The sequence below is a fragment of the Polynucleobacter asymbioticus genome (genome assembly GCF_018687575.1).
GTDB lineage: Bacteria > Pseudomonadota > Gammaproteobacteria > Burkholderiales > Burkholderiaceae > Polynucleobacter > Polynucleobacter asymbioticus_C.
On sequence record NZ_CP061297.1, the window covers coordinates 570329 to 626812 of the forward strand.

Annotated in this window: 34 protein-coding genes and 2 tRNA genes (2 of these 36 only partly in view); 27 read left to right on the forward strand and 9 right to left on the reverse strand. The window is 46.5% G+C overall.

Features of this window, described 5'->3' with window-relative positions:
• Window positions 1-2149, reverse strand: the 5' portion of a protein-coding gene (locus AOC19_RS02960; protein ID WP_215377449.1) for a penicillin acylase family protein. It extends 311 nt beyond the left edge of the window; only the first 2149 of its 2460 coding nucleotides appear in the window; its start codon is at window positions 2147-2149; its stop codon lies off the left edge, out of view.
• A gap of 134 nt (window positions 2150-2283) precedes the next feature.
• Between AOC19_RS02960 and AOC19_RS02965 the strand changes: the two genes are divergently transcribed.
• From AOC19_RS02965 to AOC19_RS03010, 10 genes are all read left to right on the forward strand, one after another.
• Window positions 2284-2372, forward strand: a tRNA-Leu gene (locus tag AOC19_RS02965).
• 232 nt (window positions 2373-2604) lie between these two features.
• Complete coding sequence (locus AOC19_RS02970) at window positions 2605-2997, forward strand: hypothetical protein (protein ID WP_215377451.1); 393 nt, start codon at window positions 2605-2607, stop codon at window positions 2995-2997.
• A 165-nt stretch (window positions 2998-3162) separates the two neighbouring features.
• Entirely contained in the window at window positions 3163-4389 is a 1227-nt protein-coding gene (locus AOC19_RS02975) for a TolC family protein (protein WP_215377453.1), read from the forward strand.
• Window positions 4386-5801, forward strand: coding sequence for a hypothetical protein (locus tag AOC19_RS02980; protein ID WP_215377455.1), 1416 nt, complete (start codon window positions 4386-4388; stop codon window positions 5799-5801). The genes AOC19_RS02975 and AOC19_RS02980 overlap by 4 nt, the downstream gene beginning before the upstream one ends.
• Window positions 5798-6709, forward strand: a complete 912-nt coding sequence (locus tag AOC19_RS02985) for a hypothetical protein (protein ID WP_215377457.1) — start codon at window positions 5798-5800, stop codon at window positions 6707-6709. The genes AOC19_RS02980 and AOC19_RS02985 overlap by 4 nt, the downstream gene beginning before the upstream one ends.
• Window positions 6706-7638, forward strand: coding sequence for a hypothetical protein (locus tag AOC19_RS02990; protein WP_215377459.1), 933 nt, complete (start codon window positions 6706-6708; stop codon window positions 7636-7638). The genes AOC19_RS02985 and AOC19_RS02990 overlap by 4 nt, the downstream gene beginning before the upstream one ends.
• A 106-nt stretch (window positions 7639-7744) precedes the next feature.
• Window positions 7745-8395, forward strand: coding sequence for a hypothetical protein (locus AOC19_RS02995; protein WP_215377460.1), 651 nt, complete (start codon window positions 7745-7747; stop codon window positions 8393-8395).
• A gap of 36 nt (window positions 8396-8431) precedes the next feature.
• Window positions 8432-8806: a hypothetical protein gene (locus AOC19_RS03000; RefSeq protein ID WP_215377462.1), complete on the forward strand. Its 375-nt coding sequence runs from the start codon at window positions 8432-8434 to the stop codon at window positions 8804-8806.
• Between the two features lie 194 nt (window positions 8807-9000).
• A complete protein-coding gene (locus tag AOC19_RS03005) occupies window positions 9001-9480 on the forward strand; it encodes a hypothetical protein (RefSeq protein ID WP_215377463.1) in 480 nt (159 codons plus the stop codon).
• A 115-nt stretch (window positions 9481-9595) separates the two neighbouring features.
• On the forward strand, window positions 9596-10024 hold the full coding sequence (locus AOC19_RS03010; RefSeq protein ID WP_215377465.1) for a hypothetical protein: 429 nt from the start codon (window positions 9596-9598) through the stop codon (window positions 10022-10024).
• A gap of 219 nt (window positions 10025-10243) precedes the next feature.
• On the opposite strand, the gene AOC19_RS03015 is transcribed toward AOC19_RS03010, so the two are convergent.
• Window positions 10244-10720, reverse strand: a complete 477-nt coding sequence (locus AOC19_RS03015) for a flagellin (RefSeq protein WP_215377467.1) — start codon at window positions 10718-10720, stop codon at window positions 10244-10246.
• Window positions 10721-11001: 281 nt separating this feature from the next.
• Here AOC19_RS03015 and AOC19_RS03020 point away from each other — a divergent pair, with 281 nt between their 5' ends.
• The gene (locus AOC19_RS03020; protein ID WP_251368073.1) at window positions 11002-11448 is read left to right on the forward strand and encodes a hypothetical protein; all 447 of its coding nucleotides are present in this window, start codon (window positions 11002-11004) and stop codon (window positions 11446-11448) included.
• On the opposite strand, the gene AOC19_RS03025 is transcribed toward AOC19_RS03020, so the two are convergent.
• The 5 genes from AOC19_RS03025 to AOC19_RS03045 are packed head-to-tail and all read right to left on the reverse strand — an operon-like array spanning window position 11445 to window position 15636.
• Window positions 11445-11858, reverse strand: coding sequence for an ExbD/TolR family protein (locus AOC19_RS03025; protein WP_215326769.1), 414 nt, complete (start codon window positions 11856-11858; stop codon window positions 11445-11447). The two genes, AOC19_RS03020 and AOC19_RS03025, sit on opposite strands and share 4 nt — an antisense overlap.
• A 2-nt stretch (window positions 11859-11860) precedes the next feature.
• The gene (locus AOC19_RS03030; RefSeq protein WP_215377469.1) at window positions 11861-12553 is read right to left on the reverse strand and encodes a MotA/TolQ/ExbB proton channel family protein; all 693 of its coding nucleotides are present in this window, start codon (window positions 12551-12553) and stop codon (window positions 11861-11863) included.
• A gap of 5 nt (window positions 12554-12558) precedes the next feature.
• Window positions 12559-13251, reverse strand: coding sequence for an energy transducer TonB (locus AOC19_RS03035; RefSeq protein ID WP_215377471.1), 693 nt, complete (start codon window positions 13249-13251; stop codon window positions 12559-12561).
• Window positions 13248-14054 carry a glutamate racemase gene (gene murI / locus AOC19_RS03040; RefSeq protein ID WP_215377473.1) on the reverse strand — a complete coding sequence of 269 codons (807 nt, stop codon included), beginning with the start codon at window positions 14052-14054 and terminating at the stop codon, window positions 13248-13250. Before murI ends, AOC19_RS03035 begins: the two co-directional genes overlap by 4 nt.
• A gap of 58 nt (window positions 14055-14112) precedes the next feature.
• Window positions 14113-15636: a fumarate hydratase gene (locus AOC19_RS03045; protein ID WP_215377474.1), complete on the reverse strand. Its 1524-nt coding sequence runs from the start codon at window positions 15634-15636 to the stop codon at window positions 14113-14115.
• 167 nt (window positions 15637-15803) lie between these two features.
• On the opposite strand from AOC19_RS03045, the gene acs reads away from it, so the two are divergent.
• The 12 genes from acs (at window position 15804) to AOC19_RS03110 (ending at window position 29538) form a co-directional block, all read left to right on the forward strand.
• A complete protein-coding gene (gene acs, locus AOC19_RS03050) occupies window positions 15804-17777 on the forward strand; it encodes an acetate--CoA ligase (RefSeq protein ID WP_215377476.1) in 1974 nt (657 codons plus the stop codon).
• Window positions 17778-17837: 60 nt separating this feature from the next.
• Window positions 17838-17928: transfer RNA gene (locus tag AOC19_RS03055), tRNA-Ser, on the forward strand.
• A 231-nt stretch (window positions 17929-18159) separates the two neighbouring features.
• Window positions 18160-18732, forward strand: coding sequence for a phasin family protein (locus AOC19_RS03060; RefSeq protein WP_215377478.1), 573 nt, complete (start codon window positions 18160-18162; stop codon window positions 18730-18732).
• A gap of 97 nt (window positions 18733-18829) precedes the next feature.
• Window positions 18830-19135: a YciI family protein gene (locus AOC19_RS03065; RefSeq protein ID WP_215377479.1), complete on the forward strand. Its 306-nt coding sequence runs from the start codon at window positions 18830-18832 to the stop codon at window positions 19133-19135.
• Between the two features lie 8 nt (window positions 19136-19143).
• Window positions 19144-21549 (forward strand): DUF748 domain-containing protein, encoded by a 2406-nt coding sequence (locus tag AOC19_RS03070; protein WP_215377481.1) that lies wholly within the window; start codon window positions 19144-19146, stop codon window positions 21547-21549.
• A gap of 9 nt (window positions 21550-21558) precedes the next feature.
• Window positions 21559-21783, forward strand: a complete 225-nt coding sequence (locus AOC19_RS03075; RefSeq protein ID WP_215377482.1) for a hypothetical protein — start codon at window positions 21559-21561, stop codon at window positions 21781-21783.
• Window positions 21784-21983: 200 nt separating this feature from the next.
• Window positions 21984-23786, forward strand: coding sequence for an NAD(P)H-dependent oxidoreductase subunit E (locus AOC19_RS03080; protein ID WP_215377484.1), 1803 nt, complete (start codon window positions 21984-21986; stop codon window positions 23784-23786).
• Between the two features lie 33 nt (window positions 23787-23819).
• Entirely contained in the window at window positions 23820-26714 is a 2895-nt protein-coding gene (gene fdhF, locus AOC19_RS03085; protein WP_215377486.1) for a formate dehydrogenase subunit alpha, read from the forward strand.
• A gap of 114 nt (window positions 26715-26828) precedes the next feature.
• Complete coding sequence (locus AOC19_RS03090; RefSeq protein WP_215377488.1) at window positions 26829-27071, forward strand: AbrB/MazE/SpoVT family DNA-binding domain-containing protein; 243 nt, start codon at window positions 26829-26831, stop codon at window positions 27069-27071.
• On the forward strand, window positions 27071-27412 hold the full coding sequence (gene mazF, locus AOC19_RS03095; protein ID WP_215377490.1) for an endoribonuclease MazF: 342 nt from the start codon (window positions 27071-27073) through the stop codon (window positions 27410-27412). Before AOC19_RS03090 ends, mazF begins: the two co-directional genes overlap by 1 nt.
• A gap of 279 nt (window positions 27413-27691) precedes the next feature.
• On the forward strand, window positions 27692-29353 hold the full coding sequence (gene nadB, locus AOC19_RS03105; RefSeq protein ID WP_215377494.1) for an L-aspartate oxidase: 1662 nt from the start codon (window positions 27692-27694) through the stop codon (window positions 29351-29353).
• Between the two features lie 38 nt (window positions 29354-29391).
• Window positions 29392-29538, forward strand: a complete 147-nt coding sequence (locus tag AOC19_RS03110) for a hypothetical protein (RefSeq protein ID WP_215377496.1) — start codon at window positions 29392-29394, stop codon at window positions 29536-29538.
• A gap of 11 nt (window positions 29539-29549) precedes the next feature.
• On the opposite strand, the gene nadC is transcribed toward AOC19_RS03110, so the two are convergent.
• Both nadC and nadA read right to left on the reverse strand, forming a co-directional pair.
• Window positions 29550-30404 (reverse strand): carboxylating nicotinate-nucleotide diphosphorylase, encoded by an 855-nt coding sequence (nadC, locus tag AOC19_RS03115; RefSeq protein ID WP_215377497.1) that lies wholly within the window; start codon window positions 30402-30404, stop codon window positions 29550-29552.
• 12 nt (window positions 30405-30416) lie between these two features.
• On the reverse strand, window positions 30417-31544 hold the full coding sequence (nadA, locus tag AOC19_RS03120) for a quinolinate synthase NadA (RefSeq protein WP_215377499.1): 1128 nt from the start codon (window positions 31542-31544) through the stop codon (window positions 30417-30419).
• Between the two features lie 165 nt (window positions 31545-31709).
• Between nadA and AOC19_RS03125 the strand changes: the two genes are divergently transcribed.
• The 4 genes from AOC19_RS03125 to AOC19_RS09350 form a co-directional block, all read left to right on the forward strand.
• On the forward strand, window positions 31710-33446 hold the full coding sequence (locus AOC19_RS03125) for a ShlB/FhaC/HecB family hemolysin secretion/activation protein (RefSeq protein WP_215377501.1): 1737 nt from the start codon (window positions 31710-31712) through the stop codon (window positions 33444-33446).
• A gap of 34 nt (window positions 33447-33480) precedes the next feature.
• On the forward strand, window positions 33481-34332 hold the full coding sequence (locus AOC19_RS03130) for a peptidylprolyl isomerase (RefSeq protein WP_215377503.1): 852 nt from the start codon (window positions 33481-33483) through the stop codon (window positions 34330-34332).
• Window positions 34329-34859, forward strand: coding sequence for a hypothetical protein (locus AOC19_RS03135; RefSeq protein ID WP_215377505.1), 531 nt, complete (start codon window positions 34329-34331; stop codon window positions 34857-34859). The genes AOC19_RS03130 and AOC19_RS03135 overlap by 4 nt, the downstream gene beginning before the upstream one ends.
• 1123 nt (window positions 34860-35982) lie before the next feature.
• Window positions 35983-56484: the 5' portion of an autotransporter-associated beta strand repeat-containing protein gene (locus AOC19_RS09350; protein ID WP_435367687.1), read on the forward strand. The gene runs 2529 nt beyond the window's last position; 20502 of the gene's 23031 nt are visible here — the first part of the coding sequence; it begins with the start codon at window positions 35983-35985; the stop codon falls past the right edge of the window.

Here is a 56484-nt window from a genome sequence, read left to right on the forward strand (position 1 = left end):
CCTTACTGAGTGGACGGTGCTCAGAAACTGCCATGTGCGCATTACCCCACTTCCAATTTTTAGGATTATTGCCAAATTGCGCGCTCAGTTGCTCAAGTGCTTTATCAAAGGCGGCATTTGACGCATCAGCACAACTTTCGATCTGTTCAGTTTGCGGATCATTGCACCAAGGACTATTGGGATTTTGTAATTGCAGAATCAAGGGATGTCTAAAGTTACGTGCCCCATAATTTTCAGTGAATAAATAACCCAGACGTGAAAAGAGTTTGCGTGAGAGTTGATCGGCCCAGGCGTTGAATATGAGTGCACCAGTGCTATCGATTTTCATATCGCCATCAAAGTTACTGCTGAGTTCAATGGCCTGTTGTGCCAGGGGATGTTTTGATTGGGCGGATTTAAATAATTCCAATAATGGTGTGGCGCCTAAGGAAAGCGTATCAGCCTGCATGGACTTCATTGAAGTCAGGTCGTGCACCGACTTGCCTTTAATTAATTCCACAATTCGGTCGTAACGGGTTGGCAAATCCCAGTCACCAGTAAGTGGGTTCGGATCGTTATTAGCCAATATTTTTTGATTGGCTGTGGCGATCCAGCTTGCGTCTGGGTTATTGCTGCTTGGGAGTTGGTCAAATGGGACGTACCCGACCCAGTCATATTGCTTCTCCCAGCCTAAGGCTGGCGCTACGCCATACAAGCCTTGGTGCAAGGTGCGCTTAGGTGCGATACCAGCTGTTTGAAGTGAAATATTGCCATCGACATCTGCCATCACAACGTTTTGCATTGGGGCATAGTTTTTACGTAGTGCTTGCTTAAATGTATCCAAATCTTTGGCGTGATTCATATCCAGCAAGCCAGCAACAGACTGATTTTCAACATCCAAGGCAGTCCAGCGCAATGCCAAGGCAAAGCGATCGGTATCAATGGCTCGTTTTGCGCGCGCATAAGATTCAGAGATCACTGGACCATGTCGAGTCTCTTTCACTAAAAAGCGTACAGGGGGCTCGCCTTTGATGTCGATGATTTCTTGGCGCACTTTAAAAGATAGTGGGCCCTCTGGGCCTCGATATGTACCAGGATTTTTTGGATCTAACTGCTCAATGTATAAATCCTGAACATCCGGACCTGTATTGGTAAAGCTCCAAGCAAATTTATCAGTGCGACCCAGTACTACCGCTGGAATACCGGGGAGGGTGGCACCAATGACATTGAGCCCTGGAGCCTCCAAGTGCGCCATATACCAAATTGCCGGGGCTGATAAGCCCAAGTGCGGGTCGTTCGCTAGTAAGGGCTTGCCAGAGGTGGTGAGCTTGCCGCTCAGCGCCCAATTGTTCGAGCCAATACCATCTTTGCCACCGGGCACTTCATTAATAGCAAGTTCTGTTGCAGGCAGTTTCTTAGACTTTTGATCTCGTGTGAGTGGATTGGGATTAAAGACATTGATATCCCGATACATCTTGGCAAAGTCAACATTGCTTACAGGTTCACCTGGCGTATATGCTGGCATCACTTCCCATACTTGTTTAGTCGTTAAGAATTGCGAGAGCTCAAGGCGTTGTAATTCTTTATGCCAGTTACCGCCAAGATCGAGCGCCATCATCAACATCCATGCCACGCTATCAGTAGGTGACCAATGCCCTGGCTTAGAGCCAGTTAAAAAGTATTCAACTGGTAGCGCCCAGCCCAAGTGAGTATTACCAGCATTGACGCCATCTGCATAGGATTGCAGTAATCGCTTAGTAGCAATAGGGTAGCGATCGAATTGTTTTTCAGCAGCATGTTTAATGCCTAGCGTGCGAATAAAACGATCAATTGCGACAGTTTCTTTGCCGAGGATTTCTGAGAGTCGCCCACTAGAGAGTCGACGGTTAATTTCCATTTGCCAGGAACGTTCACTTGCATGCAAATAGCCCAAAGCAAAGAGGGCATCAGTAGAGCTTTTTGCCTGAATATGGGGAATATCACTCTCATCAAAAGTGATCGCTACTGAATCCCCTAGAGATTTGATGATCCGCTTGCCTGAGGGGTTGGTTTGAGCTGAAACTAAGTAGAAGACTCCAGCTGCGATGATCAGCAGCAATGTCCCAGAACTAAGCCAAAAGATGGCTTTAAATAGGGTTTTGAGACCTGGGCTTAGCGTGGGTATTTTCATGGGAATAGTTTAGTGGGTTTGCCTTTGCTTCGAGCTCAGGCTTGATGAATGCAGGCTTCCCGCCTTCAATGACTCTCACATGCTAAAATTTTGCTTGTCTTGATTTATTTAGTACGGCTTTATTGCTCGTGCGAGCCCGAGTGGTGAAATCGGTAGACACAGCAGATTTAAAATCTGCCGACTCAAAAAAGTCGTGCCGGTTCGATTCCGGCCTCGGGCACCATAGTAAAACCCTGTAAGCCAACAGGGAGTAGCGTAGCGGGTTTTCACCCTACCTTGATTTAGATAGAAATTAGATAGATCTAAATGAGTGGTAACCAAGCCTCCGTAAGAAATAACCAGGAGACGCATGTGAAATTCAAATCACTGCTTCTAGTGGTTTGTTTTATTGCTTAAGAGGGACCAGCTTTTGAGCTGCTATTAGCTACATTTGCTAGAAAGCGCGATCCAACTACATGCCTCACTACACCACATTCGATGTCAATCCGGCAGTGCAGTCCACACAAGTCATGACCGTGCCACAGGCATCCGAGCCTAAGCCACCAACAGTATCTTATTCTCAAATAGATCAAGCACAAGCTCGAATAGATACCACATCTTCCCAAATTGAAGGCGCCAAAATTCAAGCTGGAACACAAGGCGTTAATCAAGCCCAGCAATTGGCTGAGCAATTAAGGCAATCTGCGAGTTCAGTAGCGCAGGATATGAGCTCGATGATTAGTTCTACTAGAGCTGCCGCAGAAATGCCAAATGCTAATGATTCAGCAGCTACCGCGCAAAGCTACAACATGGATCAGTCTCCAAAAACTGGTATTGACGCAACACCACCGCTGCCAACAGCAAAGTAGAGGGTAGTGGGGGCTCAACTTAGTTGCACCCCCTCCGTGTGGCAAGTTATCGGCTAAACCCGCTTGATAACGACTTCATTGCACGCCTGGCTATATGCCGGGCTCTAGCTTGTCGGTCATGCGTGATAATGGGCTTATTCCCAATTCGTTTAAATATGCTGATTTATGCGCACACCATTAATTCGTTTATCCGCCGCACTTGGCGCATCGCTAATTTCCAGTGTTTCACTGGCTCAATCGTCGGCTTCTGGATTGAATGAGTACACTCCTATTCCCTTGGCGCAATATCTGCAAGTTGTTAAAGAAAACAATGCAATTATTGGCAATAAGAGACTTGGCAAAGAAACAGCAGCTGCCATTAAAGAATCACTGGCCCTTTATCAATTTAGACCAAGTGTTAGTTATACAAAGGGCACTTTCTATCAACAGGTTCCTTACACTCCATATTCAACCCCTACATCCAATACCTATGGCGTCAACTTCAATTTAGAAGGCTGGGGGAAAAGGTCTGCTAGGTCTGAGTATGGTGATGCTGAAATTGGTAGAAGTGAAACTGATTACCAGGCTACCGAAGCCGACGTTCAAACTGTTGCAACTCTGGGCTATGTAGATGCCTTAAGAAATCGTTTACTGTTTAACTCCTACGCTAAGGCAGCAAAAAGAATATCTACACTGCCAGCTAATGCACAAACAAAAGATTCAGCTCAATTCTTACAGTATTACGAAAACGCAAGCGCTAAGGATCTGCAATTTACCTCCCTGAGCCTTTTGAACTACTCCGGTGGCGCCTTAAAGAATCTGCCGCTACCTATTGGTAACCTCAATGTTGCCCCACAGGCGTTTGATCCAGATAAGTTAATCAACCAAGCGCTGAATAGTCGCTCTGACATATTGGCCTTGCAGGCAGCTATGAACTCAGCCGAGAAAAACATCAGCATGACCAAGGCTAATCGCAATTGGGATGTGATGCCCTATGTTTCATACACCACAACACCTCAATATGATTCAAGTGGATATACCTACGCCCCGCAAAATGGTTTTTCTGCTGGCATACAAATACCGCTCCCAGTAAGTAACTTTTTACAAAATGCCGATATTGTTCAGGCGGCCAATCAAAAGCTAGGCATTGAAATGCAGTTGCGTGATCTCAAGGAGCAGGTTCGTGTGCAGGTCATGCAGGCCTTGTTGCAGTACGAGTCTGCAAAGCAAATATTGGCGCAGGCGAATGATGGTTTGAATGGCGTTTCAAAAACTGCTAATCAATCAAGTGCAAAAGGCGTAATGGATGTGCGCGACAAAGAGGGCGCTTTAATTGATGCCCAGACAAATCATGTCAAGGCCCTGGTTAATATTTGGCGTCAATCTGGAAACTACAGCATGCCTCCACTATGAGAAAACTTATAGTTCAATTTCTCATAGTGGCCTTGTTCTCGTTAAATAGTTATGCGGGCCCATTGGTCGATAGAAATCGCCCAGACATCAGGCCAGGGCAGAGAGGATCGATTGCACAGAATGCGCTGGGATCGAACCATGATCAGTACTCCATCCTAAATCCCGGCTCCAATCAGTCTGTCTTTGTGCGCAACAACATTCTCTTGCAGCAGCAGTATGGAAATAATGCCAATACAAACGGTTACCTGACTTTCAATCCACAAAGCTCTTTGCTTGGCAGTGGAGCTACCGCCTCCCTTGATGCAATGGCAAAACATTTATTGGAAACAAATGGTGGCAATGCGCAGGCCAATAGAGTTACTCCTTCCCCATTTGCATCAAAGGTTGCAAAAAGCCAAACACAAGGGATTATTTTTTTGACTCAGGACTCTCAATCCTATGTAAGAGCATCGAAGGAGTCGTTACCTTTCCCAGAGATCCAAAATCTTCCTGGGCTGACTATGATCCCATATATTTTTGCTTCGATTGCGCTTATTGACACGGGATTGTTCGCGCCAATTGGTGCGTCTATGTTGGTTGCTAGTGCTATAAGTATTTTGGAGTCGGGCAATATTCAAAGAGCAAAAATTATCCAGAAAAAACTAAGCTCTCCTGAGCAGGATAAGGCTCAATTGGAGGCGGTGAATCTGGTTGCAAAGGATATGGCTGACAAGGGGATTCCTTCTTCAGAGGCAAAAAAAATTGCACCTGCATTAATTGCAATTGCATTAGTTTTAAATTTAGAGCAAGCTAAATTGGGTCAAGGTGATAAAGAGGGTATTTATACGAGTTTGCAAACGTCATGCCCTGATTGCTCAATTGAGGAGGTAAAAAGTACCTTCTTAATTGCCCAAAACTTAGTCAGCAAGAATCCTGCGATGTGGCTTAGGAGTGACCAGTTAGAGGCTGCCGTCTCCCAGGTATTCAGTTCAGATTATGGTGTCGTTGCCCCAGTAGTTTCAGATGAGTCTGGAAAAAGAAACTTGTCTAATGTTGTATTGGCGAGACCATCATCAAAAAATATACAGAACGAAATCCCATCAGAGAAGCCGCCCAATATTAAGTCAAGCATGCAGAGTGGGTATAAGGCTCGGCATTCTGATGTCGGAGATCAAGGCATAAGTACTGCATTTGTTTATGCAGTTAATGCCATTGAAATTGCGGTTGGTAAGGCTACTGACGATCCAGTATTAGTTGGAGCTGGCGTCGTAGGCATCCTAACGACAGCTGGTTCAAGCCCTAATCAGGAGAGAGTTGCCGTAAGCGGTGGCGCCAATACTTCTATAGACCCAGTCGCCACCACAAATTCACTGACTACACCCATTCCACCGCAACAGAACTCTAACGAATCCACGCCTAGGGTAAGTAAATGAAAACAAACCTCTTAATCACCTCATTGGGCTTAATAGCAACATCTGTTTATGCTCAGCCATCAGTACCCTCTGTTGGTGTGCCACCTCCAACTGTCAGAGCAGAGATGCCCGGCCAAGGTATGCCATCTATGCCCCAGCCACAAATGACACCAACAATTCCAAATCATGGGGGACGTCCTCCACTTCCTTCTCAAGCCCTCCCTCAACCAATGCCACAAATGAATCAAAGTGGTCCACAGCCTGCTGTCGGAGCTACTGGCGGCACTGGTGGTAATGGTGGAAATGGCGGCTTAATAATTGGCACTGGTGGTACTGGTGGTGCTGGTGCAACACCAAAGTCTGCGAATGATGTAAAGGCTCCAGCTAGTGTTGGCGTTAGCTTAAACGAAACGCAGGCTAGGGCTGAGGCTCAGAAGGCTAAGAGTGAGGCTCAGGATGTGGCTCAGAAGGCTCTGGCTAGGGCTGGTGCAAGTGCTGGCACTGGTGTTCATGCTGGTAATGTTGGTGCTACTGGTGTTACAACACCAATGCCTCCATTGCCCGGCAATGATGCAAAAGGTCCAACTAGTGTTGGTGATACTGGTCTTGCAACACTACTGGCCAGAGGAGTAGGGCCGACGCCTTTGAAAAATGACGATGTTGGAACTGGTTTTATTGTCACGAACCCTCCCCTGATCACGACTGTTGTCGTGAGTTTTACGGTTTCTAGGATAACTTCAAAGATAGCTGAGGCTGCGGCTAAGGCTCAGAAGCTTGAAAAAGCAGCGGAAGGTCCAACTCCTGTTGGCGCTACTGGTGTTTCAACACCAATGCCTCCAATTCCTGGCAATGATGCAAAAGGCCCAACTAGTGTTGGTGTTGACATTGACTATAACGATATAGTTATGAGATTGGTTCCGCAAATATGATGCAAAAACTCCTACTAGTGCTGGGGCTGGTCGCCTCGTTGGGCATGTTGGCAACATCTGCATATGCTCAGCCATCAATGTCTGCTGGTGCATCACCATCAGTTAATAGGCCTGAAGTCTCTCGTCAGCTGGCCCCATCAATGCCAAGCCCATCAGGGTCAATGGGTAGTCCACAGCCTGCTGCTGGCGCTACTAGTGGTGAGGGTGTTGCTAAACCCTCCATCGTTGCCCCGAGTCTCGGTGAAATTAATGGCAGGATTCCACCTTTGCCTCCGCTTCCACCGACATCAACACCAGCAGTTAAGCTTGTAAATCCTCGCACTGGTGAAGTAGCCAGTGAAATCAAGGCATCCGGAGAAGGAAAGGGTGCAATTAAGGCGGCAGCTGCAGGGGCGTCTGGTTCACAAGCTAATGCAAGGCCACCTTTGTCCGATAGCCAGGCTGGCAATAGTGGGGTGTCGCTAAGTGATAAGAAAGATATTCAGAGTGTTGGTTCAACTCAATCTAAATCACAAGGCATGCTTTCTCGTCCCGCATATATTATTCCTATGACACCCGGCAAAGTTGTTTTTTCAATAGCTGGTGCTGATGGCTTATTTCACGGCCCCGGCGTATTGCATTCCAATAATGAAGTTGGTGCTAGCGCCCCGAGCCAAGAGAAGATTCAACAGCGACAAGAGAAGGTTGTGCAGCTACAGCAGGAGAGAGGGGTAGTTCAAGAGGAGAGAGCGCTGATTGAGCAGAAGAGAGCGCCTATTGAGCAGAAGAGAGCGCCGCGTGAGCAACATAGAGAGGAAAAAAAAGAAGAGATTGAGTGGAATATGCAGATGTACGGTCGTCCATTTGACATTGACATATTTACAACTTGGGCTGTATGTATTCATCCTCCGGGGCCTATTGATTGGGATACTTTGTACCACGATCAATGAGTCAAAATAGTTTTGCAAGAGCATCTTTTTTAACGCAGGAGTTGCAGACCCCTCATCAATAGCATTGCTAGCTGCAGTAATTTAATAAGTCTTACTAGAAAATCAAATGAAATCAAAACTCCTAATCACCTCATTGAGCCTAATAGCAACATCTGCTTATGCTCAGCCATCAATACCTGCTGGTGTTTCACCACCAGTCAATAGACCTGAAGTGTCTCGTGGGGTAGAGCCATCAATGACTCAATCAGCTATGCCAAGACCAATGCAGTCCAATCAAGTTTCAAGCAGCGTAGGCGCAGTGCCGGTCACCCCTCAGACGATGAATAAGCTTGAAGGTGCTACCCAAAAAGCGCAAAGCGCACAGCAGGTGTACGCCAAAAAAGTTAATGAGGTAAAGAGAGGTATAGAAAGCAAAGGGTATGAAGTTACTACGGTTGTGCAGCGTGGTGGAGGTCCTAAATCCCATGCAGGTAGTTATTACATAGTAGGGCCAGATGGAGGCTACGTTGAAGTTAGCACCAGTACCAAAGATGATGTGATTGGGAATACTGTGACAAAAACCATTGAGGTTTATAAGCCAGGCCAAAGTAATGGCGAAGGTGTAGTCATTGAGTTAGCCCATCCTGATGCAAAGGTTGCAATACTCGCTGAGTCAGATGTGACTCCAAGCGCTGAATCGGTAAAGGCTGGTTTAAAGGTTATATCTAGAGAGCAAGAAAACATTGTAAGAGTGGTTACTCCACCCATAACGCAATAATACTTTGAGCGAATCCTTAAGGAATAGGGCAAAAAAATGAAAACAAAAATCTTAATCAGCTCTTTGAGCCTAATAGCAGCATCTGTTAATGCTCAGCCATCAATACCTGCTGGTGCATCACCAGTTAATAAGCCTGAAGTGTCTCGTCCAGCAACACCATCTATACCTCAACCAGCAATGCAAAGACCAGCGCCACAGCCTGCTGTTGGAGCTACTGGTGGAAATGGTGGGAACAGCGGCTTGATGATTGGTAACGGTGGTAATGGTGGTAATAGTGCGAGACCAGCCCCACCATCTACTATCTCCAGCGGTCCATTACCTGCGAATAATGCAAAAGCTCCAACTAGTGTTGGCGACGATGTCGTACCCCCACCTCCACTATATCCACCACCTCCACCACCACCTTATTAGGGGAAAAGCATTTTTGGTTTAGGTGCCGTCCAAACCTTATTTTCAAGGTCAATTTGCTTCCAAGTTGCTGAGCTTACTGAGTCAGAGTGAACGGCAGTAAGGATTAAGAATTCCATTGCTTTGAAAGCCTCTCGGTTGAAAGCAAATATTTCACTGGGAATAGCTTGATAAGATAAGGTAATTACAGGAAAAAAATGAAAACAAAAATCTTAATCAGCTCTTTGAGTCTAATTGCAGCATCTGCATATGCTCAGCCATCAATACCTGCTGGTGTATCACCACCAGTTAATAGACCTGAAGTTTCTCGTCCAGCAATGCAATCTATGCCTCAAGTGGGATCAGCGGCTAAACCGCTCTCAGGGCCCGCTCTTAATGCCGCGGTTCCTGTAATGGAAAGTAGGATTGTTCCTTTTACAGGTAATGACGCAACTAACTCCGTGAGCGCAGGAGCCTCCGGTTTAGTTGGTGGCGTTAGTGGTAGTGGTGGGGATGGTAGTCGCGGCGGAAATGTTACAACACCAAAACCTCCGTCAACTATGTACAGCGGAGTTGGCCCATTGCCTGCGAATGATGCAAAAGCTCCAACTAGTGTTGGTGCTACTGAAAGAGAATACGCGCTTTTCATGGGGGCTGAGATAGTATTGGAGCAAAAAATAATAAATGTTGTTGATTAAGCTGTTGATACGCAGCTTACTTACACAGGCGATCACTTTACAGGGGATTAAGAGACCTGCTTCGGCAGGTTTTAATACAAATCTAATTGTCAAAACTTAAGGAATAGGAGAAAAAATGAAATCAAAACTTTTAATCGCTTCATTGGGCCTAGTGGCAGCATCAGCTTATGCTCAGCCATCAATACCAGCTGGTGGCGCGTCACCATCAGTCAATAGACCTGAAGTATCGCCAACATCTATGCCTCAACCAGCAATGCAAAGACCAGCGCCACAGCCTGCTGTTGGAGCGACTGGCGGTAATGGTGGTAACGGTGGTAATGGGGGCTTGATGATTGGTAACGGTGGTAATGGCGGTAATAGTGCGAGACCAGCCCCACCATCTACTATCTCCAGCGGTCCATTACCTGCGAATAATGCAAAAGCTCCAACTAGTGTTGGGTCTATGAGTGAGGCTCAGGCTGAGTCTTTGAAGGAAATTCAGACCCAGCAGCAATTGGCACTCCAATCATTGAGTTTGGCAAATGAAACTGAGCAAGGAAAATGATGCAGTATCAACGGTGTTAATAGTTGCTCAAGTGCCAAGAGAAATAATGAGAGACCTGCTTCGGCAGGTTTTTTTGTAGGTGAAGAGCCTCTATTTGCTTAGTAAATACCACCCGTTCAAAAGCTTAAATCTTTCCTATATTGTAGAGCGCAAGGCAGGATCACAATTACCTGCAAGAGGGTTTACAAAGTTGATGGGTTAGAAAAGCAAAATTGGGGGCTACTTATCAGTAGCAGTGATTACGTTGGAGCTAGAACTATTTGCAATCGATAACGACTGAATGGCAAGCTGTTGCTGGGTTTGCAGCGCTTTTAATTTAGTGGATTCTTCCTCCATATTGGCATCAATTAAAGATCCCACGCCAACATCCTTGACTTCACTTAGAGTCGTAGCTTTCGTAGAGGTGGTGTTTGGATTTTGCTGGGGCGTACTAGAGGCTGCGGAAGATGTTGTTGAATATGATGCTGGCTTGTAAGACTCCAATTGCTCTTTTTTTTGTGTGGGTGCGGGTGCATAAGTTCCGGCAGCATTATTTTGTTTATTGGGTAGAGAGGTTTGCCCAATATTATTTTGGCTTGCTGATCCAGGGGTTGAGCTAATGGCGCCCATGGAGCTACTTGGATGCAAAGGTTGGGCGTAACTCAAAGGTGAGAGGATGGCTATTGATAATGAGTGGATTAAAAATATTTTCTTCATGGCATCTCCCAGAGTTTTCGCTTAAGTTTAATCTGACTATAACCAATCAAAATACCACTGTCAATGCTTGGTCCCAAGGTAGCGGAGCCACCATCCCAGCTGCCAGTCAGTCTGAATATCTGGCACAGAAAGGAAATGCTATAGATGGCTTAGGGTATCTTGATTTTGTTGCATGGGCTAAATCGCTGTGTACAATGGGTCAATGTGTATATGGCTTTGAGGGCCGAATCAGTCTGGGGATATGCTGGCCTCGGGCACCAATCGATTGATTTCAGGCATTCTTGAAATACCTCCATCTCCTTTTCTTGCTTTTATTTGCCACCCCCAGTTTGGCTGTGGAACCCCTGGTGTTTATTTGCGAGCGTTCAGAAAAGAATTACACCGAAACCTATGAGTTCAAAGTCGTTCCCGCTTCAAAAAATCAGAAAGCTAAAGTCTTTTTTGATAATCGAGATTTAGATCGGTCGAATGAGTTGGGCAAACAAACCGTGAAGAATGTGTTGATCACCGAACCTACAGTCCTTGTGTCAATAGAGGCGCATTTCCCACCAGAGATTTTTGATGGCGTGCAATATGGAGCTGGTTTGGTTACCACGGCGATTGTGATTAATCGCTCAACTGGTCAGCTTAGAAAAGCGGAGACCGTAAAAGGTGGAATTCTCTCTGCAACCCTTGGTGAGGGTACGAAGACTTATCAAGAGCAATGCGCTGCTACTAACAAGCCTTAATTAGGCTCAGTGACAAACCCCAGTTTTGTTAAGCCAGCGCGACGTGATGCGGCTAATACCTGAGCAACATATTCATACTTCACAGATTTATCAGCGCGTAAATTGATTTCTGGTTGCGGCTCCTTTTGAGCTGCTTTTTCTGCATAGCCATCAAAAGTCTTTAAATCAATCGGTGTGCTATTCCAAAATATTTGACCCTGAGCATCAATCGAGAGTTGAACTGACTCTGGCTTGACCTCATTGCGCACGCTATTAGCCTTAGGCAATTCAACCTTTACCGCTTGTTGAATCACTGGCAAGGTAATGATGAAAATAATTAAGAGCACCAACATGACATCCACCATCGGAGTCATATTGATTTCAGCCATGATGCCGCTTTCTTCTTGATCGTTCTGAAGATTAAAAGACATATTTATTCTCCAGATTTCACACGGGCACCAGTTGCAAAGTAAGCGAGGAGATCATTGCCAAAGCGATTGAGGTCAGCGATCAATAATTTATTGGCGCGATTAATGGCATTAAATCCCAGTACGGCTGGAATCGCTACCGCCAAACCTAAGGCAGTCATGATGAGCGCTTCACCAATTGGACCGGCGACTTGATCAATCTGGGCGCTACCTGAGCTACTAATGGCAATCAAAGCGTGATAGATACCCCATACCGTTCCAAACAGACCGACAAAGGGTGATATTGCGCCAGTAGAGCCCAAGAAGGTAAGTCCTTTTTGGAATTGCGCTGCTACACCATCAATGCTGTTCTTGAGACTTCTTGCCATCCACTCGGAGTAATTCAGCGTTTGCAGAAGCTCGCGATGGTTGGTGGATTGACTTTGATGGTGGATGGAGGCGCTACTTGCTGCCTTAGCAACGTGATAGTAGGGATTACTTGCATGATTCGTGAATGCGTTCAGACCTTGATCATATGAGGTGGCACGCCAAAATTGATCTATTTCTACCTTCAATTTATTCAGAGTGCGCAAATCCCAAAAGCGTGACAGGATGATGACCCAGGTTACAACAGAGCAAGTGAGCAGGATGATTGCTACAAAGCGGGTAACCGCATCGCCTTCAAGCCATAAATTGGCTAATCCAAATGGTGTATTCATAATAGTTAATTCTTTAAATTGAATTTAATTAAAAGGTTGGTAGAAATTCTTTGAGGCGAACCATTTACGAGAAATGGCTTAAAGCGATAGCGACGACCAATCTCTGTTGCTGCACGATCTAATCTTGGAAAGGAGCTGGAGCGTAATAAAGCTACATCTTCAACATTCCCTGACTCATCAATAATCAATCTCACCACTACTTCACCTTGCTCCCCAGATCTTTTTGAGAAAGAAGGGTAGTAAGCATCGGCATCAGGCTGATATACGACAACCAGTTTACCAATGTCAGTCTGAATCGGTGTGCCGCTAGACCCGGAGGTCGTGGCAGGCGCAACAGTGGCATTGGGTGCTTGGGATTCGCTTTTGGACTGCGGTGTTGGTGGAGTTGCTGCCTGTTGCTGGGTTTGTGGTGGGCTTGGCGCTTGGGTGGATTTCTCATCCACAGTTTTCTTCTTTTGCTCTTGCTTGGGTTTTGGCGGGGGTGCGGCTGGAGTAGCTTGAGGCTGCTTAGCGGCCTCAGGACTTACAAGATTAGCCATGACTCGTGCATCGTCAAGATTATTTTCATGATCGGGTTTCATGCCACTCTGAAAACCAATTAAAAATAGTAGGTGTAATGCAATGACGATGCCGATGATGATCCGCTCGGTTTTATCGAAGGGTAGACGCGCATTCATTTGACTTAAGAAGGTGCTCATCTAAAGGCGCTCACTAACTGAGATTGGGTGCTGTGCTCCTTGAGATCTGTTTGCATGAGCTCATGCGCCATTTGATGCAAACGCCCGGCATCTTTACTGCTGATGAACTGAATGGAGCCATACTCACCTTCATCCAATTGCTTGCCTTGCGCCTCTAATTTTCTTTTGAGTTGGCGCACTACAGCATCACTGGTATCAATGAGATTAATTGAATCACCCAACAGCTTGCGGATAGCTTTACGTAAAAAAGGATAGTGCGTACATCCCAGAACCAGGGTGTCAGCACCTGCAAGCTGAATGGGTTCAAGATGCTCAGCAAGTAACTCTAAAGTTTCTTCGCTATTGGCTTGGCCTGCCTCAATAAGTGCCACTAAACCAGCTCCGGCTTGTTTTACAAACTGGCAGTTCGGAAGGGTAGCCAGTAAGGCGCTAAATTTATCGCTCTTAAGTGTGGCCTCGGTTGCAAGTACGCCAACAATCCCATTGGCCGACTGCATTGCTGCAGGTTTGATACCAGGCTCTACGCCGATGATGGGGATATTGCACAGTTCATCACGAATATTGGCAATCGCTTCGGCGGTAGCGGTATTGCACGCAACCATAATTGCATCGCATCCCTGTGCTGCTAAAAATTGGCATAACTCCATACTGCGTGAAGCAATCCACTCACTGGATTTTTCTCCATAGGGAGCATTGATCGAGTCTGCCAAATACATATAGTCATGCTCGGGAAGCTGGCGCAGAGCCTCATCCAAAATGGATAAGCCTCCCACGCCAGAATCAAAAACCCCGATGAGTGCCAAGTAAGTTCGCTTAACTAAGAGGTGCTTGATTGAATGAGTAAATGACGCACTAATTCACTTAAGCGATCTTGACTGGAATGCCAGCAATCTTGGCTTGCCATTCCTTGGGACCCGTATCATGCATTGAAATGCCGGCCGAACTGACGGCTACCGTCACTGGCATGTCTTTGACATCGAATTCATAAATCGCCTCCATACCCAGGTCAGCAAAGCCAACCACCTTGGCCGTCTGAATCGCTTTAGAGACTAAGTAAGCAGCACCACCAACAGCCATGAGGTAGGCTGACTTATGTTTCTTGATTGCTTCAATTGCAGTAGGACCACGTTCTGCTTTACCAATCATGGAGATCAAACCAGTTTGAGCCAGCATCATCTCCGTGAACTTATCCATACGAGTTGAGGTGGTTGGGCCTGCTGGACCAACTGCTTCGCCCGCTACCGGATCGACCGGGCCAACGTAATAGATCACGCGGTTCTTAAAGCTCACTGGTAATTCTTCGCCTTTGGCGAGCATGTCCTGAATACGCTTATGAGCAGCATCACGACCAGTCAAAATTTTGCCGTTCAGGAGCAGTGTTTCGCCTTCTTTCCAGCCAGCTACTTCTTCTGCGGTCAAAGTATCCAAATTTACGCGCTTGGACTTCTTGGTATCTGGCGTCCAAGTCACATCTGGCCAATCCGATAAGGAAGGCTTTTCTAGTATCGCTGGACCATCGCCATGCAAGTGGAAATGTACGTGACGGGTTGCGGCACAGTTTGGAATCATCGCTACTGGCAATGAAGCTGCATGCGTTGGGTATTCCATGATCTTGATGTCAAGAACAGTAGCTAAACCACCGAGACCTTGTGCGCCAATGCCGAGCTGATTCACCTTCTCGTATAACTCTAAGCGTAGCTCTTCAGCACGCGTTTTTGCACCGCGTGCAATCAGCTCCTGAATATCCACAGGACCCATCAAAGACTCTTTAGCCATCAACATGGCTTTTTCTGGAGTTCCGCCAATACCGATGCCTAGGATGCCAGGAGGGCACCAACCAGCACCCATCGTTGGGACAGTCTTGAGTACCCAATCTACGATCGAGTCAGAAGGGTTGAGCATGACCATCTTGGCTTTATTTTCAGAGCCACCACCCTTGGCTGCGCAAATGACTTCAACATCATCGCCCGGGACAATTTCGTAATGAATGACGGCGGGGGTGTTATCACCTGTATTTTTGCGTTTACCTGCTGGATCAGCCAATACGGAAGCTCGTAATGGGTTCTCTGGATTCATATAGGCGCGACGAACGCCTTCATTCACCATTTCGGTGACGCTCATGGTGGCATCGCCCCATTGGACGTTCATACCAATTTTGAGAAAAACAACTGCAATACCGGTGTCCTGACACATTGGGCGGTGGCCTTCTGCGCACATGCGGCTATTGGTCAAAATCTGCGCAATCGCATCTTTGGCGGCGGCACCTTGCTCCAGCTCATAAGCCTTACCCATGGCTGAGATGAAGTCCTTGGGGTGGTAATAAGAGATGAACTGGAATGCGTCTGCAACGCTTTGAATGAGGTCGTTTTGTTTGATATTTGTCATGGTTTTGGGCTGAATTATGTAAGGTTTCTTCTATTTTAAGGGTTTGCCATAGAGCAAATCTAGCGTGTTTTCACTTATCTTATTAGCTCTTGGGGATGCGTTTCCCTAACTCTGCGCTATTTTTGCAGAAAAAGACGACTGATTATTGAATAGAAGGGCTGTGAAGCATGGAACCATTGATGCAAGAAAACCGCGTATTTAACCCACCTGCAGACTTTATTAAATCTGCAGCCATTCCTGGGATGGAAGCTTATAACAAGCTTTGTGCTGAAGCTAACCAGGATTATGACGGTTTCTGGGGTCGTCTTGCTAAGGAAAATCTCTTCTGGAAAAAGCCTTTCACTAAAGTTTTAGATGAATCTAAAGCACCTTTTTATAAATGGTTTGAAGATGGCACAACAAATGCCTCATATAACTGTTTAGATCGCCAAGTTGAAAATGGTCTGGGTAATAAGACTGCGATTATTTTTGAAGCGGATGACGGATCTGTTACCAATGTAACTTACCAAGAATTACTCGAGCGCGTTTGCAAAATGGCAAATGCACTTCGTAAGATGGGCATTAAGTCTGGCGATAGCGTCATCATTTACATGGCAATGACGATTGAAGGCGTTGTTGCAATGCAAGCTTGCGCACGCATCGGTGCAATTCACTCTGTAGTGTTTGGTGGTTTTTCTGCTCAAGCTTTGCGTGATCGAATTATTGACGTAGGTGCTGTTGCTGTGATTACAGCTGACGGCCAATTCCGTGGTGGCAAATCATTGCCATTAAAAGCGATTTGTGACGAAGCGCTGTCTACCGGTGAATGCCCGAAGGTAAAGCATGTCATTGTCAACAAACGTACTGGTTCTGAAGTCACGATGACTGCAGGTCGCGATGTCTGGATGCAAGAAATCGTTGCCAATGAATCCGCTACTTGTGAGCCAGAGTGGGTCAGCGCTGAGCATCCACTGTTCATTCTTTACACCTCTGGATCTACTGGTAAGCCAAAGGGTGTTCAGCACTCCACTGGTGGTTACCTCTTGTGGGCGATTCTCACAATGAAGTGGACTTTCGACATCAAGCCAAATGACGTCTTCTGGTGTACTGCTGACATCGGCTGGGTAACGGGCCACTCTTACATTACTTACGGGCCACTCGCAGTAGGCGCTACTGAGATCGTATTTGAGGGTGTTCCAACTTATCCCAATGCTGGTCGTTTCTGGGACATGATTCAGAAACACAAAGCAACGATCTTCTACACAGCCCCAACAGCCATTCGTTCATTGATCAAAGCATCTAGCAATGATCAAGCAGTGCATCCAAAGAGCTATGACTTATCCTCACTGCGCCTCTTAGGTTCAGTGGGTGAGCCGATCAATCCAGAGGCTTGGATGTGGTACTACGAGAATGTGGGTGGCTCACGTTGCCCAATCGCCGATACTTTCTGGCAAACAGAAACTGGTGGCCACATGATTTCACCATTGCCAGGTGCAACACCGATGATTCCAGGTTCATGCACATTGCCATTGCCAGGTATTCAGGCAGCGATTGTGGACGAAGCTGGTGCGGATGTTCCAAACGGTCAAGGTGGTATTTTGGTTGTGAAGCGACCATGGCCATCGATGATTCGCACGATTTGGGGTGATCCTGATCGCTTCGTGAAATCCTATTTCCCAGAAGAATTGGGCGGCACTTTGTATTTGGCAGGTGACGGTGCAATCCGTAATAAAGATACTGGCTACTTCACGATTACTGGCCGTATCGATGACGTATTGAACGTCTCTGGTCACCGCATGGGCACGATGGAAATTGAATCTTGCTTAGTTGCTAACCCATTGGTTGCTGAAGCTGCGGTAGTGGGTCGTCCAGACGATATGACTGGTGAAGCGATTTGCGTATTCGTGGTTCTGAAGGGCGGACGCCCAACAGGGGATGAAGCCAAGAAGATTGCAACTGAGTTGCGTAACTGGGTTGGTAAAGAGATCGGTCCGATCGCTAAACCAAAAGATGTTCGTTTCGGTGATAACTTGCCTAAGACCCGCTCTGGCAAGATCATGCGCCGCTTGTTACGTGTGATTGCAAAGGGCGAAGAAGTGACTCAAGATACTTCCACCCTTGAAAATCCAGCAATCTTGGACCAACTGAAAGAGTCTGTCTAAGTAGTCAAATAGGCTTTTAGAGGCAAACCCTTCTGGCAAACGTATAATCAACGTCAGTACGGAAGGGTGGATGAGCGGTTTAAGTCACACGCCTGGAAAGCGTGCGTAGGTTAATAGCCTACCGCGGGTTCGAATCCCGCCTCTTCCGCCAGTAGTTTGAAACCACCTTCGGGTGGTTTTTTCTTTGTTTTTACCTGATTTTTACCCTAAATTGACCCTCATCCAGAAATGATTTAAGCCCTCAACCCTCTGTTTTTAATCAAATAAAGGGATTTTTGATTTATTTGTTGCGTTGCCGCAAATAATTCTTGCAGTGCAACAAAAAACTTCTTACAATGGTGCATCGCAATAAAATTCATCAATTTAAAAGTTAGGAAAAATCATGTTCCAAAATCAATTAAACGACCAACTCACACAAGCTCAAGCTAAAGCAGTTGAAAACGCAAAGTACTTGGCTCAAGTAGCTGTTGAAAGTGCAAAAGAATTAGCTGAAATCAACCAAGCTGCTGCTAAAGATGCTTTAGTTGCTGCTCAAGATACAAGCGCACAATTGTTGGCAATTAAAGATGCACAACAATTGGCAAAATTGGCTCAGCCAGAAACTGCTCAAGAAGCTGCTAAGTACGCTGCTGCTTACCAAGCTAAAGTAAACAAAGTTGTACGTAACGGTAACAAAGAAGTTGCTCAAGTAGTTGACGCTTCTATTGATGACGCACGTGCTGACATGGTTAAGTTTGTCAAAGAAGCTACTAAGACAGCTCCTGCTGGTTCTGAGGCATTTGTATCTGCATTCAAAACTGCATTTGAAACTTCACTCCAACAGTTTGATCAAGTTCGCGCTTCAGCAACTGACGCATTCGCAAACTTTGAGAAAAGTGTTGACGCTGCAATGGCTAACATTCAAGGCCAATACGCTGTAGCTAAGCCTGCTGCAAAAAGCCGTAAAGCTGCTTAATTCGTTTTAATCGCTTTGCACGAGAAACCGCCTTCGGGTGGTTTTTCTTTTTCTGCTTGCCGTAAGATCTAGGTATTCAAGTCAAATGGGGGAAAGTATGATCTTCGCAATCCTTTTAATGGATCGTCCTGGTACAGCAGAATTACGCATTCAGGTGCGACCAGAGCATCGCGCCTATTTGGGTCAGCTTGCAGACAAGATGGCCTTTGCTGGCCCCCTGACATCTGAAGATGGCAAGACCACGGTGGGCAGTTTGCTAGTGATGGATTTTCCTAGCAAGGCAGATGTAGAGGCTTGGTTAGCAGATGAGCCATTCACTAAGGCGGGCGTCTATGAAAAGCCCATCATTCATGTGTTTAACAATAGCTGGCAGCAAAAGGTAGGATTTCCTCCGGCACTCTAAATCCTTCAATGATTTCCTTCAATTTTTCAATCATACGAACCTGGCTAATTCGAATTGCCGGGATCTTGCTTGCGCTCACTTTTGTATTCTGGGCCGCTTGCCATCTTTGGATTCCTGGCGCTATCAAGAATGCAACAGAGTCCTATGGAAAAAAGATTGGCTATGACATTAGCTATCAAAATCTCAGCATCTCTCCATTGCGATTACGTGTTGAGCTTGATGGCTTGGCATTAGTTGATCAGCAGAAACTAAAGTTGCTGGAGCTCAAGAGATCGGTAGTGATGCTGAAGTGGTCTCATCTCATCATTGGTGAAGTGGGATTCGATGAGATTCTGTTTGATGAGCCAAGTCTATTGCTTGAAAAGCAAGATGCTAAAGGTAAATCAGCTCTATGGAACTGGCAGGAACTCATTACGGCTATTACACGCAATTTGCCTCCAGTAGATTCAAGCACGCCCAAGAAGAGCATCAAAATATCAATTGACCAATTGAAGGTCACCAACGGCGCATTTGAGATATTAGATCCAAAGAGCAATTTGCACGAGCAATTTAAATCACTTTCTGTCGAGCTGCTGAATATTGCAAACTACGATAAGCAAGGTGATGTCAATGGTGTTCGGGGTCAGTACGGATTCAATTTGGGCGCGCTGAACTTTACTTTGCCAGGCCTGAATAAAAAAATTGCCTTTAAACGTTTTGCTGTTAAGGGCGCTTTAGATAATCCTGCGCCAGATACGCTGGGCGCTCAGATTGACCTAGAGATTGATGATGGGCGAATTAGCTCCCATTGGGATTTCAGATCCGATAAATCAATTACCGCTAGAGTTCAGCTGGAGAATGTATCAATTGCACCTTTGATTGCATTACTTCCAGCTAATAAAGAGTTATTGACCCAGGGTGGAGTGATTCAGTCTGCTGTAGATGTCAGTCTGAAAGGTGATGAGCTAGTCATGTCAGGTGATTTGCATTTGCAGGACTTGGATTTACTTGAGCAAGGACAAAAGCAATCGCTCATAAAATGGAGTTCGGGTGATGTCAATCGATTTGCTTATAAGCGCTCAAAAAGCTCTGGCGCAAGTCTTGGCATTGATGAATTATCGGTTTCTCAACCGGCACTCCGGTTTGAAATTGATGAAAAAGGTTTCTCTAATTTCAGGCGTTTATTTTCCAAGCAGGAGGGCGAGCTTGCGGCAGTGGAGAAGTTGCCTGAAGGTGTAAAAGAAAAACAATCCTTTTCCTTGGATATCAAGGCATTGAGATTGCGTGATGGCGAAGTGCAGTTTTCTGATTTGGCTATGAAGCCTAATTTCAAAGTGAACTTGAGAAAATTCAATGCTAGCTTTGCCAATATCAATAATCTCCCAGGACATTCAACGGCAATGGCTATGGATGGCGTTTTGGCTGAGTCTGGATCACTGCGCGGCAAGGGGCAGATTTCATTTGATGACCCACGTCGGAATAATGATGTGACACTCAACTTTAAGAATGTACCTCTCAATGCATTTAATCCGGCCGTCATGACCTTTGCTGGATACCAAATCGCAAGTGGTCGAGTCAATTTGAATTTGCACTACAGCGCAAAGGATGGTGAGCTTAAGGGCAATAATCAGATTGTCATTAAGAAGATCGAGCTTGGTGAAGAGGTGGCTGATTTTCAGGGGAAAAAACTGCCACTGGGTTTGGCAATTGCGCTACTCGAAGATTCTGACGATACGATTGATGTCACCATCAATATTGCCGGTAATGTGGACTCACCTGAATTTAGTGCAAGCGGCCTGGTGTGGCAGGCAATTAGCAACGTGCTAACGAATGTCGCCACTGCACCATTTAGAGCCTTGGGCGCTTTACTTGGCATGGGTGCTAACGATGGGGTCAATGCAGTTTTAGGGGAAGCCTTGTTCTTGCCGCCTGATCAAGATCGCCTGGAAAAGTTTGGCGATTTTCTGGCGAAGAAGCCTCATGCCACCCTAGAGCTCGCAGGTACTTATGACCCCAATTCGGACAAAGTTGCCCTAGCCCGTGCGATTGCAGATCGCGCTATTCTGAAGGCCGCTGGCATGAATATTTCCCCTCAGGACTTCATTCCGACGCTCGATTTTTCTGATGCGAAGCTCCAGTCTGGCTTGAAATCTGCATATGCTCAGTATGTCGGCAGAATCAAATTAGGCCAACGTTTAATTTCCCTCCCAGAGGGCGCCGCACGCAGCGAGCAGTTACATGCAGAGCTGATTGCTAGCATTCCTGTGACGGATGAAGATCTAATCACTTTGGCTAAAAATCGGGCTAAGCTCGCCTCGGACTTCATGGTGAAAGGTAATCCAGCCCTGCAGGATCGAATTAAATTGGGCGAGGTCAAAACGGTCAGTGCAGGCAAAGAGGGTATTCCCCTCGAAGTTGAGCTCAGAATCAAGTAGACTTGAGGCATGAATTTACCTACTTTGCGCCCCTTAGCCATCCTTGCCTCTATTGCCACCATTGCCTTATCTGGATGCGGCTCCATTGAGTCAGCAGCCCAAGATGATTGCACCTCCATCGGCTGGCAAATTGGTAGCAAGGGCTACAACGACTGCTTTAAAGCACGTGTTTATGAGCGTAAGTTGGACTACTCGCTCCCACCTGGCGACAAGCCATCCCCATCAGTTATTTAATCTAGGGTTTACCCTGAATAAATTCACTTGAGCTCCGTCAAGGACTTGAGTGTAGAAATAACCCAAAATCGATCGTGATTTTGGGAATTCCCTATTAATGTGAGTCAAAGCATTCCTCGCTGATTTGGGCATTCTCAAGCGGGATTTATGACACATCAAAACAGCATCATTATTGCGATTAGAAATTAGAGACTATTACTATGAATCACCCAAAACCCTCTGGAGAAATCAAGGCTGTTGCTGTGGCAACTGCAGATGATTTAAGGGAAACCATTCGTCGCAAAAGCAAACTCAAGGGACGTCAAGCGGATGATGTGTCCTTGGCTGAGGTGCGCCAGTTAATTGGTGCTGCAGCTGAACGTCGCGATTTACTCATTGAAAATTTACATAAGCTCAATGATGAATATCGTGCCTTGCATGATCGTCATTTGGTTGCCCTCGCAAAGGAAATGAATTTGCCGATGGCAGAGGTTTATGAAGTAGCTACTTTCTATCACCACTTTGAAGTGGTGCGTGGCAATGATCCGGTTGCCGATATCACCTTACGCGTATGCGATGGCATTGCTTGTGAGCTTGCTGGTGCGCAAAATCTATTGGCAAAGTTGCCAGCAATCCTGGGTAACCCCAAGATCAAGGTAGAGGCTGCTCCATGTGTGGGCCGTTGTGAGCAGGCTCCAGTAGCGGTTGTGCATCAGTACCCAGTATTGTTCGCAACCACCGATAAAGTAGCTGCGGCCGTCAAAAACAATTTGACTACGCATCCAATGGCCAAAGATAGTGCCAATTTTGATCCTGCAGCTCTGGCAGAAAAGGGCGTATCCCCACAAGGCGAAAACCAAGCGGTTTCACCAGACTATGTTGGTTACGAGTCATATCGCGCGCAGGGTGGCTATGCTTTAGCTAAAGAAATTATTGATGGCAAAAAAGATTCTGAAAGCATCATCAAAGCCATGGAGAACTCTGGCCTTCGTGGTCTCGGTGGTGCAGGTTTCCCAGCAGGCCGTAAGTGGCGGATTGTGAAGGATCAGCCTGCTCCGAAGCTGATGGCAGTAAACATTGACGAAGGTGAGCCGGGTACATTTAAAGACCGTACTTATTTAGAGCGCGATCCCCATCGCTTCTTAGAGGGCTTGCTGATTGCAGCCAATGTTGTCGGCATTGATGCTTGCTATATCTATTTGCGCGATGAGTATCACGGTTGCCGCGAATTACTCGAAGTAGAGTTAGCCAAACTCAAAGCCAATCCCCCATTTAAGTTGCCTTTAATTGAATTGCGTCGTGGCGCAGGTGCTTACATTTGCGGTGAAGAATCCGCCATGATTGAGAGTATCGAAGGTAAGCGCGGTGAACCCCGCATGCGTCCTCCGTATATTGCGCAGGTTGGATTGTTTGGTCGCCCGACACTAGAGCACAACTTTGAAACTCTTTACTGGGTGCGCGATATTGTTCAACGTGGCCCTGAGTGGTTTAGCTCTTTTGGTCGCCATGATCGCAAAGGCTTACGTAGCTATAGCGTGAGTGGGCGCGTTAAGAACCCAGGCGTGAAATTGGCCCCTGCTGGCATCACGATTCAAGAATTGATTGATGAGTATTGCGGCGGCATGCAAGATGGCCACAAGTTCTATGGCTATTTGCCTGGTGGCGCTTCGGGCGGTATCTTGCCAGCAACCATGAATGACATTCCACTGGACTTTGATACCTTGCAACCTTATGGATGCTTTATTGGCTCAGCTGCAGTGATGGTCTTTGGTGATAAAGATAAAGCGCGCGATATGGCGCTCAACGTCATGCACTTCTTTGAGCATGAGAGCTGCGGACAATGCACTCCATGTCGTGTTGGTACGAGCAAGGCTGCGAAGTTAATGCAGTCCAAATCTTGGGACCAAGACACTCTGGAAGATTTAGCAACCGTGATGGTCGATGCCTCCATTTGCGGTCTAGGTCAAGCTGCACCCAATCCAATTCGCTGTATTGCTAAATATTTCCCGCAAGAAGTTGCTTAAGCGACAAATTACCAAGGGAAAAACGAGACAAATATGAACGCACCAGTAAATCCTAAAGAACTTGAATTACAAACCGTTGAGTTCAAATTAGACGGGCAAACCATCGTTTCTTACGAAGGCGAGACTATTCTCAAAGCCGCCAAACGACACGGCATTGATATTCCACATCTGTGTTTTAAAGACGGCTACCGTCCTGATGGTAACTGCCGCGCTTGCGTTGTAGAGATTAACGGTGAACGTACGTTAGCACCAAGCTGCTGCCGCAGTGCCACTCCAGGAATGGATGTCAAAGCCAATAGCGAGCGTGCATTAAAGAGTCAAAAGTTGGTGCTCGAGATGTTGTTGTCCGATATGCCTGATGAAGGATTTAAGTGGGTTGGCGATAGCAAAGAAGAGGAGCAAAAAAATCAACATGGCGAGCTCAGCACCTGGGCTGCCCGCATGGATGTCACAGTACGTCCAGAGCTCAAGGCATTGCGCCGTGACAAAGTCAGCAATGACGTATCTCATCCAGCGATGGCTGTGAACTTAGATGCTTGTATTCAATGTAATCGTTGCGTGCGTGCTTGTCGTGAAGAGCAGGTGAATGATGTGATCGGCTACGCTATGCGTGGTGCGCATAGCGAGATCGTATTTGATCTGAATGACCCAATGGGTGACAGTACTTGCGTTGCTTGTGGTGAGTGTGTTCAGGCTTGCCCAACAGGTGCATTGATGCCTAAGGGATTGATCGGCTCACAAACTGTCGATCGCAAAGTAGATTCAGTATGTCCTTTCTGCGGCGTCGGTTGCCAAATTACTTACAACGTTAAGGATGAGAAGATTGTGAGTGTTGAGGGTCGTGATGGCCCAGCTAACCACCATCGTCTTTGCGTTAAAGGTCGCTTTGGTATGGACTACATCCATAACCCACAACGCTTAACCAAGCCGCTGATTCGTAAAGCAGGCGTTGCTAAAGATGAAGCCTTGCTAGAAGGCAAGCAGGATTGGTCTGACATCTTCCGTGAAGCAACATGGGAAGAGGCTCTAGAAGTTGCTGGTGGCGGCCTTAAAAAACTAAAAGATCAATACGGCAATAAAGTATTGGCTGGCTTTGGTTCCGCAAAAGGCAGCAACGAAGAAGCTTACTTATTCCAAAAACTGGTACGTACTGGTTTTGGTAGCAACAACGTAGACCATTGCACACGACTTTGCCACGCATCATCTGTGGCTGCATTGCTAGAGGGCGTTGGTTCGGGCGCTGTTAGTAACCAAGTAAACGATGTAGAGCACTCAAGTCTGATTTTCTTGATCGGCTCAAACCCAACAGCAAACCATCCTGTTGCTGCTACCTGGTTTAAGAATGCTGCTAAACGCGGTGCCAAAATTGTATTGTGCGACCCACGTGCGACCGATATCAGTAAGCACGCTTGGCGCACTATGCAGTTCAAGCCTGATACTGACGTTGCCATGCTCAATGCCCTGATTTATACAGTCATTGAAGAGGGTCTGGTTGATAAAGACTTCGTTCAGAACCGCTCCAATAATTTTGAAGCGCTCAAAGAAAATATCAAGGGCTACAGCCCTGAAGCCATGGCACCAATCTGCGGTATTCCAGCAGAGACATTGCGTGAAGTGGCAAGAGAATTTGCCACAACTAAATCTGCCATGATCTTGTGGGGTATGGGTGTCAGTCAGCACGTTCACGGTACTGACAATGCTCGCTGCTTAATTGCCTTGGTCAGTATTACTGGCCAAATTGGTAAGCCTGGATCTGGCTTGCATCCACTGCGTGGACAAAATAACGTCCAAGGTGCTAGTGATGCAGGATTAATTCCGATGATGTTCCCGAACTATCAACGCGTTGACAATCCAGAAGCGCATGCGTGGTTTGAGAAGTTCTGGGATACCCCATTAGATAAGAAGCCTGGCTATACCGTTGTAGAGATCATGCATAAGATCACTGCGCCGGATAGTGATCCAGACAAGATTCGCGGCATGTACGTCGAGGGTGAGAACCCTGCGATGAGTGACCCTGATTTGAACCATGCACGTCATGCTTTGGCAGCCTTAGATCTACTGGTCGTACAAGATATCTTCATGACTGAGACCGCACTCCTTGCAGACGTAGTATTGCCAGCAAGTGCATGGCCAGAGAAGGTCGGTACTGCAAGCAATACTGACCGTATGGTGCAGATGGGTAAGAAGGCGATTAATCCTCCGGGAGATGCGAAGCCTGATTTATGGATCATTCAGCAAATTGCGAAACGCATGGGCTTGAACTGGAACTATCAAGGTCCAGATGATGGTGTTGCTGAGGTGTATGACGAAATGCGTCAAGCAATGCATGCAGCCATTAACGGCATCACTTGGGATCGCCTAGAAAAAGAATCTAGCGTGACATACCCATGCTTGTCTGCTGAAGACCCAGGTCGTCCAATTGTGTTTAACGACAAGTTTGATACTAAAGATGGCAGAGTGAAGTTGGTACCAGCCGATATTATTCCTGCAAATGAGCGCCCAGATGCAGAGTATCCATTTGTGCTGATTACAGGTCGTCAGTTAGAGCATTGGCATACCGGCAGTATGACTCGCCGCGCAACTGTCTTGGATGCGATTGAGCCGATGGCTACCGTGTCCATGCATGGTGAAGACATGACCCAGTTGGGCGTTTCAGCTGGCGATGTCATTACCGTCCAATCTCGTCGCGGTGAAGTTGGTATCCATGTCCGTAGAGATGATGGCACTCCACGTGGTGTGATCTTTATTCCATTTGCTTACTATGAAGCTGCAGCCAACTTAATAACCAACTCTGCCTTAGATCCTTTTGGCAAGATTCCGGAGTTTAAGTATTGCGCTGTGAAACTGGCTAAAGGTGGTCAGGCTGCCGCAGTGATGGGTTATGGCACTAATGATCCTAGTCGGCAAAAAGTTACATCTGTTTCGTAAGAGATAGTGCCTCAATCAAACCCCACCTTTAAGGTGGGGTTTTTATTTTTTAGGTTTGACCATCTGTAAAAATGTATCTACAATGTAGATACATTTGAAACAACGAGGGCATCTATGCAAACTATTATTAAAAAGTGGGGCAATAGTCCTGCACTGCGTCTAAATACTGCTGTTATGAAGTCTGCCCACTTGAATATTGATCAGATTGTTTCGGTTAAGGTGCAGAGAGGTCGCATCGTTATTGAGCCTATTGTTCAGAAGGAATACCAGCTCGATGACTTGCTTGCTGGGATAACTGCGAAAAATATTCATCATGAAAATGATTTTGGTGAGCCCGTAGGTAAAGAATTGCTCTGATGGCTAAGACTTATATTCCAAATGCAGGGGATATTGTTTGGTTAGAGTTTGATCCTCAAGCTGGGCATGAGCAAGCGGGGCGACGTCCCGCCGTAGTTTTGACGCCAGAAGCGTATAACAAAAAAACAAATTTGATGATTTGTTGCCCTTTGACTACAAAAATTAAGGGCTATCCATTTGAAGTTCTGGTGGAAATTGATGGCATTCAATCCGCGATTCTTTCTGATCAGGTTAAATCTCTGGATTGGAAAACTCGAAAAGCAAAATATAAGGGTGCAGTCAGTACATTTGCTCTTGCTGAGGTGCGAAGTAAGGCTAAAGCGCTTCTGTCAATAACGTAAATATGTCGCAATTAATTCATTTAAATTTAAGTGGGCATATGCTGATATTGCTTCGAAAGGAGGGCAATCAGCATGCTATTGATCGGCACGTCAATTTTTGGGTAAGACTGGGTAAGGCATGTATAGAAAACCCAGAATTACCAACCAGCTTTGTGGCTGAGTGCTTAACATCGCTTAGCGAGGTTAAAGATAAGGGATTTATACCTTTTGTCCCTCGAACGGCTGATTAATCGGATCAAAAATACCAAGAATCCTATTGCCCTTTAGAATTAACCCTCCATGGCTAGTTCAAAACCCTCAACACCACAAACTGATACCAAAGCAGAGCTTCCAGTTCTGATTATTGGAGCAGGCTTAGCTGGGCTAACTGTTGCCCTGCACATGGCCGAATCCCAGCCAGTGATTCTCATGGCCAAGCGTGGTCTTGGTGAAGCGGCGACAGCTTGGGCGCAAGGCGGCATTGTGGGGGTCGTAGATAAAGAGCATGACAGTATTGATTCTCATGTGTCCGACACCTTAGATGCGGGCGCAGGCCTTGTAGTGGAGTCGACCGCACGTTACATTGCCGAAGAAAGTGCTGAAGCTATTCGTTGGTTGGTTGAACAGGGCGTACCGTTTACTACGGATGAGTCAGGGCCAATGGGATTGCATTTAACTCGTGAAGGTGGCCATAGTCACCGTCGCATTGCGCATGCTGCTGATGCTACTGGTAAAGCCATCCATGAAGTGCTTCTGGATAAAGCTAGGGAGCATAAAAACATTCAGATCTTGGAGCATTGGATTGCTTTAGACCTGATTACCAATCGCCATTTAGATGCGAAGACTCAACGTACCAAGCCTAATCGTTGCTACGGTGTGTATGCACTCGATATTAAAAACAATCGCGTCGAAACGATTGAAGCCAAGTCAGTCGTCTTGGCTACCGGTGGTGTGGGTAAAGTCTACCGATATACCAGCAACCCAGATACGGCTACTGGCGATGGTATTGCCATGGCCTGGCGGGCAGGTTGCCGCGTCGGTAATATGGAATTTATTCAGTTTCATCCGACGTGTTTGTATCACCCTAGTGATCGTACCTTCCTCATTACCGAAGCAATGCGGGGAGAGGGTGGCTTACTCAAGCTGCCAAACGGCACTCGCTTTATGCCTGAGCATGATGAGCGCAATGAGTTAGCGCCTCGCGATATTGTTGCCCGAGCAATCGACTTTGAGATGAAGAAGCATGGTTTGGATTATGTTCATCTGGATGCCACCCATTTGGGTGAGGCCTTCATTAAAGAGCATTTCCCGATGATTTATGCGCGTTGCATGACTCTGGGCTTAGATATCACTAAAGAGCCAATACCAGTCGTGCCAGCAGCACATTACACCTGTGGTGGTGTGGTGACCGATCTCAAAGGAAAAACAGACTTACCGGGTTTGTATGCTGTCGGTGAAGCGACTTACACAGGCCTTCATGGCGCCAATCGCTTGGCAAGCAATTCATTATTGGAGTGCATAGTGATTGGTAAGGCTGCTGCTGCAGATATCTCCACATTAAAAACACCAGCGATGCCAACATTGCCGTTGTGGGATGAGAGTCAGGTTGAAGATGCGGATGAGCAAGTGGTGATTGCCCATAACTGGGATGAGCTACGTTCATTAATGTGGAATTACGTTGGTATTGTGAGAACCAATCGAAGGCTGGAGCGTGCATTACACCGCATCAAACTCCTCAGATATGAAGTGCAAGAGTATTACGCGAACTTTAAAGTGACGCGCGACCTTATTGAGCTGCGTAACCTTTTGGAATGCGCAGAGCTGATTGTGAGATCAGCCCTGATGCGCAGAGAGAGTAGGGGATTGCACTACAGCCGCGATTACCCAGGGACTTGGGCGGTTTCTTATCCGACAATATTGACCCCACAAGCTGAAGGTAATTCAGAAACTCCCGAGACCTAAATTAAGATATTTATTTAGACCGCTATGGGGGTGAACTGATGATGGATGCAAAGAGCAAGCCTGAAGAAAAAACAGTTTTAGCTGAACTGCTAGAGATAGCCGAAGACCTTGATAAGCATGATTTGTTATCCCCAAATGATAGGGAAATGATTAATTCCCTGTGCCTTGAGGATCGTCAAAATTGACTTCAGCGGAACTATAAAATACGCATCGAGAAATCCACCGCTTTAATATCCTTAGTGAGCTTCCCAAGGGATATGCGATCAACACCAGTAGCAGCTATCGCACGCATCTGGTCTAAATCGATGCCACCAGATGCTTCCAATAGGGCGCGGCCATTAGTAAAGGCAACAGCCTCTTTCATCTGATCAGTAGTGAAGTTATCAATCAAGATGCTCTTTGCTCCGGCATCTAAAGCCTCTTTTAATTCGGCAAAATTCTCCACCTCAATCTGAATATCTACTCCCGAATTAAGAGCTTGCGCAGCTTTAATGGCAGCAGCAACACCACCTGCAGCAGCGATGTGATTCTCTTTAATCAGAATGCCATGCCAAAGTGCAAGACGTTGGTTTTGACCGCCACCAATACGTACTGCGTATTTCTGCGCCTGACGTAGGCCAGGAATCGTTTTGCGGGTATCGAGTACCGCACAACCTTTGGGATTTGGGCTAACTCCTGCAATGGCTTCAACATGTTGACGAGCAATGCTGGCAGTCCAAGACAATGTTTGTAAGAAATTAATACAGGGACGCTCAGCTGAGAGTAGGGCGCGAGAGTTGGCTTCAATGTCGCAAACCTTGGTATCGGGCTTCATTAAGTCACCCTCCAGGTAGTACCAAGTCACTTTTGCTGCAGGATCTAGTTTCTTGAGTGTGCCCTCAAACCAATCTACCCCACACAGTACCGCTTCTTCACGAACGATCAGTTGTGCCTGAACGGGTTTACTGGGAACTAACTGAGCAGTCCAGTCACACTTACCAATATCTTCCATGAGTGCATCGGCAATATTGCGTTGACGGGCTTGCTCTAAAGTTTCGTTGTAATCAAACATATTTTCTTTTAATTAAGCAACGCCAATATTCTTTACAAAACCATGCTGGGCTTTGGCTAGAAGGTCAGGATGGTTTTGTGTGAAATCCAGCATGCGCTCGATGCAGCCAAGAGCCTTCACTCGCACATCTTCTTCAATGAAGATTTCGCCAGAAGCATTCTCTAGGCAATCCAAAATGCCTTGCAAGCCATTCATGGCCATCCAAGGGCAGTGGGCACAGCTCTTACAAGTAGCGCTGTTACCAGCAGTAGGGGCTTCAATCAATACCTTGTTGGGTGCTAGTTGGCGCATGCGATGCAGGATGCCATTGTCAGTGGCCACAATATATTCAGTGGCACTACCTTCTACTACAGCTTTAATCATGGCTGAAGTCGATCCCACTACATCTGCTAAATCTACTACTGCTTGTGGAGATTCGGGGTGCACCAACACCATGGCATTGGGATGTGCGGCCATCAACATTTCTAATTCAACCGCTTTAAACTCATCATGAACAATGCAAGCGCCATTCCAAAGCAACATATCAGCACCAGTCTGTTCTTGAATATAGCGACCTAGATGACGATCTGGTGCCCACAGAATTTTCTTGCCTTCAACTTTGAGTTGATGAACGATCGCTAAAGCGCAGGAGCTCGTTACCATCCAATCAGCTTGTGCTTTCACTGCAGCGCTAGTATTGGCATAGACAACTACAGTGCGATCAGGGTGCAATGCTCTAAACGCAGCAAAGTCACTCGCTTCGCAACCTAAATCCAAAGAGCAGGTCGCCTCTAAGTCTGGCATAAAGACGCGCTTCTCAGGACTCAAAATTTTCGCAGACTCACCCATAAAACGGACACCAGCCACAATCAAATTCTTGGCAGAGTGATTCTTGCCAAAGCGTGCCATCTCCAAAGAGTCAGCTACGAAACCACCAGTTGATAAAGCCAAGTCCTGGATATCACCATCTACATAGTAGTGAGCCACTAATGCAGCATCTTTCTCGATTAGCAATTGCTTGATACGAGCAATGACAGTGGCTTTTTCAGCTCCATGTAGTTGTGGTGGTGTTTTGGCCCAGGCTTGGGCGGTACAGGTGGTACCAGCAGCATTCTGCTGGGGGTAGTCAAAGGCGATGGGGGTGCTAATGGTTGAATTCATATCAAATCTTAAACGAGAGAAGGTATTTTCACCTGAAAACTCATAAATCGAATCTATCGGATGTTAGCCGAGAGGCTAATGGGATTCTCCCTTATTGGTAATATAATTTATGCATTATTTATCAGGCACTTAGCTTGGTTTGGCATTTTTATTAGGTTATTAATCTTGAAATATAAAACCCCATCTACCCATTTTCACAAATCCTTATTTGCTCTCGCTGTAATGGGTGCGCTCTCGGTCGGACAAGCTTATGCACAAATTGATGCCGGTGCGCTGCAGCAGGGCCTCGAAAGACAGTTACCAAGCCCATCTCCATTGGGATTGCCAGAGCCAACCGAAAGAGATCCACAGCGTGCAGCTCCAACAGCTCAGAGTGCGGTGACGTTTGAGGTGAAATCATTTGTATTAGAGGGTGTGAGTATTTTGCCAGCGGATACAGTGCAGGCTGTTTTGAAATCGTGGCTTGATCGCGCGGTGAGTTTTGATGATCTGCAAAAAGCCTGTGATGCAGTTGTTGAGCTCTATCGTAAAAATGGCTATACAGTCCAAGCTATATTGCCCCCACAAAAAATTGCCAATGGTGTTGTGAAGATTTTGGTAACTGAGGCAAAGTTAAGTAGTGTGTTTGTTGACACACCCAGTGGAGCAACTCGTTTTAGTAAAGAAACTGCAGCTGAATATATTACTTACGCGAACCCAATTGGCGAGCCACTCAATACCAAGGCAATTGAGCGTGCCCTGATCATCCTGAATGAAACACCTGGTGTCATGGTTTCTAGTCAGTTAGAGCCCGGTCAAAAAGATGGTGAAACTGCCTTACGTTTGCAGCTGACTCAGCCGCAGTGGTACCAAGGCAAGGTAGAGGCTAATAACTACGGTAGCCGCTCAACCGGAGCTAATCAAGGCGTGATTGCATTGAGTGCCATTAACCCAACTGGTATTGGTGATTCAGCATCCGTCAACGGTATTTACTCCGAGGGTTCACAGTACGTGCAAGGCGCCTACTCGCTACCAGGCTCTAAGAATGGCTTGCGCCTGGGTTTGTCAGGTACTTTCTTGAACTATAAGAACGTGAGTAACTACGCATCTAGCGCTGGCGGTGGCTATGGTGATGCATGGACAACTGGTGTCAGTGCTGCCTACCCATTGGTTCGTCAACAAGGTACTAACGTGAACGTCACAATGAACTATGACGTGAAGAGTTATACCAATAAAAATATGCTGACTTTATCTACCATCAGCGCCTACACCATTAATAATGGATCTCTTGGTATTTCTGGCAATCATTACGATAGCTTCGGTGGTGGTGGCATCAGCGCTGGTTCTGCCAATATCGTGTTGGGCAGTCTCAATATTTCGAATACGAGTACCCAGGGTTATGGTGAGTACACACCACAAAGCTTTGCTAAATTCACCTTTGCTGGCAATCGTACTCAGCAACTATCCGAGGATGGAACGACCACGGCATTCGTATCGATTAGCGGACAGCTGGCCTCCGTGAATCTGAACTCTGCAGAACAAATTTATATGGGTGGCCCCTATGCTATTCGCGCCTATCCTGTAGCTCAGGGCGGCGGTTCACAGGGCGGTATTGGGACCATCGAGTTGCGTCAACAATTCCCAGAGCGCATTCTGGCGAGCGTCTTCTTTGATGCCGGTGTGGTGCAGCAATACAAAAACCCTTATAACAATTGGCAGGGTCAAACCAATGCGAATAACACCTACTCATTAATGGGCGCTGGTATGGGCTTGAAGTGGGATTGGGAGGGTTGGAACTTAGGGGCTATGGTTGCTTGGCAGGTTGGCAAGAACCCTCTGTATAGCACCTCAGGACAGGCAGTCAACACCGATGGAACTACAACCAATCCACGTGGATGGGTAACAGCAAGTTATCAGTTTTAACTCCCTCACATGATCTTTTGAGATAGGCTTACCGATGCAAATGAAACGCTTTCTTCCTGCTACATTCTTTGCATTAGTTAGCTTAGTCAACTTCAGCAGTCTCAATCCAGCGCTAGCCCAAACAAAATCCGAGGCCAAAGAGACTAAGCCTGATTACGAATTTGTTGCCACTGTGAATGGCGTAGCTATCACTCAGGGCTTACTCAATCTCAATATCCGCGCACTGGTCAATCAAGGTCAACGCGACACGCCTGAGTTACGCCAAGCGATCAAAGAAGATTTAATTAACAAAGAGTTAATTGCGCAAGAGGCAACCAAACAGGGGCTAGCAAAGGAAATTGACTTCCCGGATCAAGTAACGCAGCTCAAGCAAAATTTACTGTTGCAAGCATTCTTAGAGAATCACTTTAAGAGCAATCCCATCTCTGATGCTAAGTTACGCGAAGAATACGATCGCCAACGTAAGTTGATGGGGGATGGCAGCAATAGTGTTCAGTACCGCATCAGTCAAATTGTGGTCGCCAATGAAACTGATGCCCTAGATCTGATCCGTCGCATTCAGAAGGGTGAGCTATTTGGTAAGTTAGCTACGGAATACTCTATTGATACCAATTCAAAGGCGCAGGGCGGAGCGCTAGGATGGCTTATGGCTGGTCAAGTAATTCCTGCGGTAGCCAATGTTCTGCCTGGAATGGCCAAGGGTTCAATCACGGTAACCCCAGTCCAGACGCCTGTAGGTTGGGTCATTCTCAAGCTAGACGATAAGCGCAACTTTAAGATTCCGAGCTTTGAAGAGTCCAAACCCCAGTTAAGACAGGCCTTAGTCCAGCAATACCTGGGTGAGGTGGTTAAAGGCCTCAGAAGTAATGCCAAGATTGTCCAATGAAGCCTATTAAGAGTCTCCTGCTCATCTGCATTCTGCTGATATCCCCGTCAGTCCATGCCGAGAAGCTGCTATCTCAGAACTGGGTTGTGGACCTCAACGGTCAAGCCAATGAGGCCCATACCGCAAACGATTCCAAATCTACCTTTGGCGTCTTCTGTTCTGGTGAAAAGTGCCTTTTTTACCTCCAGCAGGGCCTTAAATGCGACCCAGGCACCAAATACTCTGTATTAATGAACAGTCAGGCCGTTTCAACCGCTTTAAGCATGGAATGTACCCTGATTGGGGGCAACTTATTCCAGATTTTGGACCCTTTTGAGGCCGTCTTAAGGGCTACCCAAACTGGGGAAATCATCGGTTTTGCAGTGGCCCTCCAGTCGGGTGCTTTTGCGGTAAATCGCTTCAGTTTGGTGGGGGTAAAACCCGCTATAGAAAGGGTGCTTTTAGAGGCTGCAAAAAGCAAGTTTTTAGAGCCAAAAACACCCCCAGCAAACACACCAAAATCCGCTCCAAAAGCCATTCAAATTTAATGTGATTTTGTAGTTCACGCTGCAATCTTTTTGCTTGATGATCCACATCAAAAGATAAAACATCATCGTGAAAATAACGGCATTGCATGATGATGCAATGCATAGTTCATGTGAAAAATGAACTTGCAATACATATTTATGCGAACACTTCATGTATCACATGAAGTATGAAATCGAGAAAAAAATAGCAAATGAGAAGCAAAATCGAGATAAAAAATAGCATCCCATAAATGTAAAAACTGGAGAAGAGAAATTTAAAAATTAGGAGCAAAAGGTAGGCAAAAATCGGGTCCAAAATTAGAGTAAACCTGCACCAAAAAAGAGCGTAATTTGAAAGCTGAAAATGACAGCAAAAATAGCCAAGGAAAAAAATAAGTAACTCAAAAAGATCGTCAAATTTTTACCCAAATGAGTGTTGAAAAAATCATCCTGAAAAATCAAAAAAGACTCAAAAATTGAGCGAAAAATATTCTAAAAATTTAGGAGGATTCGATCAGAGAAATGAGTCACTTTTTAGATCAAAAAATACACACAATTTGCATCCGATCTGGGGTAAAAAAATATTCAAAAAACGAGTCAAACTTGCCAATTTTTAGGTCTAAAAGCGACCCGGAAAAAGAGGTCTTTTGCAGGCCCGATCATCACAATAATCCCCCACATTACACCGGGAAATAAGCTTTTAGATTTAAGGGTGCTTCTAAACCCTTGAATTTATTGAGTCAAAATGCGCTCAAAAAACCCCTCTAGTCAGAGTGCAAAAGCGCAATTCATGTTTAGTAAACTATCAGACCCAAAGCCATATATCTAAAGGCTTGCAGGGAAAATTCAGCAGCAAATATGTGTAGTAATTTTGAGTAAATTTTTGCTCACATGAGCAAGTATTAAAGACGTAATTTTTTTGAAAAATTCTGTAACAAAAATTCTCGATCAGTTTGCATTTTCGTTTGCAAAAACGAAGGGGATTTTTGTCGTCAAAAAATCACAAATCTTTGCTGGATTTTTGGTTCTTAGCCAATGCAATTTCGTAGTCGCACAGACTGCTGCAAATGCACTCCCAACTGGTGGAAATGTTGTTGCTGGAAGCGCCACAATTTCGCAGACTCAAACAGCGAATTCAGCGACGATGAACATCAATCAAACTTCACAACGCGCAGTTGTGAATTGGGATAGTTTTAACGTTGGCAAAAATGCCCAAGTCAATTTCAATCAACCAAATGCACAAGCAGTTACTCTCAATCGCGTAACAAGCGCTAGCGCATCGATGATCGATGGTGCAGTGCGGGCAAATGGACAAGTTGTACTAGTTAATCCAAACGGTGTGACCTTTGGTAAGGGCGCCGATATCAATGCAGCTGCTGTAGTTGCCACCACCATGAACATCGCAAATAAAGATTTCATGGAGGGAAAATCGACCTATAAAGGCAATGGAAAAGGGGCGGTCGTAAATGAGGGAAAAATCAGCGTAAATGACCCTAACGGATACATCGCTCTTTTGGCCCCAGAAATTCGTAATGAAGGCTACCTTTTGGCCCGAAAAGGACCCAATAATGGGGTGGCATTAGCGGCAGGTGAGCAAATTACCCTCGATTTCCGGGGTGACCAGCTGATTTCAGTCAATGTAGACAAGGCAACCTACGGTGCCCTGATTGAAAATAAGCGGGTTATCGAGGTTAAAGGGGGTCTGATTGTGGTGGCCGCCGGATCCGCTAACCAGCTCATGGGATCCGTTATTAAGAACACAGGTCGTATTTCAGCATCCACCATGGTGAACAACGGCGGCGTTATCGAATTAGTCGCTGCTAACGTGACTCAGGCCGGTACAGTGGCTGCAAATGGCAAGGGAACCAATTCCAAGGGTGGTCAGGTCAATATCGTTGGTGAGAACATCACCTTGGCCCAAGACTCCAAAACTACAGCTACCGGTAAAGCGGGTGGCGGCAATATTGAGATTGGTCTAGGTAGAACTCAGGCCACTAACGTAAATCAAGCGCCAGTTCAGGCTGTTGCTCAAGCTGCTGCTCCATTGGCTGCGGCAACTACTGTCGAAGAACGTCAAACTGCTATCAAGCAGGTTGCTGCTGTTGCAAGTGAATCTAAGCAATTGGCAAAAACAGTCAGCGTTGAAGCAAATGCAAAAGTAAATACATCTGCAACACAAAATGGTGATGCTGGAAACATTGCAATTTGGTCAGAAGTAAAAACCACAGTTAATGGAATTCTCAAAGCAGTAGGCGGAGCACTTGGTGGTAATGGTGGCTTTATTGAAACCAGCTCTAAAGGAAGTGTCGTTCTTGGTAAGCAATTTACTGTTGATACCAGTGCAACAAATAAAACTTCTGGCAAGTCTGGATTGTGGTTCTTAGACCCGATTGATTTGATCATTGACTCTAGCGCTGCGAATGTCATTTCTGCTGCGCTCTCACGTAACAACGTCACCATTGAAGTGAATGGCAATGTTTGCCCAAGCCTTGGCAGCTGTACACAGAACGGTAGTGGCAGCCTGACTATTGCTAGTGGCGCAGACATTCTGAAGCAGGGCAATACGCTGACAACATTGAAATTAAATTCTTCAGGAATCTTTAATCTCAATGCAAATATTTCTGGTGAAAATCTCAACGTCATCATCAACAGTTCAATTGCATTCTTGAACGTGGGCACAACGATTAGTGCATCGCAAGTAACCGTACAAGCGCAAACAATTTATGCGAACGGCACGATCAATGCGTATGGTGTGAGTGGTGTATCAACACCATTAGGTGCAGCGATTCAATTGCTTGCACAAGTACTCTATGTTTCTGGAAGATTGAATGTTGCGAGCAATGTAAATACAAGCAACAACACAAACACGAGCACAAATACAAACACAAACAGAAACACAATTACCTATAACGGTAGTGTGATTCGTGAAGAAGACTTGCCAACGTTCTTAACTGCGCAAAATAATTCAAGCAACAACGCAAACAACGCAAACAACGTAACAAATTCACTCGAAGTGGTGTATTCAAGCACTGCTGCGAACGATGCAGTAGCAGATCGCATCAATACGCAGACCAATGTCATCTATTTGAATGCAGTAAATGACATCACTCTCTATAGCATTGCAGAAATCAAGGCAAATGGCACCACTGGTGGCTATGTCAACATCACTGCACAAGCTTTGAATGCACAAAGTGGTTCACTCATACAAGCCAACGGCAACAACGGCCCCGGTGGCGTTATCAACATAACAACTAGTGATGTCCACCTCTCAGGAGCGATCAGTGCCAATGGCGCAAACGGTGGCTCTTTTGTGCTTTCTGCTCAAAACGCCCAAATTGATGATCAAGCAGTCATTCAAACCAATGGCTCGAACGGCCCTGGAGGCACCATATCTATTGATATTTCACAAGATATTTATTTTGTCAATAGTGGTTTATACGCAAATGGCAGCACAGACGGTGGAAGCATCCGCATCCTCAGTCGCGCAGGGAATTTAAGTCTCTTCGACTCATTAATTCAGACCAACGGCTCAAACGGCCGCGGCGGAAGCATTCAGCTTTCCGCAAACAATGGCAGCACCAGCATCTCTAGCGCCCTCGAATCTAGCGGCGCCACCCAAGGCGGCAACATTCTCATCACCGCCAACAACATTACCCTAGAAAACAACGCAAATATCTTTGCAACAGGTAACACTGGCGGCGGAACTGTGCTCGTGGGTGGCGATTGGCAAGGCACTAACGGTGTATATCAAGCAACTACAGTCACGATGAACCAAGGTGCAGTGATTAATGCAAGCGCATTGATCAATGGTGATGGCGGTAAGGTGGTTCTCTGGAGTGATATCAAGAATCCAAATTCCATAAGCGCCATTAACGGCATTATTAGCGCAAAGGCAGGCTTGCAAGGCGGCAATGGTGGTCGAGTTGAAACATCCAGTAGTTGGTTACAGTTGGGTGATGAAATTACGGTATCTACAAAAGCTGCAAATGGTATTGATGGTGAGTGGTTATTAGATCCTGAGCATTTATGGATTAGAGACCCAAGTTGGTCGGGTGTTAACTATTCAACCTCTGGTACTACCACCTATACAGCTTTAGCTGCAAATCGATGGGGAACAATTCTTGTCTCTGGCGCGGACACTAGAGATAGGGGGCCTACGGTTGATGGTGTTTTCTACCAAGGGGTCAGCACAATTAGAACCGATACGATTGTTACTGCGCTGAATTCCGGTAGCGTAAGAATTGTGGCTACAGGACTAATTGACGTATGGGGTTGGCAGGGATCTGGATTAGATAATTATTATATTAATTCCACTACGGCAAATAAACTAACCCTTGAGGCTGGTACGTCCATCTATTTTGGAGCTGGAACTGGAAATAAGGTAGTTAATCTACCAAATGGAACTCTCGAATTGCTGGCAGGCACAACTATCTCTCAAGATGTCTCGGCCATTGGTAGCGGGCTCTATGCCAAGAATCTTATCTTAGGAAAGTGCAGTTTCGTCGGTTGCACCAGCAATCCTTCGGTAAATCTGAGTGGAACTAATAATCAGTTTGCCAACCTACAAGGCGCTAATCTGAGCTCTGTAAATCTTAAAAATAACGTCTCATTAACTGTCAATTCTTCCGGTCTTACGGTGGCAGGGCCAGTAACAATTGTTGGAACATCCATTATTGTGAACGGCAATATCACCAGTACCTTAGCGGGGTCAACAATCCTGCTGAAAACATCTGGCAGTATTGAGTTAGGAGCCTCTAAGACAATTCAATCCAATAACGGAAACATTATTTTATGGAGTGACACCGGTGCAATTGGTGGTTTAAGTGGTGGTAATGGTGGCTATATCTACCTTAATGCAGGCTCACAAATCATCTCAAATGGTGGAAAAATTGTTCTAGCGGGTGGTGCTGATCCCAATGGTGATGGAATCCCGGATGGATATGCATGGAATGCCCTTACGGGGACTCAGGCGGGTATCACACTCGGCCCTATTGGCGGGGTGGGATCTTCAGTTAACTTGCTGAGTAGCGGTGGAGACATCATTATGCGGGGTTATACATCTGGATCAACTACTTATCCAGGTATGACCACACAAAAAACTTTCAAGATTGATTCTGGTGCTGGGACCATTCTGATTAATGCTGGAAGTTCAAGCGGCCATGGTTTTGAGTGGGTGTACGGAATTGATGGCGCTGATTTTGTCATTACCTCAGCCAGCACAAGTTCAAATGCGATTTCTATTACTGGCTCCACTTCAAAAGCTGGTGGATATTCAGCGGGCATTATTGCCCTCAGATCTGGTAACTATCTCATTCAGTCAACCGCTACTACTGGCGGCGGTATTCAATTTATTGCAAATAATATGACCGCAGCCGGTAATCAAATGTTCTTTACTGGTACGGGTGGTACTGGATATATTCTTTCAAAAAATGGCCCGATTGAATTTTCAGGCACTGGTGGAGGTGCCGGCTTTATAAACGGAGGAGCAATTAGACTGGGGAGTAATTCTGCGGTAACGATTAACGGCGTTACCTCTAGCGTTGCGTCGTCAACGAGTAATGTCACCATCACAACAGATTATTTCTCTTTTGGCGCTAGCTCAGCCATCAACACTGCTGGCTCATTAACCATTCAGCCTTATGGAACTTCTTTCGGCAGCATACAAACCCTGTCAAATCTGAGCTTTTCCTCAAGCTTGAGTCAAGTAATGCTTGGTAAATCTGGTAACACCGGTGGAATTACCATCGGCAGTAGCTTTAATGCGGCTGGTACGCTCACCATTTATGGTGGCCGCGTCATTATTAATAGCAATATTTCTGTAATAGCGGCGGGTAATGTCAATGTGACAGCCATTTACTCTAGTGCCGATATTGGTCTTTATTTGTATAGCGGAGCACTACTGGAGTCTACTGGCGGCACCATGAGTATTACTGCTGGCTCGGTAGGTTCCTATGATTTGTATACGACCAATGCAACAATCCGCTCTTATGGCAATTTAACAATTACTGCTAACGCCACGACTAATAGGGCTGTCTGGCTGGATCCGAATAGCTTGATTCGCTCCACTAATGGTGGCATCACTATCACCTCGACATCTACAAATGAGATCCCGGTCTACCTGAATACCAGCAGTCAGATTTTGGCATCAGGTGCAATTTCAATTACAGGAACTTCTTCTACTCATGAAGGTTTGTTCATGGAGGCAAGTGCAAAGATTCAGTCTACCGGTAGCACATTAGATATTTCAGCCGTTGGTGGAATTCTATTAAGGAGTGGAACTCAGCTTTTATCAAATGGCAACTTGAATATTTATAGCAATGGAACTGCAACCAGTAGAGAGGGCATAGATGTTTATGAGGGCGGCTCTGTTGTGGTTCAATCTAGTGCAGGTAATGTCAACATTAACGCAATTGGTTATCAGGGTATTTATTTGCATAATGCCTCGACAACGATTCGTGCTTACGGCGATTTAAACATCAATGCGCTTGCAGGCACCCAAATTGCTCTTTATGGCGAAGCCTCTGGTACCTGTGCAACTAGTCAGTGCGGATTAATTTCTGATACCGGTAATATCACTATTAATGCTATCTCTAGAGATAACAGTGCAAATAGTTTTTACGCATATTATTTACGTAACCCTGTAGTAGCTAATGGCACGGATAGTGGAAAAGGAAATATTTATATTTCTGCCACCGGTAAATATGGAGCTGTGACTTTTGATGGCGCGGCTTATGGATACATCAAAGCTCAGAGCGATATCAATTTAATTGGATACAGTGGTGCGATTGGTGCAACTTATGCTATCTACATAGGCGCGGCTGGCCCAAGCTTAACAAGCAGTGGTGGTGGTTTATTACGGGCTGCAACCGGTAACATCACTATTTCTGCTTTTGGATATGACAGGGCCTTATTTGGAAATAATAGCTCTGCAAATATTGTTGCATTGGCGGGCAATATAGTGGTGCAAGGTTCGACACTGCCTACCAATCCTAGCGGTACATTTACTAGTGTTAATACCGCTATTCAAACCTCATATGACAATATTTACTCCACTATTACTGGCGCAACGAATCCTCGCACACTGCAACCAACGGGTTTTGCTACAGCAAATCCTGGTTCTGCTGCCACCGCCCATTACTGGGGAATCACTTGGACTGGCAACTTCTTAGCAGTAAATAATCCCCATTCAGTTACCACTGGAACGGCCCCAACTTCAGGAGGAACAGTCACTATTGCCGGAAGTATTTTAAATGCCGTAACACCGACTACTGTAGATACAGGAACTGGATTTTCTATTTCCGATGGTGGCAATATTTATTCATATGGCGCTCTCAGTCTTGCGGGTTATGCAATTGGAGGCAGAACTATTGCTGATGGCGTCAATGCCAGCACCGGGGGGAACCATGGTTTGGTAATCTGGGGTACTACCACAACGATTCGTAGCTATTCCTCATCAGTCTCTTTGGCTGGATATGCAAATGGATACGCTACGAACGGCAACTACACTCCCAACCTTGAGTCTGCTGGCATATTGATTTATTCGGACCACAACCTAATCAAGGGTTATACGAATGTTAGCTTGACCGGTATTGATATGAGAGGCATTGGCATCTATTTAGCTACGTATGCATCTGGATCGAATGGCATCGTTGCCGATACTGGTTCCGTAACTATTAATAGTATTAATAACAATTCAAACTGGTACTCAACTTACTTACGCCAGTCAATTACCGCTTCAGCGGGCTCTGTAAATATTAATGCGGCTGGTCAATTTGGGCTTGCAATCGATCATTCGCAAGGCACTATTGCTGCAGCAGGCAATGTCAACATCAACACCTATACAAGTTTGTATACCTCGCTTTATATGCACACTGGTATAAGCAATACGATTCAGTCAACTGCAGGTAGCATTATTATTTCTGCAACAAATGCTGGTAGCAATACAGACAATTACGCCATCAACGAGGGCTCTACTACTAGTATTACTGCTGATCAAAATATTATTTTCCAGGGTGCTAGCTTAGCTGCAGCTACTCCAGGAAGTCTTACAAGTGCTGCTGGAGCCGCTACACCAGTATTCGCTTCAGCAAATACTGGCTCGGTGATGACAGGACCAAGTGCGACACGTACTCTTTCATGGCTTGGTGCGATGACTGCAACGAATGGTTATATTTCTCTGAACGGTAGCTCCGTCGTAAGTGGCTTGATAACTGCAAGTGGCGCCAGCGGTGGCGTAGTCCTTAATGGGGCGGGGACATATAACATTTCAAATACCTCCAACAATATTTCTACAATCGCAGCTAGTGTTGGCACTTCAGGCGTAACCTTCGTAAACGGAAGTTCTCTAAAAATTGGAGCAGTAAATAGCATCACAGGTATTACTTCTGGTGCTTTGACTCTGACTGCAGCGGGATTGACTGGATCAGCCAATATCACTCCAAGCTCCTCAAGCACCATCACGATTAATAACTCAAGCGGTAGTCCTGAATACAGCGGTATTATTTCTGGATCTACGGCTGTTGCTAAGTCAGGTAATGGCACTCAGATATTCTCAGGCGCTAATACATATAGCGCGGGCACCACACTCAGTGGCGGCACGCTGCAAGTAAATGATGGTGGCGCATTTGGAAGCAGCACCGTATCGGCTACTGCAACTATCAAGTTCAATCTCACAACTGATGCAACATTTGCAAATGGATTTACCTTAACCAGTAACGGCACGCTGATGAATATCGGTACAGCAGTGCCCACCTTTACTGGCGTGATTAATACTGGCGCAGTTTCTACAACACTCTTAGATGGTGGAACGGCGGGGCTTATCGTCTCAGGTAATGCCACACCAACTGCTTCTGGTGCAGGGTACTGGGTTAAAGGCAATATCACCTTCACTGGCAATGCTCTGAATACGCTGGTCATTAGAGGCGTAAGCAGTGGGGTGGCAACCATAACATTTGCATCCTCAAACGGGGTGACTACCTTTACACCATGGTTTGTCGGTACAAGTGAATCCACAGCCCCAATGAATATCATCGTGAATTCTGGGGTGACCGTTACCGAAGATGCTTCACAAGCTGCGGGCAGCTTGTACTTTGGAAATATTAGTGGCGCAGGAACATTTAATCTTCGCGGTGCATCTGCTACTAACTACATTCTTGGCCAGTCAACGATTGCCACTTTGACCGCAAGCTCCAATATCGCCTTAAATGTTGGCAATAACACTACTTCTGGCTCTATTACTTCTGGAAATATTACTGCTAGCGGCGGGATTACTTTAAATTCATCGTCAGCTTCCTATACCTACGCTGGTATTTTGAGTGGCACAACACTCACTAAGAGTGGTTCAGGTACAGTTACCTTGACAGGTGCCAATGACTACACCGGTACAACAACAATTAGTGCGGGTACTCTCCAAATTGGTGCCAGCGGAACTATTGGCACTTTGGGTACAGCAGCGGTCGTTAACAATGCGACTTTAGCAGTTAGCCGTTCTGATGATGTCACGATCACCAATGCCATGTCCGGGACTGGCGCATTATCAAAATTAGGTACTAATACACTCACCTTAATTGGTGCAGTGACTTATTCAGGGGCGACGGCAGTAGCAGGTAGCATTATTTTCCGTAATGCAGCCACTCCGTCAACTTCTGGCTTTACTGGTACCGGCACCGTAACTATTGAGCCATCTTCTACTAGCTTCACTGCTGCAGTATCGAAGTCATATACCTTTGCAAGCACAATTACTGGCTTTACTTTAGGTAAGGCTGGTAATGCATCGGATATGACTATTGGTGCGGCAATTAGTATTGCTGGCCCAATTTCCATCTATGGCGGAACAATTGCGATTAATGGAAATCTCAATACTACGGCCGGTACTACTAGCGGCGATATCCTTCTTAAATCGTCTGGTGATATTTCAGTTGCAGCAAGTAAGTCAATTACTACTAGTGGTGGTGATGTGGTGCTCTGGGCTAATAGCGACAATCAAACAAGCAGTGGAAGTATTGCATTAAGAAGCGGCTCCTCGATTGTGACTGGCTCTCTTTCAGTAGCTGGTGGTGCCATTTGGATAGGTGGCGGTAGCGACGGCGCTACATGGAACGGATTAAGTGTTGGCAGCGGATATGGCGTACCCGGAACATCCTTTACCTCCCCAACAGGTGGAGGCGTGACCGCAGCTGTGTATTTAGAGGGTAGCTCTATTTCCTCTTTTGGGGGCGCCGTTAAAATTACCGGGGATACTGCAGCGGGTAGTTGGGGTATTGTCACCTATGGGCAGGTTAGTGTAAATGCTGGAAGCGGCACTATTGAGTTTGACGGGCAGTCAAGAACAGAAGGAAATCGCTTAGGCATCTTATTTGGAGTGCATGATCTCTCCCTTGCTTCAACAGTAAGCATTTCATCCTCTGCTTCCGGTAATGCCATCACAATCAGGGGGGTCGGAAGAGGTACTGAAGATGCAATCGGCCTAAGTGGTACGGTGAACATCACCTCTTCTGGTGCTGGAAGTATTGAAATCAATGGTAATGCCCTGGGAACAGGTAGAAGTATCGTTGCTGGAAACTATTACAACGGCATCTTAAATGTGTACGCTAGTTCAGGTGACATAACACTGAACGGCAACTCAAAAGCTGTGCAAGTGGCAACGCGTGTTATGGCTGGAGGAACTGCAGGTCCATCGAAAATTAATATTGGTCAGGGTGGCAGTATCACAAGTTCTACAAGTAACGTATTTATCATCGGCGACACCATTGCACTTGCCGATGGCGGAATGGCGATTACTTCATCGGGACAAGTCTCTGTTCAGTCTTCTGGCAGCAGTTTTGCAAACCCGCTTAGCTTCCCAATATCTAATCTCTCGCTATCATCATCGATTACTGGATTGACACTAGGCAAGGTCGGTAATACAGCGAATATTACGATCGCAGGAAACACTACCATTGCCGGACCAATTACCATTCATGGTGGTGCAGTTACGCTAAGCAGTGGCTTAAGTACAAGCAATGCAACTACAGGCAATATTGCCATCACTACAACCGGCCTAACTGGTTCTGGTGCAGTTGCACTAGCCAATAACCGAAGTCTAACCATTACCCAATCAGGTGCATCGATTTATAGCGGTTCTATTTCTGGAGCATCAGCCACCGTAAACAAATCAGGTAATGGTACGCTTACTTTAGCTGGCAACAACAGCTATACCGGCATCACCACCATTTCTGGTGGCATCTTATCGATCAGTTCAGATGCTAATTTGGGTGCCGTACCTGGATCGGTAACTGCAAATTCGATTACCTTGGCTGGTGGTGCATTGCAAGCCACTGCAAGCATGGCACTGAATAGTTATCGCGGCATTACGCTAACTGCTGATAGTGGTTTGGCTGCCACCTCCTCTAACGCATTGATTTATGCAGGTGTCATCACTGGTGGTTATGCATTAACTATCAATGGATCAAGTCAGACTGGCACTGTTTCTTTGGTAGCGGCAAATACCTACACTGGTGGCACAACACTTTCTGTTGGTACTTTAGGTGCATATAACAACAGCTCTTTAGGAAGTGGGGCGTTGATATTGGCTGCAAACACTAATTTGCTAATTGGTCGCGCGGTAACTGATATCGCAAACGATATTACGCTTACTGGTAATGCTACGGTTTCGTTTGATACTAATGTTGAATACCTCATAGTAGCGGGTGGTGGTAGTGGAGGCGTAGGACGAGGCGGTGGCGGTGGTGCCGGCGGAGTTCTTACGGGTACAGCAAGCCTGACGGATCTTTCTTACAACGTAACTGTGGGCGCTGGTGGTGCCGCAGTTATCAATGATCAAAGAGGACTTAATGGTTCGAATTCCTCCTTAGGAACGGTTGCAGTTGCAACTGGAGGTGGAGGTGGTGGTGGCTGGACTGCTTGTGGCGGCCTAAGCGGCGGATCTGGTGGTGGAGCATCGGGTTGCGGTGGATCTGGTGGCACTGGAGTAGCAGGTCAGGGGTATGCGGGAGCTGCCGTGGTTGGGGTTAATCAAACTAATGGCGGCGGCGGTGGTGGTGCTGGCGCAGCTGCAACTAACCAAAATGGTGGTATCGGTATCGAGTCATACATCACTGGCTCTTCACTTTGGGTTGGTGGCGGTGGCGGTGCAGGTTCCATAAATGGCGGCGGTACACCGGGTACAGGTGGAACAGGTGGTGGAGCCAATGGTAAGAATCAAGTTACAACTGGAAATTCTGGAACTCCAAATACTGGCGGCGGTGGTGGTGGTGTAGAGGGTTATGCTGGAACTTCTGGTGCGGGTGGTTCAGGCATCATCATCGTCCGCTATTTAGGTGCGGACGCAGGTTCTGGCGGTGCCGAATCTGCAGGTACGGGTACAGCCGCTGGATATAGCTTGCATAGCTTTACATCTATTGTGCCCAGCGCGCTTTCCTTAAACGCTATATCCGTGAAATTATCTGGAGTGATTAGCGGTTCAAATGGATTAACTGTAAATGCTGCGCCTGGCACATTAACTCTTTCAGGTACAAATACCTATAGCGGTGGAACTACAGTTGCTGGAGGAACAGTTAAAGCTGATGCAAGTTCTGTGGGCTCAATTACTTCGGGCGCATTTGGTACAGGTACCGTCACAGTGAGCTCTGGATATACCCTAGACCTGAATGGTCGTAATGTATCGAATGCCTTAAATATTAGAGGTACCGGTATTGGCGCTAACGGAGTGCTAATTAACTCCAGTGGTAATGCAGCAACCGCAAGCGGTGCATTGACCTTAGCTGCAGCAACCACAATTGGTGGATCTGGATCTATTACTCTAGGGGGATCTATTTCAGGCGCTTATGCACTAACTAAGATCGGCTCAAATACTTTGGTATTGACCGGGTCTAGCAATGGATCGACCACTACGACAATTTCCTCTGGAACATTACAAGTTGGAAGTTCTGCAGCTGCTGGTGCACTGGGATCCGGCAATGTTGTTAATAGTGCTGCGCTAGTATTTAGTAGTAATAGCGATTTATCAGTATCTAATGCCATTTCTGGATCTGGAACATTAACTAAGCAAGAAGGTGGCGTTCTTACTCTTGCAGTATCAAACTCTTATACCGGCTTAACAACCATTTCAGCTGGTACCTTGAAGTTAGGTAATGCTGCAGCTTTGGGGACAACTGCCGCCGGAACCACCATTACTTCGGGCGCAGTTCTTGATCTTAATGGTCAAACCATTAGTAATGCTGAAGCTTTAACAGTGAACGGCACTGGTATTAGTAGTGGCGGAGCAGTAATCAATAGTAGTTCAACAGCTGCTTCTTATGCAGGCCTACTAACACTAGGCAGCGCTAGCTCAATCGTGGGTGACACTGGCACCATTGCTTTAAGTCATGCGGGTACGATTTCCGGGGCTTACAACTTAACTCTCGGTGGAGCACAAGGCGGCTCGATCACATCAATCATTGGAATTTCCACAGGTGCTTTGACTAAGATTGGCGCTGGTACTTGGACTATGAGTGGAGCCAATACTTATAGCGGTGGCACTACTATCAGTGCCGGCACATTGAAGGCAGGTAGTACCACTGCATTTGGCGCATCTTCTGGAGCAATCAGCATTGCCGATGGCGCAGCACTTGATCTCAATGGTAAAGCCTTAGCCAATACCAATGCTCTGACATTAAATGGCACAGGCGTTAGCGCAGCTGGCGCTCTGACAAACTCAAGCTCAACCGCGGGTACTTATGCGGGTGCAATTACTCTAGGTAGCATCTCTTCAATCGGTAGTACTTCTGGCGCAATCACTATCTCTGGTGCGATCTCTGCAAGTTCAAGCAACTATGGCTTGGCTCTAGTGGGTGATAAAGCGATCACCATGAGCAATACCAGCAATGCCTTAAGTACCATTGCCTCTGGTTCTTCATTAGGTGCTCTGACTGTTGTTAGCACTGGAGATCTGGCTATTGGATCGGTAGTAGCAGGAGCCACTACTTACAACGGACTTAACTCCACTGGCGTAATTTCAGTGAAGACCACTGGTGATTTGAATATTTCACAAAACGTCGCCACCACAAGTACTTCAGCAGTTGCATCTGCTCCAGCAATGCTCTTGGCCGCTGGTTACCTGGAGTCCTCAGGATCAGTTACTAAAAACATTAAGCTCAGTGGTTCACCCACATTTACCGTTGGTACTAACGGCATTATTGATTTCTACTCAGGCGATAGTGCAGGTAGCACCGGCTTATCTACGTATGTTGACCTACAAACTAGTAAGTCGTATACCTATAGCGCTACCTTAAGCACTAAGCCAACGGCGGCTGGATACAACGTGATTTATCGTGGTGCTGCACCATATATCTATTTGACGGTAGTAGATTCACAAACGGGCACTTATGGCACAGCCTCGGCTCTGAGCTATTGGTATTCCACTAGCCCAACTCTATATGGCTCTGCATATCTGCCGGCATCACTTTCTGCATTTGATTCTGCGCAAATATTTACAGCGGGCCAAACCACCATCAACATCAATTCAGGTGGTTTAAGTGGCTCGATCACAATTAGCACCGCGCTAACTAGCACAACTAATGCTCGCACTTATAGCTTGACTTTGAATCCAACGCTAACTCTATCTGGGTCGAGCTCTATCTTTGTTCCTGGTGCTGCGAAAGATTTTGTTGTAAATCCAAAAACAGTGACGTTATCCGCTGCTAAGACTTATGACGCTTCTACAGATTTAACTGGTTATGTGACAGTAGGTACTGGCGTAGGCTCACAGACCTTAACTTACACCGGCGCTACTGCAAATAATGCCAACGTCGCCACAGCTAACAAGTACATCAACGCCATTACCTTGGCCAATGCAACTGATGGCTCAGGTGGCTTAGCTTCGAACTACCAACTGCCAACCCTGAATGCCGCTAATGCGCCGGTCACCATCAATGCTGCAACTGCTACTGTTGCTGCTACTAAGACCTATGATGGCAACACTACGCTTACCGATGGACAAATGAGTATTACTGGTGTCGGCGGGGTAGCCATCGCCTTCACTTTAGGCACTGCCGCAGCCAATGACGCTAACGTAGCTACTGCGAATAAGTACGTCAGCCTAGGCACCTTAGCTCTGACCGGTGGTAGCAATGCAACTGCAGCAAGTAACTATGCATTGCCAGCCTCTAGCAATAGCGCTAATAACAGTCTGACTATTAACACCGCTACTGCTACTGTCTCAGCCACGAAGACTTACGATGGCGCTACTACACTGACTAAACCACAAATCAGTATTACTGGTATCGGTGGGGCAGTGATCGACTTTAACTTAGGCACTGCAGCAGCTAGCGATGCCAACGTAGCTACTGCGAATAAGTACGTCAGCCTAGGTACCCTGGCATTGACTGGCGGTACCGGCACTACAGCTGCAACTAACTATGCCTTGCCAGCATCTAGCAATAGCGCTAACAATAGCGCCACAATCAACGCTGCTACCGTGACTTTATCTGCCACTAAGACCTACGATGGTAATGACACTCTAGGTGCTGGTACGGTTACAGTTGGAACTGGCGTTGCGGGTCAAACATTGACCTATAGTTCAGCAACTGCCAGCGACATCAATGTGGCAACAGCTAATAAATATATCTCCGCAATTACCCTGGGTGATTGCACAGGCGTTTCGTGCGTTGGTCTAGTAAGTAACTATCAACTACCAACTCTAAATGCCGCTAATGCACCTGTGAATATTGGCCAGCTATCTTCTGTTACCTATAGCGGTAGTGCAGGCGGTTTGTGGTCAAGCGGCTCCAACTGGACTACAACAAGCACGCTAGGAACAACGAACGTAACTGGCGCTACTCCTACTCTGGGTAACGTTGCCACAATCATCGTCCCAGCAGGAACAACGGTTGCCTACAGTAATGCCATGTCTGGTTTAACCCCAACTGCAGCAGTGGCTATTACCAACAACGGTACGATTAATTTCACGAATACCGGTGCGGTAACTCTGGATACCCCAATTAGCGGTACTGGTGCAATCACGATTAGTGGTAGCGGTGGTAGTGTGAACTTGGGCGCTACTAATAGCTATAGTGGAAGCACCACTATCAATTCGGGTTCCACATTGCAATTAGGCAACACCAGTGCAATTGGTACTGGCTCTGCGGTAATCATTAATGGCACCTTGGATTTGAATGGCTATTCACCATCGTTGGCCTCATTGGCAGGTACAACTGGAGCTATCACTACTACTGCAGCTGGTACACAAACCATAACTGTTGGTAGTAGTAATGCGACAACCAATTATGGTGGCGTTATTCAGAATGGATCAGGCACGATTGCACTTATCCAGAGTGGTAGTGGTACCCAAACCCTATCCGGAAATAATACTTACACCGGTGGCACAACTATTACAGCAGGCACAATTAGCGCTGGTAGTGCTAACGCCCTAGGTACTGGCGCAGTAGGTATAGGTTCCTCGGGAACTCTTGATCTATCCTACAGTGGTGCTGTGACTTTGGGCTCTGCTTTGAGCATGGTCACAGGTTCTGCAATTACGAATAGTGCCAATACCTCTAATCTTTATGTCACTGGTACTAGCACCATTAATGGCTCTATTAATACTGCTGGCAATCAAACATATAACGGTGCTGTGACTCTTGGTGGAAATTCCATCCTAACAACACTCAATACCAGTGCTACCAACACCAATGGCAGTATTACTTTTACCTCTACAGTGAATGGTTCAGCTGGAACTGAGACTTTGACAATTACCAACGGAAGTGGGGCGGTTACATTTGGCTCTAACGTCGGTGCTAATGTTGGTTTGGGTTCTCTCACCATTACTGGTGGCGCTACAGCGACTGCACAAACAACCACTCTAGGTGGCAATGTCACAACGGCCGGTATTCAGAGTTATGGTGGTAATTTGACCTTAGGTGCCAATGCCACCCTTACATCCGCTAATAGTGATGTCACGATTGCTGGGGATGTGAATACAACCCTAACGGTTGCAAGTGGAATTCTGAAATTCTTAGGAGCTGGTCAATGGTCCGTTAGCGCTAATAATGGGTCCACATGGTCCACTTACACAGCCACAAGCAGTGCCAATGGTAGCAGTGGAGCAAGTGGAATAAACATTACATACAACGCTGGCAGCTATTCCTGGACTCCTAGTTCGAGTTCTGACGTTGCTATTTTGGTAGTGGGCGGCGGCGGCTCAGGTGCTGCGAGTTATTTTGCCGGTGGCGGCGGTGGCGGCGGTGGCGGCGGAGTGATTGTTGCTAATTCATACTCCATCACATCGAGCGCTGTAACAGTGACTGTTGGTGCGGGCGGAAGCGTTGTTCCTTTCAATTCTACTGGGCTTGTTGGTAACAACGGCGGTAATTCAGTATTTGATGCTTTGACTGCTATCGGTGGTGGCGGTGGTGGAACATGGACAAGTAGTAATACCCGAATTTCTGGTAAAAATGGTGGCTCTGGAGGAGGGGGTCCTGGAGGTAATGGGCCGGCTACTGGAGGTTCCACTACTGGCAGCACTTTGGTCGGAACTTACTATGGCAATAATGGTGGAACAAGTCCTACTGGCAATCCATTTAACGGCTCTGGTGGTGGCGGAGCTGGTGGTGCTGGAGTTGCTGGCAATAGCACTAGAGCTGGTGGTGCAGGTATAGCCTCGAGCATTACTGGTACAAGTTCTTATTACGGTGCTGGTGGTGGCGGTGCGGGCGGCGTTGCCGGAAATGCAGGTGGTTTAGGTGGTAGCGGTATCGGAGGTACTGGTTCTGCTGGCAATCCTAATGGCGCAAGTTTAAGTACTGCAGCTGCAGCAACAGCCGGCACAATTAATACTGGAAGTGGTGGCGGTGGTGCAACAGGTCAGGCTTCTGGTGCTGGTGGTAGTGGTCTGGTGGTTGTTTCAGGATCGATTGCTGGTTCACGTGGATCGTATGGCCTCACTATTGTTTCTGGTTCTGGTAAGGCCTCCATTGGAGGTGCTGTTTCTAATCTAACAACGCTTGCCATCAATTCAAAATCTGTAGCTAGTGAAATTGGTGGCGTAATCAGTGGTGGCGCAGCTCTTACTTACAACACTGCTTCTGGTTACACCGGCTCCAGCGGTGCAGCAGGAGTACTCACACTTTCAGCTGCTAATACTTACTCCGGCACAACAACGATTAATGGCGGTACTTTAGTCATTACTAATAATGCAGGTTTAGGTAGCGATAGCGGCGGGGCAGTCACGATTGCTAGTGGCGCTACCTTAGATCTTCATAACGTAGCCGTGGGTGCTAAAGCCATTAACTTAAATGGTGGAACCATTAAAGATGTGACTAGCTCTTTAGCAGGTAACATCACCCTAGGTGCTAACAGTACCTTTAGCGCCACGAATGCAGATGACGTATTAACCCTGTCTGGCCTGATCTCTGGTAGCTATGGCATCACTAAGACTGGCCTAGGCACCTTAGTGCTCACCGGCACCAATACATACACAGGTGCAACAACTATTTCAGCAGGAACCCTGGCCTTAACTGGCGCTGGTTCTATTGCAACTTCAAGCAGCTTTACCAATAACGCTACTTTTGATATCAGTGGCATAACTACTGGCGCTACCATAATTGGCCTGGCTGGTAGCAACGCTGGCTCCGTAGTACTGGGCAGCAAAACACTAACCCTGAGCAATGCGAGCGATACCTTTGCCGGTGTAATCTCTGGTACTGGCAATCTCATCTTGACTACTGGTGCACAGACTCTGTCAGGCGCTAACACTTACTCAGGTACTACAACGATTAATGGCGGTAGCTTGTTATTGGCTACCGGCGGCAGTATTAATAACAGCCAACTGATCAACAATGGTGGGGCTGCTACTTTAAGTGGCTCTGGCGCAAGCATTACCTTTGCAACACTGACTGGTTCCGGAACATTAGATCTTGGTTCGAATACTTTAATTATTTCTAATGCCTCAGGCACCTTCAGTGGTGTGATCTCTGGTACTGGTAACTTGGTACTGACTGCTGGTACACAGACTCTGTCAGGTACTAATACCTACACTGGTACTACAACGATTAATGGCGGTACCTTAGTCATTACTAATAATGCCGCTTTGGGTAGTAATAGCGGTGGGGCAGTGACCATCGCCAGTGGCGCTACCCTCGATCTGCATGGTGTAGCTGTCGGTGCTAAAGCAATTACCTTAAATGGAGGTACCTTAAAAGATATCACTAGCTCTTTAGCTGGTGATATCACCTTGACTGCTAACAGCACCTTTACCGCCACGAATGCAGACGATGTATTAACTCTGTCTGGCGTGATCTCTGGTGGCTATGGCATTACTAAGGCTGGCCTAGGCACTGTCATCCTCACCAATACCAATACGTACACTGGTAGCACAACTATCTCAGCAGGCACTCTGTCCTTAACTGGTTCTGGTTCTATTGCAACTTCAAGTAATGTGATTAATGACGCTATCTTTAAGGTCAGCGGCACGACTACTGGTGCTTCGATCATCAGCTTGGCAGGTAATAGCTCTGGCTCAGTCCTATTAGGCAGCAAAACACTGACCTTAAGCAATGCGAGCGATAGCTTTGCTGGCGTCATCTCTGGCACCGGCAACCTTGTTCTGACAACTGGTACACAGACTCTGTCAGGTACCAATACTTACACCGGTACCACTACCATTAATGGTGGCACACTCACTGTCTCTGGCAGCTTGTCTGATAGCACGGCAGTAACAGTAGCAGCCGATGCGACTTACAACCTGACTGCTAGCGATACGATTGCAGCACTCACTGGCGCAGGTAATGTCACTCTAAACGCCAACACCTTAACGATTGCTAATGCAGTGGGCACCTTCAGCGGCGTCATCTCTGGCACCGGCAACCTTGTTCTGACAACTGGTACACAGACTCTGTCAGGTACCAATACTTACACCGGTACCACTACCATTAATGGTGGCACCTTAATCATCACCAATAACGCTGGCTTAGGTAGCGATAGTGGTGGGGCGGTCACGATTGCTAATGGCGCTACTTTAGATCTTTATAACGTAGCAGTAGGTGCTAAAGCCATGATCCTCAATGGCGGAACTATTAAAGATGTCACAAGCTCCTTAGCTGGCGATATCACCTTAGGTGCCAACAGTACCTTTAGTGCTACTAATGCAGGTGACGTATTAACCTTATCTGGAGTGATCTCGGGTAACTATGGTCTTACCAAGACTGGCCTAGGCACTGTCGTTCTCACCGGTGCCAATACTTATACTGGTAGCACCACCGTATCTGCTGGTACGCTGTCCTTGTCCGGCTCTGGATCGATTGCCACTTCAAGCAGTCTGATCAATAACGCCACCTTTAGCATTAGCGCTACTACAACAGGTGCTTCCATTATCAGTCTAGCTGGTAACAGCTCTGGTAATGTTGCTTTAGGTAGCAAAACACTGACTATTAGCAATGCCAATGACACTTATGCTGGCGCAATCTCCGGCACCGGTAACCTCGTTCTGACGACTGGTACTCAGACCCTCTCCGGCACCAACACCTACACCGGCACCACCACTATTAATGGCGGCACCTTATCAATCACCGGCATCTTAGGTAATGGCAACTACGCTGGCAATATTGCTAACGCTGGTACCTTGTTACTCAATACCAGCGCTAACCAAGAACTCTCTGGCGTGATCTCTGGTGCAGGTAGTCTGACACTAGCTGGTGGCAACCTCACGGTCTCGGGCAACAATACCTATAGTGGCGGCACGACGGTTAATGCAGGTACCTTGTTCGGTGGAGCTGGAAGCGGCACCAATACCGTCTTTGGTAGCGGGGCAGTTGCCGTTAACAGTGGCGCAAGCTTATGGTTAGATCGTGCCACTCTTGCTAATAACATTAGCTTAAACAGCGCCACACTCCAAGGCACCAATGGCTTTGGCGAGGTGTTTAACGGCAACATTAGCTTAACTGGTAATAACACCATCCAGGCTTATTACTACGTCACTCTCAATGGTGTGGTGAGTGGTACTGGCAACCTCATTAAGGATCAGGCTGGAGTATTAACTCTGGCTGGTATCAACACCTACACTGGTGATACCACCGTATCAGCAGGTACTGTATCGATCACTGGTGTCTTAGGTAATGGCAACTACGCTGGCAATATTGCTAACGCTGGCACCTTGTTAATCAATACCAGCGCTAACCAAGAACTCTCTGGTGTGATCTCTGGTGCAGGTAGCCTAACGAAGACTGGCTCAAGCACCTTAATCCTGTCTGGCAACAATACCTACACCGGTAAAACCACCATCACTGGTGCGCTCTCCATCGGCTCAGATACGAACTTGGGCGCTGCTCCAGGCACTGTTGTCGCTGATCAATTAACCCTCAATGGTGGATCGATCTTTAACTACAACGGCGCTAGCATCACCTTTAATGCCAACCGTGGCATGACCCTCATCGGTAGTAACATCTTGCAGGTGAATAACGGCAGCACGATCACTGTTCCAGGTGCGATGAGCGGCACTGGCTCATTAACCTTATCCGCAAATAATGGTTTAGGTGGCGTATTGCTCCTCTCCGGCACCAACACCTACACCGGCACCACCACTATTAATGGCGGCACCTTATCAATCACCGGCATCTTAGGTAATGGCAACTACGCTGGCAATATTGCTAACGCTGGTACCTTGTTACTCAATACC

Bases quoted from the DNA above. Each gene is read 5' to 3' on its own strand.
- AOC19_RS02970 (WP_215377451.1), top strand. From the start codon at position 2,605: ATGCCTCACTACACCACATTCGATGTCAATCCGGCAGTGCAGTCCACA.
- AOC19_RS02975 (WP_215377453.1), top strand. From the start codon at position 3,163: ATGCGCACACCATTAATTCGTTTATCCGCCGCACTTGGCGCATCGCTA.
- AOC19_RS02980 (WP_215377455.1), top strand. From the start codon at position 4,386: ATGAGAAAACTTATAGTTCAATTTCTCATAGTGGCCTTGTTCTCGTTA.
- AOC19_RS02985 (WP_215377457.1), top strand. From the start codon at position 5,798: ATGAAAACAAACCTCTTAATCACCTCATTGGGCTTAATAGCAACATCT.
- AOC19_RS02990 (WP_215377459.1), top strand. From the start codon at position 6,706: ATGATGCAAAAACTCCTACTAGTGCTGGGGCTGGTCGCCTCGTTGGGC.
- AOC19_RS02995 (WP_215377460.1), top strand. From the start codon at position 7,745: ATGAAATCAAAACTCCTAATCACCTCATTGAGCCTAATAGCAACATCT.
- AOC19_RS03000 (WP_215377462.1), top strand. From the start codon at position 8,432: ATGAAAACAAAAATCTTAATCAGCTCTTTGAGCCTAATAGCAGCATCT.
- AOC19_RS03005 (WP_215377463.1), top strand. From the start codon at position 9,001: ATGAAAACAAAAATCTTAATCAGCTCTTTGAGTCTAATTGCAGCATCT.
- AOC19_RS03010 (WP_215377465.1), top strand. From the start codon at position 9,596: ATGAAATCAAAACTTTTAATCGCTTCATTGGGCCTAGTGGCAGCATCA.
- AOC19_RS03015 (WP_215377467.1), bottom strand. From the start codon at position 10,720: ATGAAGAAAATATTTTTAATCCACTCATTATCAATAGCCATCCTCTCA.
- AOC19_RS03025 (WP_215326769.1), bottom strand. From the start codon at position 11,858: ATGTCTTTTAATCTTCAGAACGATCAAGAAGAAAGCGGCATCATGGCT.
- AOC19_RS03030 (WP_215377469.1), bottom strand. From the start codon at position 12,553: ATGAATACACCATTTGGATTAGCCAATTTATGGCTTGAAGGCGATGCG.
- AOC19_RS03035 (WP_215377471.1), bottom strand. From the start codon at position 13,251: ATGAGCACCTTCTTAAGTCAAATGAATGCGCGTCTACCCTTCGATAAA.
- AOC19_RS03045 (WP_215377474.1), bottom strand. From the start codon at position 15,636: ATGACAAATATCAAACAAAACGACCTCATTCAAAGCGTTGCAGACGCA.
- acs (WP_215377476.1), top strand. From the start codon at position 15,804: ATGGAACCATTGATGCAAGAAAACCGCGTATTTAACCCACCTGCAGAC.
- AOC19_RS03060 (WP_215377478.1), top strand. From the start codon at position 18,160: ATGTTCCAAAATCAATTAAACGACCAACTCACACAAGCTCAAGCTAAA.
- AOC19_RS03065 (WP_215377479.1), top strand. From the start codon at position 18,830: ATGATCTTCGCAATCCTTTTAATGGATCGTCCTGGTACAGCAGAATTA.
- AOC19_RS03070 (WP_215377481.1), top strand. From the start codon at position 19,144: ATGATTTCCTTCAATTTTTCAATCATACGAACCTGGCTAATTCGAATT.
- AOC19_RS03075 (WP_215377482.1), top strand. From the start codon at position 21,559: ATGAATTTACCTACTTTGCGCCCCTTAGCCATCCTTGCCTCTATTGCC.
- AOC19_RS03080 (WP_215377484.1), top strand. From the start codon at position 21,984: ATGAATCACCCAAAACCCTCTGGAGAAATCAAGGCTGTTGCTGTGGCA.
- fdhF (WP_215377486.1), top strand. From the start codon at position 23,820: ATGAACGCACCAGTAAATCCTAAAGAACTTGAATTACAAACCGTTGAG.
- AOC19_RS03090 (WP_215377488.1), top strand. From the start codon at position 26,829: ATGCAAACTATTATTAAAAAGTGGGGCAATAGTCCTGCACTGCGTCTA.
- mazF (WP_215377490.1), top strand. From the start codon at position 27,071: ATGGCTAAGACTTATATTCCAAATGCAGGGGATATTGTTTGGTTAGAG.
- nadB (WP_215377494.1), top strand. From the start codon at position 27,692: ATGGCTAGTTCAAAACCCTCAACACCACAAACTGATACCAAAGCAGAG.
- AOC19_RS03110 (WP_215377496.1), top strand. From the start codon at position 29,392: ATGATGGATGCAAAGAGCAAGCCTGAAGAAAAAACAGTTTTAGCTGAA.
- nadC (WP_215377497.1), bottom strand. From the start codon at position 30,404: ATGTTTGATTACAACGAAACTTTAGAGCAAGCCCGTCAACGCAATATT.
- nadA (WP_215377499.1), bottom strand. From the start codon at position 31,544: ATGAATTCAACCATTAGCACCCCCATCGCCTTTGACTACCCCCAGCAG.
- AOC19_RS03130 (WP_215377503.1), top strand. From the start codon at position 33,481: ATGCAAATGAAACGCTTTCTTCCTGCTACATTCTTTGCATTAGTTAGC.
- AOC19_RS03135 (WP_215377505.1), top strand. From the start codon at position 34,329: ATGAAGCCTATTAAGAGTCTCCTGCTCATCTGCATTCTGCTGATATCC.